This window comes from Pseudomonas luteola NBRC 103146, assembly GCF_002091675.1.
In the GTDB taxonomy this organism is placed as follows: Bacteria; Pseudomonadota; Gammaproteobacteria; order Pseudomonadales; family Pseudomonadaceae; genus Chryseomonas; species Chryseomonas luteola.
The window spans coordinates 1-57671 of sequence record NZ_BDAE01000016.1 but is presented as its reverse complement, the minus strand read 5'-3'; the positions used below and the strand labels follow the sequence as shown (position 1 = coordinate 57671).

At 53.9% G+C, this 57671-nt stretch carries 43 protein-coding genes, 1 tRNA gene and 3 pseudogenes (1 of these 47 running past the window's edge); 20 read left to right on the top strand and 27 right to left on the bottom strand.

From position 1 onward, the window contains the following. The 4 genes from pbpC to PLU01S_RS16815 all read right to left on the bottom strand — a co-directional run. A protein-coding gene (pbpC, locus tag PLU01S_RS16830) for a peptidoglycan glycosyltransferase PbpC (RefSeq protein WP_074829016.1) crosses the window boundary here: on the bottom strand, positions 1–1721 show its 5' portion. The gene continues 610 nt to the left of window position 1, outside the view; 1721 of the gene's 2331 nt are visible here — the first part of the coding sequence; its start codon is at positions 1719–1721; its stop codon lies beyond the left edge, outside the window. Positions 1722–1748: 27 nt separating this feature from the next. Beyond that, complete coding sequence (locus tag PLU01S_RS16825; protein WP_074829014.1) at positions 1749–6698, bottom strand: alpha-2-macroglobulin family protein; 4950 nt, start codon at positions 6696–6698, stop codon at positions 1749–1751. A 299-nt stretch (positions 6699–6997) separates the two neighbouring features. Then, positions 6998–7387, bottom strand: a complete 390-nt coding sequence (locus PLU01S_RS16820; RefSeq protein WP_074829011.1) for a VOC family protein — start codon at positions 7385–7387, stop codon at positions 6998–7000. Continuing rightward, positions 7384–8178, bottom strand: coding sequence for a DeoR/GlpR family DNA-binding transcription regulator (locus PLU01S_RS16815; protein WP_074829009.1), 795 nt, complete (start codon positions 8176–8178; stop codon positions 7384–7386). The genes PLU01S_RS16820 and PLU01S_RS16815 overlap by 4 nt, the downstream gene beginning before the upstream one ends. Positions 8179–8426: 248 nt before the next feature. On the opposite strand from PLU01S_RS16815, the gene PLU01S_RS16810 reads away from it, so the two are divergent. From PLU01S_RS16810 to acuI, 4 genes are all read left to right on the top strand, one after another. Next, complete coding sequence (locus PLU01S_RS16810; RefSeq protein ID WP_074829006.1) at positions 8427–9179, top strand: SDR family NAD(P)-dependent oxidoreductase; 753 nt, start codon at positions 8427–8429, stop codon at positions 9177–9179. A 535-nt stretch (positions 9180–9714) separates the two neighbouring features. Next, positions 9715–10923: an SGNH/GDSL hydrolase family protein gene (locus tag PLU01S_RS16805; RefSeq protein WP_074829004.1), complete on the top strand. Its 1209-nt coding sequence runs from the start codon at positions 9715–9717 to the stop codon at positions 10921–10923. A gap of 153 nt (positions 10924–11076) precedes the next feature. Then, positions 11077–11709 (top strand): acrylate utilization transcriptional regulator AcuR, encoded by a 633-nt coding sequence (acuR, locus tag PLU01S_RS16800; protein WP_173869126.1) that lies wholly within the window; start codon positions 11077–11079, stop codon positions 11707–11709. Between the two features lie 45 nt (positions 11710–11754). Beyond that, positions 11755–12738, top strand: coding sequence for an acrylyl-CoA reductase (NADPH) (acuI, locus tag PLU01S_RS16795; protein ID WP_074828997.1), 984 nt, complete (start codon positions 11755–11757; stop codon positions 12736–12738). Positions 12739–13382: 644 nt separating this feature from the next. Here the strand turns inward: acuI and PLU01S_RS16790 are convergent. Both PLU01S_RS16790 and PLU01S_RS16785 read right to left on the bottom strand, forming a co-directional pair. Further along, positions 13383–13772: a response regulator gene (locus tag PLU01S_RS16790; protein WP_074828994.1), complete on the bottom strand. Its 390-nt coding sequence runs from the start codon at positions 13770–13772 to the stop codon at positions 13383–13385. A 110-nt stretch (positions 13773–13882) separates the two neighbouring features. After that, complete coding sequence (locus PLU01S_RS16785; RefSeq protein WP_074828991.1) at positions 13883–14767, bottom strand: AraC family transcriptional regulator; 885 nt, start codon at positions 14765–14767, stop codon at positions 13883–13885. Positions 14768–14901: 134 nt separating this feature from the next. Between PLU01S_RS16785 and PLU01S_RS16780 the strand changes: the two genes are divergently transcribed. Together PLU01S_RS16780 and PLU01S_RS16775 are read left to right on the top strand one after the other, a co-directional pair. After that, positions 14902–15813: a DMT family transporter gene (locus PLU01S_RS16780; RefSeq protein ID WP_074828989.1), complete on the top strand. Its 912-nt coding sequence runs from the start codon at positions 14902–14904 to the stop codon at positions 15811–15813. A 152-nt stretch (positions 15814–15965) separates the two neighbouring features. Beyond that, complete coding sequence (locus PLU01S_RS16775) at positions 15966–16418, top strand: Hsp20 family protein (RefSeq protein ID WP_010798739.1); 453 nt, start codon at positions 15966–15968, stop codon at positions 16416–16418. 92 nt (positions 16419–16510) lie between these two features. Here PLU01S_RS16775 and PLU01S_RS16770 read toward each other — a convergent pair whose 3' ends face one another. The 6 genes from PLU01S_RS16770 to yghX form a co-directional block, all read right to left on the bottom strand. Next, positions 16511–17869, bottom strand: a complete 1359-nt coding sequence (locus tag PLU01S_RS16770; protein ID WP_074828988.1) for an MFS transporter — start codon at positions 17867–17869, stop codon at positions 16511–16513. A gap of 318 nt (positions 17870–18187) precedes the next feature. After that, complete coding sequence (locus PLU01S_RS16765; protein WP_074828987.1) at positions 18188–19228, bottom strand: LacI family DNA-binding transcriptional regulator; 1041 nt, start codon at positions 19226–19228, stop codon at positions 18188–18190. A gap of 340 nt (positions 19229–19568) precedes the next feature. Beyond that, positions 19569–20099, bottom strand: coding sequence for a peptide chain release factor H (gene prfH, locus PLU01S_RS16760; protein ID WP_233432227.1), 531 nt, complete (start codon positions 20097–20099; stop codon positions 19569–19571). After that, complete coding sequence (locus tag PLU01S_RS16755; RefSeq protein ID WP_074828984.1) at positions 20096–21232, bottom strand: RNA ligase RtcB family protein; 1137 nt, start codon at positions 21230–21232, stop codon at positions 20096–20098. Before PLU01S_RS16755 ends, prfH begins: the two co-directional genes overlap by 4 nt. A gap of 243 nt (positions 21233–21475) precedes the next feature. Further along, positions 21476–22021 carry a peptide-methionine (S)-S-oxide reductase MsrA gene (msrA, locus tag PLU01S_RS16750; protein ID WP_074828980.1) on the bottom strand — a complete coding sequence of 182 codons (546 nt, stop codon included), beginning with the start codon at positions 22019–22021 and terminating at the stop codon, positions 21476–21478. Positions 22022–22342: 321 nt separating this feature from the next. Next, positions 22343–23230: a YghX family hydrolase gene (gene yghX, locus PLU01S_RS16745; protein WP_074828978.1), complete on the bottom strand. Its 888-nt coding sequence runs from the start codon at positions 23228–23230 to the stop codon at positions 22343–22345. Between the two features lie 339 nt (positions 23231–23569). Between yghX and PLU01S_RS26650 the strand changes: the two are divergent. The 3 genes and pseudogenes from PLU01S_RS26650 to PLU01S_RS16735 all read left to right on the top strand — a co-directional run. Continuing rightward, positions 23570–24604, top strand: a pseudogene (locus PLU01S_RS26650) (HAMP domain-containing protein); the annotation flags it as partial. A gap of 90 nt (positions 24605–24694) precedes the next feature. After that, positions 24695–25459, top strand: a complete 765-nt coding sequence (locus tag PLU01S_RS26645; protein ID WP_376748369.1) for a methyl-accepting chemotaxis protein — start codon at positions 24695–24697, stop codon at positions 25457–25459. 767 nt (positions 25460–26226) lie between these two features. After that, on the top strand, positions 26227–27903 hold the full coding sequence (locus tag PLU01S_RS16735) for a Na+/H+ antiporter (RefSeq protein ID WP_074828973.1): 1677 nt from the start codon (positions 26227–26229) through the stop codon (positions 27901–27903). Between the two features lie 52 nt (positions 27904–27955). On the opposite strand, the gene PLU01S_RS16730 is transcribed toward PLU01S_RS16735, so the two are convergent. After that, positions 27956–30523, bottom strand: a complete 2568-nt coding sequence (locus PLU01S_RS16730; protein ID WP_074828970.1) for an HWE histidine kinase domain-containing protein — start codon at positions 30521–30523, stop codon at positions 27956–27958. Positions 30524–31088: 565 nt separating this feature from the next. Here PLU01S_RS16730 and PLU01S_RS16725 point away from each other — a divergent pair. Continuing rightward, on the top strand, positions 31089–33794 hold the full coding sequence (locus tag PLU01S_RS16725) for a bifunctional diguanylate cyclase/phosphodiesterase (RefSeq protein ID WP_074828967.1): 2706 nt from the start codon (positions 31089–31091) through the stop codon (positions 33792–33794). Positions 33795–33827: 33 nt separating this feature from the next. Here the strand turns inward: PLU01S_RS16725 and fahA are convergent, their stop codons facing one another. The 4 genes from fahA to maiA all read right to left on the bottom strand — a co-directional run bounded on the left by fahA (position 33828) and on the right by maiA (position 38339). Further along, positions 33828–35132 carry a fumarylacetoacetase gene (gene fahA / locus PLU01S_RS16720; protein ID WP_074828964.1) on the bottom strand — a complete coding sequence of 435 codons (1305 nt, stop codon included), beginning with the start codon at positions 35130–35132 and terminating at the stop codon, positions 33828–33830. Next, the gene (gene hmgA / locus PLU01S_RS16715) at positions 35129–36439 is read right to left on the bottom strand and encodes a homogentisate 1,2-dioxygenase (protein WP_074828961.1); all 1311 of its coding nucleotides are present in this window, start codon (positions 36437–36439) and stop codon (positions 35129–35131) included. The genes fahA and hmgA overlap by 4 nt, the downstream gene beginning before the upstream one ends. A gap of 61 nt (positions 36440–36500) precedes the next feature. Then, positions 36501–37577, bottom strand: coding sequence for a 4-hydroxyphenylpyruvate dioxygenase (gene hppD / locus PLU01S_RS16710; protein WP_019366113.1), 1077 nt, complete (start codon positions 37575–37577; stop codon positions 36501–36503). A 129-nt stretch (positions 37578–37706) separates the two neighbouring features. Beyond that, positions 37707–38339, bottom strand: a complete 633-nt coding sequence (maiA, locus tag PLU01S_RS16705) for a maleylacetoacetate isomerase (protein WP_019366112.1) — start codon at positions 38337–38339, stop codon at positions 37707–37709. Positions 38340–38568: 229 nt separating this feature from the next. Between maiA and PLU01S_RS16700 the strand changes: the two genes are divergently transcribed. The 6 genes and pseudogenes from PLU01S_RS16700 to PLU01S_RS16680 all read left to right on the top strand — a co-directional run bounded on the left by PLU01S_RS16700 (position 38569) and on the right by PLU01S_RS16680 (position 44073). Then, complete coding sequence (locus PLU01S_RS16700; protein ID WP_074828959.1) at positions 38569–39354, top strand: IclR family transcriptional regulator; 786 nt, start codon at positions 38569–38571, stop codon at positions 39352–39354. Positions 39355–39562: 208 nt separating this feature from the next. Then, a tRNA-Arg gene (locus PLU01S_RS16695) sits at positions 39563–39639 on the top strand. Positions 39640–40638: 999 nt separating this feature from the next. After that, positions 40639–41799, top strand: coding sequence for a hypothetical protein (locus tag PLU01S_RS26200; protein WP_233432226.1), 1161 nt, complete (start codon positions 40639–40641; stop codon positions 41797–41799). Positions 41800–41995: 196 nt separating this feature from the next. Further along, a pseudogene (locus PLU01S_RS26640) lies at positions 41996–42814 on the top strand (MCP four helix bundle domain-containing protein); the annotation flags it as partial. Continuing rightward, positions 42806–43669, top strand: a complete 864-nt coding sequence (locus PLU01S_RS26635) for a methyl-accepting chemotaxis protein (protein WP_376748368.1) — start codon at positions 42806–42808, stop codon at positions 43667–43669. The pseudogene PLU01S_RS26640 and the gene PLU01S_RS26635, both read left to right, overlap by 9 nt. A gap of 104 nt (positions 43670–43773) precedes the next feature. Next, positions 43774–44073 (top strand): hypothetical protein, encoded by a 300-nt coding sequence (locus tag PLU01S_RS16680; RefSeq protein WP_074828952.1) that lies wholly within the window; start codon positions 43774–43776, stop codon positions 44071–44073. 50 nt (positions 44074–44123) lie between these two features. Here the strand turns inward: PLU01S_RS16680 and map are convergent, their stop codons facing one another. Next, a complete protein-coding gene (gene map, locus PLU01S_RS16675) occupies positions 44124–44915 on the bottom strand; it encodes a type I methionyl aminopeptidase (RefSeq protein WP_074828949.1) in 792 nt (263 codons plus the stop codon). Further along, on the bottom strand, positions 44912–45178 hold the full coding sequence (locus PLU01S_RS16670; RefSeq protein WP_074828945.1) for a ParD-like family protein: 267 nt from the start codon (positions 45176–45178) through the stop codon (positions 44912–44914). Before PLU01S_RS16670 ends, map begins: the two co-directional genes overlap by 4 nt. A gap of 210 nt (positions 45179–45388) precedes the next feature. Here PLU01S_RS16670 and PLU01S_RS16665 point away from each other — a divergent pair, with 210 nt between their 5' ends. Continuing rightward, positions 45389–46171, top strand: a complete 783-nt coding sequence (locus PLU01S_RS16665) for a sulfite exporter TauE/SafE family protein (protein ID WP_010798713.1) — start codon at positions 45389–45391, stop codon at positions 46169–46171. Between the two features lie 147 nt (positions 46172–46318). On the opposite strand, the gene bcsR is transcribed toward PLU01S_RS16665, so the two are convergent. Next, positions 46319–46546: a BcsR/BcsP family cellulose biosynthesis protein gene (gene bcsR / locus PLU01S_RS16660; protein WP_074828942.1), complete on the bottom strand. Its 228-nt coding sequence runs from the start codon at positions 46544–46546 to the stop codon at positions 46319–46321. Positions 46547–47075: 529 nt separating this feature from the next. On the opposite strand from bcsR, the gene PLU01S_RS16655 reads away from it, so the two are divergent. Then, positions 47076–47447 (top strand): hypothetical protein, encoded by a 372-nt coding sequence (locus PLU01S_RS16655; protein WP_074828940.1) that lies wholly within the window; start codon positions 47076–47078, stop codon positions 47445–47447. Between the two features lie 112 nt (positions 47448–47559). On the opposite strand, the gene PLU01S_RS16650 is transcribed toward PLU01S_RS16655, so the two are convergent. Continuing rightward, positions 47560–48978 (bottom strand): short-chain fatty acid transporter, encoded by a 1419-nt coding sequence (locus PLU01S_RS16650; protein WP_074828936.1) that lies wholly within the window; start codon positions 48976–48978, stop codon positions 47560–47562. Positions 48979–49247: 269 nt separating this feature from the next. Here PLU01S_RS16650 and PLU01S_RS16645 point away from each other — a divergent pair, with 269 nt between their 5' ends. Next, entirely contained in the window at positions 49248–51359 is a 2112-nt protein-coding gene (locus PLU01S_RS16645) for an ATP-binding protein (protein ID WP_074828934.1), read from the top strand. Between the two features lie 42 nt (positions 51360–51401). Here the strand turns inward: PLU01S_RS16645 and PLU01S_RS16640 are convergent, their stop codons facing one another. From PLU01S_RS16640 to PLU01S_RS16620, 5 genes are all read right to left on the bottom strand, one after another. Continuing rightward, on the bottom strand, positions 51402–51647 hold the full coding sequence (locus PLU01S_RS16640; protein ID WP_010798707.1) for a hypothetical protein: 246 nt from the start codon (positions 51645–51647) through the stop codon (positions 51402–51404). A gap of 151 nt (positions 51648–51798) precedes the next feature. Next, a complete protein-coding gene (locus PLU01S_RS16635; protein ID WP_074828931.1) occupies positions 51799–53424 on the bottom strand; it encodes a methyl-accepting chemotaxis protein in 1626 nt (541 codons plus the stop codon). 324 nt (positions 53425–53748) lie between these two features. Next, on the bottom strand, positions 53749–53895 hold the full coding sequence (locus PLU01S_RS25750) for a response regulator (RefSeq protein ID WP_159435116.1): 147 nt from the start codon (positions 53893–53895) through the stop codon (positions 53749–53751). 72 nt (positions 53896–53967) lie between these two features. Further along, a complete protein-coding gene (locus tag PLU01S_RS16625; RefSeq protein WP_139208905.1) occupies positions 53968–54156 on the bottom strand; it encodes a response regulator in 189 nt (62 codons plus the stop codon). Between the two features lie 468 nt (positions 54157–54624). Further along, on the bottom strand, positions 54625–54894 hold the full coding sequence (locus tag PLU01S_RS16620; RefSeq protein ID WP_010798703.1) for a hypothetical protein: 270 nt from the start codon (positions 54892–54894) through the stop codon (positions 54625–54627). Positions 54895–55481: 587 nt separating this feature from the next. On the opposite strand from PLU01S_RS16620, the gene PLU01S_RS16615 reads away from it, so the two are divergent. Then, the gene (locus PLU01S_RS16615) at positions 55482–56777 is read left to right on the top strand and encodes a hypothetical protein (protein WP_074828924.1); all 1296 of its coding nucleotides are present in this window, start codon (positions 55482–55484) and stop codon (positions 56775–56777) included. 321 nt (positions 56778–57098) lie between these two features. Here the strand turns inward: PLU01S_RS16615 and PLU01S_RS26410 are convergent. Continuing rightward, positions 57099–57671: pseudogene (locus tag PLU01S_RS26410) on the bottom strand (glycoside hydrolase family 5 protein); the annotation flags it as partial.

Here is a 57671-nt window from a genome sequence, read left to right as displayed (position 1 = left end):
AGACGTCCTCGCTGAGTATCCCGATTGAGCAATATATCGTTGACCTGAAAGAGCAGCGGGGCGGCTGAAGCAAGGCCAAACTGACCGGCTACCGGCGTGCCGTCAGGGCGACCGATCCAGACGCCAACCACATAGCCTGGCGTAATGCCGATTGACCACGCATCCCGAAAACCATAGCTGGTTCCCGTCTTGTAAGCCAGCGCTGGAGCCAGTTGGGTTTCATCCAGGAGGGGATCTGAGCGGTCGGCCAGCATACGCCGAACGATCCAGGCAGCACCGGGCGACATCAACCGTCTTTCCATCACAGGCTCTTCTGGACGAAACCGCAGGCGGGCTACCTTTCCCTCTCGGGCAAAAGCGCTATAGCCGCTGACCAGGTCTTCCAGTCGAGCGCCGACACCGCCTAGTATCAATGAGAGATTGGGCTCAGCGCCTCGAGGATAAAAGAGCGGGACGCCTGCACCATGCAGTTCACCGGAAAACCGCTTGGAGCCATAGGCCTCGAGCAATTGCACCGCAGGGAGATTGAGCGACCGATGTAACGCCTCGCTGGCAGAGACGGGGCCACTGAAGCCTGAAGAGAAATTCCCGGGCCGGTAATCGCCAAAGCGTCGAGGGACATCTTGCAGCAAGGATTCCGAGTGGATCAGACCTGCGTCCAGCGCCTGGGCATACAGGAAGGGCTTGAGCGTGGAGCCGGGTGATCGTATGGCTGATACCATGTCGACATGGCCAAACCGCCGATCATCCGTGATATCGACAGAGCCCAGGTATGCCTTTACCGCCATGCTCCCGGTATAAACCACAATAATTGCAGCTGAAGTGCGCTCCGGTAGACGGGCCCGCCAATCAAGGAGCAGCGATTCGAGGCGCCGTTGCAAGGCAATGTCGATGGTCGTGTGGATCGCTGGCGACTCTCCTGGCGTATTCAGCCGACGAGCCAGCAGCGGTGCCTGGTCAGGCGATTGCCGGGGCGCGAGCCACACAGGTTCTTCCATCGCCTCTTTTACCGCTTTGGCAGGCCATACCCCTTCGCTGTCCAGTCGAGCGAGCACTTTGTCTCGCGCCGCCTGTGCTCGTTCGGGAAAGCGATCCGGCCTCAAACGACTGGGCGCTTGTGGCAATACCGCAAGTAGTGCTGCTTCGGCACGTGTAAGGTTGACAGGTGACTTGCCAAGATAGGTCCAGCTGGCGGCGGCGACCCCTTCCAATGTGCCGCCGAAGGGTGCACGGTTGAGGTACAGCGTGAGGATTTCCTGTTTGGACAGGTGCCACTCAAGCTGAGCGGTCCGAAACAGCTGGCGAAGTTTTCCCGCCAGAGTCCGCGAGTGTGGATCGAGCAAACGGGCAACCTGCATGGATAGCGTGCTACCTCCCGAGACGACCCGTCCGCTTGAGAGATTCAGCCAGGCGGCACGTGCGAGCGCAGCCGGATTGATGCCGGGGTGCTGATAGAACCAACGGTCTTCATACGTCAGTAACGCGTCGAGGTAGTAGGGCGAAACGGTATCTGGCGTAGCAGGATAGCGCCAGATACCTTGCCCATCAGCGAACCGGTAGAGCGGCTCGCCGTCTTCGGCCAGAATGACATGGGCAAGCCCATCGTCAGGTACAGGTAGCGGCCAAAGCTGGTCAGTCAGCCATAACATTGCAGCAAGCACTGAAAGAAGGCTCAGCGCGAGACGAGACCAGTACTTTGCGGCGTGCAGGCCTTTTTTCATGGCTACACAACTCGGGAGGTCTGCCGCTTAACGCGGCAGAACAACCAGTTGATCAGGGGTAGCCCCCAGCGCTTGCCAGGCAGGGCGATACATGGACTCCACCTGGGGTGGCGGAACGAGGTAGCGTCCTGGTGTAACGGCCCGCGCCAGGTATACCAGATGCGTGGTGCCATAGCCGTTGACATCTACAGCGGCAACATATCGATCATCCCGGTACTCCTGATGCTTGAGCGTACCGTTCTGCATCGCCTTTACCCACTCACGAACGTTGCTTCCGGCATCCTCCAGGCTGGCTGCGCTTTGTGCCAGGTTCTGGTTTTCCAGCTCAAGTCCTGCCGGTAGAAGATCGACCACCAGCGCATCGGGTACACGCTGATGAGCCCGTACGGCAAGGTGCACAAGCACAAGTTCGCCGCTATGAAGTTGAGACAGATTGACCGGACGGCCATCCATCCCCAGATAGCTGCGCTCGATACTCAGGTTTTCGCTGATAGGTGCTGGTGCCTGCATCCCATAACCGGTCACAGTCAGCTGTTGATACACCACTGCATCACCCGTGTTGCGTACCGAAAGCGGTGTATTGAGTTCGGCACCATCGATGTGCTGCGTTACGTCACGGTTATCGGCCAGTTCGCGCGGGGCTCCCGCCAGGGTCAATTCGACTTTCCAGGGCTGGGCCGGTTTACTCATGACCGAGCGACCCGCGAGATACAGCCAGTTTCGCTCTTGCGTCGACAACCACCGATGAGTGGACAATTCCTCAGCCAGCGCGAATAAGCGCTGGGTACGTTGGTCTGCCGCCAGGTCATTTTCTTCGAGCAGTGCCAGAATCTGCGCCTCGTCACGCAAGACACTACCGTAGTCATGGAACCAGGCCTTTGAGGCGCGAACCTGTGCAAGTGCGGCCGTCAACGCTTGCATTGCCCGATCATTATCACCCATGCGCTGCAGGGCAATGGCAAGATGGACCAAGGGCAGGCCGGACGCTGCAGCTTCACGGCGATCAAACAGGCTACGCAGTGCGCCAAGCGGTGCCTGTTTGCTGCGTGCCAGTACATAAGCCGCATAGGCCTGAACGGCAAAGCGGTCATGTGTGGTGTTTTCGCTATACCCTACATCGATCTGATTAGGGTCTTGCAGATAGCGCAGCAGCCGTTGTGTTGCCTTGTTCAGAGGTTCGGTGGGTACAGCAAAGCCTCGCTCCCGGGCCCGTAGCAGGAAGTCAGTGACATACGCTGTCAGCCAGTACTCTTCTGAACTTTCTGCGCTCCAGAGACCGAAGCCGCCCGAGTATCGTTGCATTCCTAGCAGTCGATCGATTCCCACCTCGATCTTGCGGCGGCGGTCGCTCTCCTGCTCACCCTGAATGCCGAGACGCTTGAGTGATTCGGCGTCTGCATAAAGAGAGGGGTAAAGCCCACTGGTGGTCTGTTCGAGACAGCCGTATGGGTAGGCCTCAAGTGCCTTGATATGCTCGGCCAGATTAAGCGGCGGCTGGCTGGATACTGCCAGCATGGCTTCCCGAGTTTCCGGAGCATAGGCTTCGAGTACCGATGCCGGTAAGCTCCAGGAGGGTGTGCTGGCGTCCAGCGCGACAGAGAATTGGTCACGGCGTGCCGGATAGGCCGGGCGAACACCTAGCGTCCAGTCGCGAGACAGCGACGAGCTACCCTCTGGCATAACCAGCCCCGTGATCCGCACGGTAACCTTGCCTGTTCCGTAACCCCCAAGCGCTTTTACCGGTACCTTGAGTGTTACGCGTTGCCCTTCTTTTAAGGCAAGAGGTTTGTCGACGGTTTCCTGCAAAGCCAGACGTCCTGAGACCTCGGTTTTGACCGTTAGCTGCTGAGCGCGCCCAGAAAGGTTTGTCACATCCAGGGCCAATGCCGTTTCGTCACCGCTTGCAAGAAAGCGAGGTGCAGCCAACTCAGCCACCAGAGGTGCCGCAACAGTGACCTTGCTTTCACCCGCCCCGAACCGATCTTCTGTCCAGGCCTGAACCATGACGCGCAGCTCACCGTTGAAATCTTCAACCGGCAGGCTTACCTCGGCATTACCTTCTGCATCGAAGGTTACTGCCTGACTCTGCTCAGAGAGAATTTTCACCTTGGTAGGGGGCCGCTTGCCGCCGGCCGACAGGTCCGCGTCACCACCAAAAGCCAGGGCTGCCAGGCGGCCACGGCCTGCCTCGATCAGCTGGCCATACACATCGAACTGATCGGCCGTGTAGGCCTTACGGCCAAAGAAGGCTGAGAAGGGGTCCGGTGTGGTATATCGAGTGATGCTCAAAACACCGGCATCGACAGCCGATACCAGAACGCGCGCCTGTTGAGGAATCGATCCATCAGCGTTGCGTGCCTGCAGGCGGACCTTTAGCGGCTGCCCCGGCTCCATGCGTTCAGGTGTATTCACCGTCAGGTCCAGGCGACGAGCCTCACGGTCCAGCGGGAGATGGAGCAGGCCTACCGCACGCTTGGGGGTAACGCCTGTCTTGGCCTCACCTGGGCGTATAACCAGCGCAGTGACATACAGATCATGACGAGACCAATCCTTGGCGACGGGCACATCAAACGTCTTGCCGCCTTCCGGCACTTCGATAGGCTGCCACCAGAGCGGACCCTCGGCGGACTCCACGAGCAGATAACCATTGCCTGCGGTAGGAGGCGTGACAGTGATGCGAGCCTGATCGCCCGCGGGGTAGGCTGGACGGTCGAGCGAAAGCTTGACCTGGTCAGGCCGTACGCTTCCGTTGTCGGTGTTGTCCTGCCACCGATAGCCTGCCCAGAACCGAACACTGCTTATCAGGCCGGTCTCGGAGTCTTCCACTTCGACCCGGTAAGGACCCCATTCCACAGGAAAACTGACCTTCGCTGAACCGTTTGCCGCAATATCGATCGTCTCTTCAGACATGGTGATGGCTTTTTCATTGTAACGACTACTCCAGCCCTCATCATCAGAAAAGCCCCAGTAATAGTCCCTGCGCTCACGGACCAAACGGACCCGTAGCTGGCTGGCCTGTAGTTTCTTACCCTGTGCGTTGGCCATAACGATCTCAAAGCCCGCCTGGCTATCTGCATCGACCTCGCCGTCATTGAATAGAGGGCGAATTCCGGAAAGGTGTTGAGCGGGCCAGACCGGTTGGACAAGACGACGTGTCACCGGTCTGCCGCCTGACTCCTGCAGGCTGGACTGCAAAATCAACTGCAGGGGCGAGCGCGCTTCGCTCCAACGGGTATCCTGGGAAAGAAGTCCGCGTCCTTTGGTATCCAGCGTCAGGTCATCCAAGTCAAGGTCCTGGCTGAGGTCGGCCTCGGTAATGGAGCCGAACTGATAACCCGGCAGGGTTGCCACGGCTTCGCGAAGTGGTCTGACATACAGCTGGCTGGAGAGGGTATTGCCATTCGCGGGTGCTCCGTACAGGTAGCGGCCGGTCACGCTGACTTCAAATGGTTCATCGGGAGCCAGCGGCGCATCTTCACCCTTGAGCTCAAGCGCCATGCGCTCTGGAAGGAAATCTTCGACGGAAAACTCATACAGTTGAGGCGTAGCCCCGTCTACCTGCATGACCAGTTGCCAGCGGCCGGTGGGTGCTTCTTCGCCCAGTTGCAGTTCATATTGGTAAAGACCATTTGCATCAGGCTTCCAGACGAAGCGACGGCTCGTCTGGTTATCCGGTCGACGAACCTCGACCGGGACCGGGTGTGGTGGCAGCGCATGTCCGTCTCCGTCGCGTAACAGTGCGTTCAGCAGCACGGTCTCGCCGGGTCGATACAGGTCACGAGGTCCGAATACAAAGAACTGTTGAGGCTGTTGCCGTGGGCCATCGATCTTGTATTCAGCCAGATCCAATGCGGGGTTATCCAGTCGCAGCAGGCTGGTTTGCCCATCATGCTGAGCCAGCAGCACACGTGCGTTACCGTTGACAGTAAGCTGCGCATGTCCTTGAGCATCGGTCTTGTATTCAGCCAGAACTGCACTGTCTTTATCCAGTACCCGAATGGCAATCTTGCCCAGTGGCTGTCCGCCATTTAGAGCTTGAGTGAAGACATCGATCCGATCCCGATAGCGATGGGCCGACAGGCCGATATCGCTCAACGTCAGCAGCGTAGTCGACTGTTGATAGTCGTATTTGCCGGCCTGTTGCATCACGGCCAAATAAACGCCGCTTTCTTTGAGGGGCTCTATCCCAGTCAGGGGCAGCAGTACGGTTTCCCGGGTATTCAACTTGGGTGACAGGTTGAATCGGCCGGTATAGACCAGCTCTGCCATTGGCAGTATTTCGCTCGACTCCCAATACCCCATTGTGGCTCGATTACCCCACCTGGCAAGGAAGGCTGGCAGCGCATCGGGCTTGATGCGAAAAAAGTCGACATTGATTTTATCGACGTTCAGGGCAATGACCGGAAGCCCCTCGGCCAGTCGTGTTGGCAGGAGTGAGCCACGACTGGCGAAGCCAACGCTTGGGGTAATGTTTCGCGTGTTGAGTGAAGTGGTGTAAGGGGCATTCAGCGCGTTGCCATTGATGGCTTTGAGGCCCGCATCGATGGTCAGAGTAAGCTCACGCTTGGGCTGCAAATGGCGCAGCCGCAGCTCCATCTGGTTATCTGACAGTTCCCAGGCGCCATCAACCGGGCCGGCGGTTTTGTCTGCCAGATGAAGGTACTGATGAAATGCCTGTTCGCGTTGCAAGGGGACTGAAAACGTAACCGACAATGTGCTGGCACCGTCCAGCTGAATCTCAGAGGCGTCAACCACAGTCAATGCTCGGCCAGCGTATCGCTCGGCTGTCTGGGCAATGTCCTGAGTTTTTGATACCGGTGCCGATTCGGCTGTTTTAGCATCAATAGTCGCAGATGCAGGCGATCCGGATGATTCAGGCGCGGTCTTGGATGTAGATCCCGTTGGCGCATCCTGAGAGGCGTCGCAGGCGGCAAGCAGGCACAGAATCGCGCTGAGTAATATCCCTTTAAGGCGCATGTTAGTTCCATTAACAGGTCGGGGCGCGGATCATACTCCGACTGACCCTGGCAGGAATATGGTTTGCGCGCCAAGGCTTAACTATTTTTATTTCTGCTTTTCAAAGGATGGTTGTTAGTTGATACGTACCACTGTGTAAAGCATTGAGGCTACCCGGTGTGAGAGATCCTGAGATGCCTAGGTTCTTGAGAAGGCCTCTGGAAATCGGCCTCGCTGTCTGAATAAGCGAGGCCGAATGTGTAAGCTACAAGCTAGCGGTATTGTTGATATTCAGCAGCGCGGCCAAGAAGATCAAACGATCAGGCCGTTATTTCGATTAGATTGCCATCGGGATCCCGGATTACCGCTTCGAAGAAGCCATCGCCCGTCCAGCGTGGCGCGGATACTAGCGCCTGTTCGCCGTCCATATGCTCAGCAAGTTTCCTGACGGCGTCTTCCGATCCCAGCGAGATGGCGATATGGGCCCAGCCTGTTACAGGTGTGTCTGAAGAGATGGGGGCTTGGTTCAGTCTCGGATGCGTCATCAGTTCGATAGTCGGTCCGTCCTGTAGAGTGACGAAGCGAGAAATGAAGCCTTTGTTGGTCTGGCTGTGGTAAAGCTGACCGATGCGGGCGCTAAACGTCTGATGCCAGAAATCGGCGGCCCGTTCAAGATCAAGTGTCCATAGGGCAACATGTGCAATCTTCATAGCGCCTCCTGAATATGTACGGTCTGTACCGAGCAGCCTGATTTTCGAAATACTTTCAGACGCGGCTCGATCTGGTCGTTTGTCTCAATCACCAAATGATCGATCGCCTCGCAGGGGATCACTTGATAGGGCGCCAGGGTGTCGAATTTATCGGCAGACAGGGTAATAACCGTGGCGTTGGCCGCGTTCACCAGGGCGCGCTTGAGCTCCGCTTCCTCGAAGTTGAATGCCGTCACGCCCGTTTCAAAGCTGAGCGCGCAGGCCCCCATGAAATAAATGTCTGCGTGAATAGCCTGGATTTCCCTTAGTGCTTTTGCCCCCAGACTGCCACCAGCTTTTGAGTCGAGGCGGCCCCCGATCAGGATCGTCTCTACCCCAGGCTTGCTCAGTAGTGCTTCGCCAATAGCGGGCGCGTTGGTGATGACTGTGAGGTTGGCCTGTGAAGGAAGGGCCAATGCAATTGCCCGGTTGGTTGAGCCTGCATCCAGAAAAATCGTCTGGCCTGGACCGACCAATGCTGCCGCTGCTTCGGCCAGCACCGAGAGGATAGGTGTGCTGTTTTGAATACGTTTATTTAACGGGCCGGGGTCAGGGGCAACAGACAAAGCGCCCCCATATACTCGACGGCATAGTCCTCTCTGAGCCAGTTCGCGAAGATCTCTACGAATCGAGTCTTCAGAGACGTTCATTTCTTTTGCCAGATCCGCTGCGATGACCCGCCCTTGAGAATCCAGGCGCTGGAGAATCACGGACTGACGTTCATGAGGAAGAATATCTTTAAGAATAGGCATGATCGTGTAATCGTTCGAGGCTTAAATCGTGTGTAAACAAGGATAAACATGCAAATAATATTTGTATACTCGTGTTTTATGCATGCTTTAGCGGTCACGAGAATCGCTTACGTACGAAAGCGTTGATAGCCACGTATCATTCAAAGCATAGTCCTGCGCAGCCGTATTCCCCTTCACCTTGAGCTGGCGCTTTATACTGGCATCAGCTTTTAATCGAACCTAAACCCAACTATCTAAAAGGACAGCTTATGAACCTTGAGCTCGAAGGCGCAAAAGTATTAGTCAGTGGCGGATCTCGTGGCATCGGTCGGGCCATTGTCGAGTGCTTCGTTGCAGAGGGTGCCCGGGTTGGCTTTTGTGCCAGAAGCGAAGCCGGTGTCGCACAGACAGAGGCAGCACTGGGTGATCAGGTATTTGGGCGCGTGGTGGATGTTACCGACTCAGATCAAGTAGCGCGCTGGGTCACTGAGTCAGCAGAGCGAATGGGCGGCCTGGACATCATCGTGCCGAATGTGAGTGCTCTTGCTGGCGGCGGAGAGTTTAGTGTCTGGAGGCAGGCATTCGAAACGGATTTGCTGGGGTCTGTAAGTTTCTTCAACGCAGCCTTGCCCTATCTAAAGATCTCCGACGCTGCCGCCGTGGTATTGATTTCTAGTGTCTCGGGCCGAGAAGTGGACATGTTTGCCGAGCCCTACGGTGTATTGAAGGCAGCCTTGATTCACTATGGAAAAACCCTTTCAGCACGACATGCTTCTGATGGAATCCGTGTAAATACCGTTTCGCCAGGCAACGTCTACTTTGAAGAGGGCGTTTGGGGCAGCATTGAGCGTGATGCTCCTGAAACATTTGCGAAGTGTCTGGCTGCCAATCCGATGGGGCGTATGGCTACGCCAGAAGAAGTAGCCAAGGCCACGGTCTTCCTGGCCAGCCGCGCTGCAAGCTTTACGACGGGTACCAACCTACTTGTGGATGGAGGTTTGACCCAGGGTGTTCAGTATTAGGAACAGAAGTAGTCAGGCCCTATAAAGCCTTAAGTAGCCTATCTGGAGCGACGTTGTACCTGTTTGATCAGTGCATTAGATTAGGTGTCGCTTCAGTAGGACATTCCAGAGGGAAGTGTTCTATTCAACCTACCGCATAATTCTTTGTCGTGGCGCTAGGTTAAGAGAGACACAAAGACACGCATTCGCATCGGTCATCATGATGTTGCGAAAAAAAGTAACCTATCAGTGTTTTGTAGGTTGACTCATGCTAACTATCGTTTTCTGCCACGACCAGCATTAACTCTGTACAGCCAGCCGATTAATCAATTTATCCAGCATGAGCTGCCTGCTTCAGGTAAACCGAAGCTAATTTATTGAAATAGCACTACTTTATTGAACAAGCGCAGCCGCGTTTTTGGACAGGAGCGGGTTTAGCGTCTAGCGTTGGTCGGGTTTATAGAAAAGCAGGAAACGAAACGTGGTTGAATTCCATACTAAAAATAACGCTAATATTTTTGCAGCCGCTCACAGGAAATCCCTAAAACGGTGGTCAATGTCCACCCTGGCGGCAGCGCTTCTGATGGCGAGTAATTATTCGCTGGCGGCTCAGCCGCAAAGTCCTCATTGGGTTGGAAGCTGGGCCGCGGCTCCGCAAGCCAACGGTGCTTCTGCCGGCTCAAAAGAGACTGTCGTCAGGGTGAACAATCAGACGATACGCCAGATCGTTCATACCTCTATCGGAGGCTATAAGTTTCGAATTCGCTTATCCAATGCCTTGGGTAAAACTCCGCTGGTGATTGGCGAGGCCCGGGTTGCATTGAGTGCTGGTAAGAACACCATCAACCCCGATACAGATCGGCCCTTGACGTTTGGAGGAATATCCTCGACGACAATCCCGCCTGGAGCGGTGATGTACAGCGATCCTGTAGACATGCGGTTCTCTTCACAAGCCGATCTGGCTATCAGCCTTTATCTACCAGAGCAGACCGAAGCTAAAACCGTACATACGTTGGGCAAGCAGACCAACTATATTTCTACCTCCGGCAACCATACGAAAGCGCGCGCGTTACAAACAAAGTCGACCAGCACTTCATGGTACTTCCTAACGGGTGTGGATATTCTGACCCATAAGGACACCACAGCTGTTGTCGCATTTGGCGACTCGATTACAGATGGTCTCAATGCCGCGGTAGATACAAACAACCGTTGGACTGACTATCTGGCTCGCCGCCTGTTGAACCGATCCGATATCAATACCAAGGGTGTTCTTAATCTCGGCATTAGCGGCAACCGCATCCTGCACGAGCAGGTGGGACCAAGCGCACTATCACGCTTCGATCGAGATGTCATCGCGCAGCCTGGCGTTACGCATCTGATATTACTCGAAGGCATCAACGACATTGGCTATTCGGATTTGCCCGGTTCTCGGGAAAAGGTAAGCGCCAAGCAGATCATTGCAGGTTACAAGCAGCTGATTGCCCGTGCGAAAACCCATGGTCTAAAGGTAATTGGTGCCACGCTTCTGCCGTATGAAGGGGGCAGTTATTACACCCGGCAGGGCGAGGCCAAGCGTCAGGAAGTAAACAAGTGGATTCGTGAAAGCGGGGCCTATGATGCAGTTATTGATTTTGACAAAACCATGCGTGACCCAAAGAGGCCGACCCGATTGAACCCCTTGTTCGACTCGGGCGACCATATTCATCCCAACGAGACTGGCTTCCTTGCAATGGCTAATGCCGTCAACCTGGATTGGCTTAAGTAACAGGGTGTATAGCAAGGGGCCTTTCTCGAAGGCTCCTTGTTTAAATCAGTTCCCGCTATCTACCATTTTCCATAAATTCAGATGCTACTCATCTAGAAATGGCCTTTCAGTATTCAAAATTGACTTTAAAGACGATCGGTCTAATATAAGGGCATGACTACCAGTACCTTACCGGCCCGCCGAGGTCGGCCACCTAAGATTCCCCGAGAGCACGCCGATACGCGTGACGCTTTGATCCATGCGGGTATGGAAATCTTTACCGAGCAAGGCTTTGCCGCCACAGGCATTGACTTAGTCCTTAAACGAATACAGGTGCCTAAAGGCTCGTTTTATCATTATTTCGATAGCAAGGAAGCCTTTGGGCAGGCAGTGCTCAGGAGCTACGCAGCTTACTTCGCGCGTAAGCTTGACCGCTGGTTATTGGATGAAAGCGTTGATCCCATACAGCGGCTAAAGAACTTTGTAGAGGATGCCAAAGTCGGTATGGCCAAGTACGAGTTTCGACGCGGCTGTTTGGTTGGCAATCTTGGACAGGAAGTACTCGTTCTGCCGGATAGTTTTCGCTCCCAGCTAGAAGCGACCTTGCTTGATTGGCAACGGCGTTTAGCTGACTGCCTTCGTGAGGCAGCAAAGAGAGGACAGCTGCGGTCTGGATGTCATTGTGATGATTGGGCTGCTTACTTCTGGATTGGCTGGGAAGGCGCTGTGCTACGTGCACGACTGTCTCAGACGGTGCGGCCTCTCGACTGTTTTATTGAGGGCTTTCTGAATGGCATCAAAGCATAACTGCTGCTGCCTAATTAAAGACGACTGGTCTAAATAGGAGATATGATGTTTAAAGCAATTCTCATCGACAAGAATGCATCAACCTATAACGCTCGGCTGGCTGATATGAGCGAAGACCAGTTTCCTGAAGGGGATGTAACGGTGCGTGTTTCCTATAGCACGCTGAATTTCAAGGACGGACTGGCTATAACAGGGAATAGCTCTGTAGTGCGCAAATTTCCCATGGTGCCTGGAATAGACTTTGCCGGGATTGTTGAGGAAAGTACCCATCCACGGTACAAGTCTGGAGACCGAGTGCTGCTCAATGGATGGGGCGTTGGTGAAAGCCATTGGGGTGGACTGGCTCAAAAGGCCAGCGTACAGGGTGATTGGCTGATCCCGCTACCGTCCGGGCTCGACGAACACCAGGCCATGGCAATCGGTACTGCCGGATACACCGCCATGCTTTGCCTGATGGCGCTGGAGCGACATGGAATCACACCTGATAAAGGAGACATCCTGGTAACAGGTGCTAATGGTGGCGTTGGTAGTTTCGCCGTTTCTCTGCTAGCTCGTAACGGTTATTCGGTCATTGCTGCCACAGGGAGACCCGAGGAGTCGGAGTACCTTAAAAAGCTTGGCGCCCAATCGGTTATCAACCGCAACGAACTGTCTGAGCCGGGCCGTCCGCTTTCCAAAGAGCGCTGGGCTGGAGCTATTGATTCGGTGGGTAGCCATACGCTTGCAAATGTCTGTGCTGCCACTCGGGCAGAAGGAGCGGTAGCCGCCTGTGGTCTAGCACAAGGTATGGATCTGCCCGCAACCGTAGCGCCTTTCATTCTTCGCGGGGTAAGTCTGCTAGGTATCAATAGCGTCACCCAGGTCTACGAGCGGCGTGTGGAGGCCTGGAACCGCCTGCAGACAGATCTCGATTTATCTATGCTGTCTGAAATAACACGCGAAATTACGCTAGGGGAGGCTATTACTGCGTCCACTGATTTGCTTCAGGGCAAGATACGCGGGCGGCTTGTCGTCAACGTGAATCGCTAAGAGGGCTTGGTGGATGTTACCTGTCTGGCGCCCAAGTGCTTGGTAAAGCAGCTGCTATTGTTGAGCCGCTCCTGGCTTCGTTCATAACCCAACTTGATTGTTGAGCGTTATCCTCAGAACCATTAGCCAGTAACAAACTGGCCAATGGAAAGACTTGCAGCTCAGTAGAATGTGCTTCGCCAGCTCGGCTGCGTATGGAGAGAGGATATCAAAGCAGTAGGTACATAAATACAATAACCGGGTCGCCCAGGCTTAACCATTGAGGGCTTCTTTTCAGCTAACTATAGAGATATGTTGCTTCAGGCGCGATGGCTATTCCTATGCCTTGCGTTACCAGGCTGCCCATAGCATCCAAGGTAGCAATCTACACCCGAAGAGTTAGCCGCTTGCCGGCTTGCTTTACCGTTTTTGAGGCTGTTGAAGCGCATATAAAACTCAGTGCTGACCAGACTAACGAAACCTATCTAAAAAGCTAGCTAGGTAGGTAAAGCGCTTCAGACGATCCAGGCAGAAGTTGCGTCAACCGAGGGGCATAGGATCAATCATCTATTAGTCAGGATGGAGGTCAGATACCAACAGTACTCAGCACTGGAAGAAGCCTGACATCATTCAGGAAAGGCTGTAATCAGAAAGCGCTGCTTAGCTTAGCGCCTCATCTCTTTGACAGCAGTGGCCAGCTGGTCGATTGTCCATGGCTTGCGTAGAAAAGGCACATCCTTAGGTAGTTGTATTTCCAGACCGGTATAGCCAGACATCAAGACGATTGGAAGAAAAGGCCAGCGTTTTGAGACGATATGCGCCAGGTCGATGCCGTTGATGTGTCCGGGCATTCTCACATTCGATACGACCACACTTACCAATAGCGCTTTGCCCTCCAGAAAGTTCAGGGCCTCGTCAGCCGTACCAAACGCCGCTACTTCAAAGCCTTCGTTCTGTAGCACATCACTCATTAGCTCACGAAGCATGACTTCGTCTTCCGCTACAAGCGCAATGGGGGCGTAACGCTGTGATGTTTCAGCATTATGTACATCCATTTGATGTGATCCAATCAAGGTTTACTTAAAGCATAGCTGCTTTATGGAGGACCGCCTGCCAGAGCGGCTTTGAGATCAGTCTTTGGGCAGGACGGCTGACCTCTAGCACTTCAACCTGCGCGTGAGAGGGCGGTACGGTATTGTCCCGGTGTTGCACCATGTACCTGAACAAATCGGCGGCTCAGGTGACTGGCGCTGGAAAAGCCGCAGTCCAGCGTAATCTGGGCAAGTGGCAACGTGGTATTGATCAGTAGCTCTCGAGCCCTGGCGAGCCGTCGTGCCAGTACATAGCGGTGAGGTGGCATACCGAATGAAAGCGTGAACATGCGGCTGAAGTGAAAAGTCGACAAGGCGGCTTCTTCAGCCAGTGTCGACAGCTCAAGCGGTTTATCCAGGTGGGTGTCAATATAGTCGCGGATGCGTCGTCTGACCGATGGTGAAAGGCCGCCGCGCCAGTGGACCTCCTGGCGCGGCCCGCACCCGTTGAGCAGCAGATGGCTGACCGCCTCGTGCGCCAGGCTCGAGCACAGCAGGCGCTCTCCAGGTTCCTGCCAGTCACTGCGTTCCAGCGCACGGCAGATGGCAACGAGTGCAGGATCCTCCATGTAAGTGCGTTCCTGCAGATGGATCGCCCGGGGTTCCTTGTCCAGAACTCGGATGGTTTCCAGCATCAACTGCTCAGGGGTGACGTACAGATGCATGAAACCCAGCCCTTGCGTAACTGACCAGTCAGAGTCGTGTCCGGCTGGCAGAACACAGAATCGGTCAGGCGCCCCATAGTGGCCCGGCTGGTCGAGGCGAAACGTCTGCCAGCCACCTTCCAGATAGAGCGACAAAGTGTGATGATCCGGGCTGCTGTAGCCCAGCACGTCGGCATCGCTGCGATACCACTGCGCCAACGCCATGCCATTGCCCAGCGCAGTATGACGTAGACGGTGTGCATTGGAGGCCTGGTCTAAGGTACGAAACACTTGAAAGTCGTCGGCTTGCTGCATGATCACGTCTCCTGGTTTTACATCATAAGGCTTATGAGAGGCGCGAACCGCATGCCAGAATAAAAAGCGCAAGAATGTGCAACTCTTCAACGGACTGATTCACCACACTGGTTTCCTGACCGCTGGAGACCACCATGAACCTTACGTTTTATCTGTTGACTGTTCTGATCTGGGGCACCACCTGGATTGCCATCAAGTTTCAGATCGAATCCGTAGCCATTCCGCTTTCGATTGCCTATCGCTTCGCCCTTGCAGCGCTGGTCCTGTTTCTAATCCTGATACCGACCCGTCGCCTACAGCCATTGGATCAACGCGGCCAGCTGTTCTGCATGGCTCAAGGTGTTTGCCTGTTCTGCCTGAACTTCATCTGCTTTTACTCGGCCAGCCAGTACATAGCCAGTGGGCTGATTGCCGTAGTGTTTTCAACCGCCACACTCTGGAATGCCCTCAACGCACGCCTGTGGTTCAAGCAAACCATCGCGGCCAACGTTTTGGCCGGGGGCGCATTGGGTTTGCTGGGGCTCGCCCTGTTGTTCTGGCCGGAACTGGGCAGCCACACGGCAAGCCATGAGACTTGGCTAGGGCTTGGGCTCTCCTTGTTAGGAACACTGTGCTTTTCAGCGGGCAACATGATTTCTAGTCTGCAACAGCGCGTGGGTATCCGCCCGTTGACGAGCAATGCCTGGGGCATGTTGTACGGCGCCTTGATTCTATTGGTGATCTGCCTTGTACAGGGGGTGCCTTTTACAGTCGACCTTAGTACGCGCTACATCAGTTCGCTGGTCTATCTGGCCGTTCCTGGCTCAGTGATCGGATTTACCGCCTACCTGACTCTGGTTGGCCGTCTGGGTGCTGAGCGGGCGGCCTATTGCACCGTCCTGTTTCCGGTGGTTGCCCTTAACATCTCGGCATGGATGGAAGGATACCAATGGACATGGCCTGCACTGTTTGGGCTGGCGCTGGTACTGCTGGGCAACATCCTGGTATTTCGCAAACCCAAGGGTAGCTCGACCTTGCTGAAACCTGCGACATCAATGGGGCGATAAAAAATAAGCAGTTGAAAGACAAAGGCTTACTGGGTTTCCCGTTTGTCGGCAGACCGCTTGAAAGTATTTTCACTATCCTTATGTAGGGTCATGCGGGATGCCGAAATCGGGTCCCGGGTTATCGAAGCTTGCTGATCTTCAGGAGATTCATCATGACTGGTTTATCCCTTGCACCTTTGTTCCGTAGCACTGTTGGCTTTGATCGTTTCAATGATCTATTTGAGTCGGCGCTGCGTGATTCGGTACCAGGCTATCCGCCTTACAATGTTGAGAAGCACGGCGAAAACGACTATCGCATCGTGATTGCGGCAGCGGGCCTGCATGAAGACGATCTGGATATTCAGGTCGAGCGTGGTGTGCTGACAATAAGTGCCGATCGGCGTGAGCACACCGCTGAAGGTGTGACCTACCTGCACCAAGGTATTGCCCAGCGTGCCTTCAGGCTGTCCTTCCGGCTCGATGAGCACATTGAGGTTAAAGGCGCCAGCCTACGCAATGGCTTGCTCAATATTGATCTGGTTCGCCGGGTGCCGGAAGAAGCAAAGCCAAAGCGCATTACCATTGCCAGTGAAGCGCGTCCTGCATTGAATGACGAAGCGGCATAAGTAACAAAGACAGCAAAGGGCGCCCAACGGCGCCCTTTGCCTGTATAGCAATCTGATTGGAGGACCGGCTTATTCAGCCGGTCCTTGCTGGATCAGGCCGAGGCGGGTGCAGGAACCGACGTATCCGCCAATTGCTTGCCATTCTCATCGCGCAGCTCGACACGCTGTATCTTGCCAACGATGAACAGGTAGCTAAAGACTGCGATTAGCGCGTTGGCACCTACATACACCAACGCCCAGCGGAACGAGCCCGTTACCGCAATGATGTAGCCAATGATAATGGGCGTGGTAATAGAAGCGATGTTGCCGAACGTGTTGAAGAGACCGCCTGAAAGGCCTGCGATCTGCTTGGGTGACGTGTCCGATACAACCGCCCAACCCAGTGCACCCAATCCCTTTCCGAAGAAAGCCAGCGTCATGAAGCCAACTACCATCCATTCGGCATCCACATAGTTACAGAACACCATGGTGGTAGATAGCAGCAGTCCGCATACGATCGGTAATTTACGGGAGAAGGTCAGTGTATTACCGCGACGCAGCAACCAGTCGGAGATGATTCCGCCCAGTACACCTCCAATGAAGCCGCAGATTGCCGGCAAAGACGCAATGAAACCAGCCTTCAGAATGGTCATCCCACGTTCTTGGACGAGGTAGACCGGGAACCAGGTCAGGAAGAAGTAAGTGATGGCGTTGATGCAATACTGACCGAGGTAAACGCCCAGCATCATGCGATTGGTCAGCAGTTGGCTGATGTAGTGCCATTTAGGGCCGTTGTTGGTGCCACGTGCCTGGTCCATATCGACCAGACCACCGTTCTTTTCGATGTGTGCAATTTCCGCCGCATTCGCCCGTGGATGATCCTTGGGGTTATAGATCGTTTTCATCCAGATGCCGGAGAAAATGATGCCCAATACACCCATGACAACAAACACATGTTCCCAACCGAAGCTGTAAACGATCCAGCCCATCAGCGGTGCAAACAATGCCGTTGCGAAGTATTGTGCAGAGTTGAACACGGCCGAAGCGGTACCGCGCTCTGCAGTGGGGAACCAGGCTGCAACGATGCGGGCGTTACCCGGAAATGAAGGCGCTTCGGCAAATCCCACCAGAAAACGTAGAACGAACAGCGTAACCACGGCCCAGGCTACAGGCATCATGCCAACAAAGCCCTGAAGCAGAGTAAACAGTGACCAGATGAAAATACCCGTGGCGTAAACGCGTTTTGAACCGAAGCGGTCAAGTAGCCAGCCCCCGGGGATCTGGCCCAGCACATAGGCCCAACCAAAAGCAGAGAAGATGTAGCCGAGCGTGACGGCATCGATTCCCAAATCCTTTTGCATACTGGAGCCGCCAATCGAAATGGTGGCTCTATCCGCATAGTTGATCGTTGTTACCAGGAACAGCATCAGGAGAATCAGATAGCGGACCCGGGTTTGCCGTGTATCGCCCATAACGTTCACCTCGATATTTATTGTTGTCGATGATTAGCCTCACCCCGTAGAGCGGTATGGCAGAAAGGAAGCGAGCTGGAGCTATGCGCCTGAGTGGGTAACAGGCAATAAGTGAGAGGGAAGGGATAACTGAGTACGCGGTTCGATATGTTTCACGGTTGTTGTCCTTTTTATAGTGATCAGATGGTGCCTTGTCTGATTGCGCAATCATTAAAGGCACCATCACACCAATCGGTTGTGTCTATTGATAACCGATCTTGATGTGATTGCGCAATCATTAAAGTGTAAGAGGCTGACGAATAGCCGCCTGCCGTTGAATCAGGTTGTGGAGCGTTCCACAATTGTGAACCCAGTGTCCAACTGTACCGGCTCGGTATGTTGGTCAGGATTTTGAAAGCGCGCCAGCAGGGCCTTCGCAATGAGCTTGCCCATTCGGGCACCATCAACATTCACAGTCGAGAGTGCAGGGTATACATGAGCCGCGCTGGATAGGTCGCCAAATCCTAGAACGGCTAGTTCTTCAGGTACCTTGATCCCCTGACTGGCCGCTTCTGCCAGAATGCCTTGGGCAACTGTATCGGAACTGCATACCACCACTTCAGGAAGCGAGCCACGCCCCTTGAGCTGGCGCAAACCTTCACGACCACTTAATAGCGTGGCAGGCGTTTGCATGATCTCGACAGGTACATCCGTAATGCCTAATGACGCCAGTTGGTCCAGCAGGGCACGTCCACGCTTTAGAGCTCGTATGTCGTCGACCGAAACCAGTCCAAACTGACGATACCCTTTGCCATAGAGATAATCGGCCATAGCGCGCCCAACGGCTTCATGGGAAAAGCCAATTTGCATGTCGATGGGCTCGGTGCCCAGCTCCCATGCTTCAACTACCGGAATGGAGGAGCGGGACAGTCGTTCACGGCTTTCTTCGGTATGAAGTGTGCCAGTCAGTACAATCCCATCAGGCCGCCGACCGAGCACAGCTGCCAAAAGCTGCTCTTCCTGTTCAGGGGAGTAGCCGGTCAGACCTATCATCGTCTGGTATCCTGATGCAGTTAGCTGATCGATCAAGGCCTGTACCGTGTCGGCAAAAATAGAGTGTGCAATTGTCGGCAGGAAGATGGCGACCAGCCGACTTTTATTCGAAGCCAGGCCTCCCGCCAACATATTGGGAACATATCCGGTGGCTTTGACGGCGGCCAAGACCTTTTCCCGGGCGGCCTCGCTTACGATCTCTGGGCGATGGAGTGCTCGGGAAACCGTAATGGGTGAGACACCCGCCACCTTGGCGACATCAATCAAGGTCAGGGCGGGAGTACCAGAAGAGGGCCCGGAGGCGGTTTTCGATGATTTTCTTGCCATTACCTTCGAGGCCAACAATGAAGCAGAGCGCCATCTTAACGGCTTGCGCTTTTCTTGTATGCGTTCTGTCGTGGGTATCCAGAGCTATTGCTGAGCCGTTACCCTTTGGCAGCGCATCCCTCTGCGTTCCAACTGATAATGATGGGCCATTGTTCGGATTAGGCAAAATTCAGCCAAAGTCCGACATGCTGCGGGCTAGCGTTTGATTTGAGGACTCATACAAGAGCGGCAAGCTATACGCTTGCCGCTCAATCCCTCACTTTTCAGTAAAACGCATTCCGCGAAATGTACGAACCGGGTTACCGCGCTCAATCTCATGATGGAACAAGCGTCTATCCAGTCACTGAGCTGCCTGGGCGTCCTCGGTGTACTGCGCAAGTTTTTGCTCAATCAATGCCATTGCCAGGCGCTTGTTGGCATGCTGGCTGCGCTCGCTTTGCACCTTGACCGAAAGCCCGCTCTGCACATGAGTAGCCCGAACGGCAGAGTCCGTCTTGTTCACGTGCTGACCGCCGGGCCCTGAGGCCCGCACGTACTCGAAGCGTATCGATCCCGAGGAGGCTGACGCAGGCGGCATAAATACCCTGGCGCCAAAATACCAGTTCTTTCTGCCATGCTGAGGCCGGTAAGGACTTTGACATATCCAGAGCAGACTGCCGTTCCATCGGCTGGCCAGTGGCTCGCTGCGCTCGCCTTCCAATACCAGAAGTACAGAGCTAACGGTGCCGCGGTGCTCGCCATCCGTCTGTTCAATCACTGACAGCAGCACATCCTCGCGTTCGGCTTCTTTTTCGAGAAGACGAAGCGCCTTGGTTACGGCCAGCTCGCACTCGGCCGGGCCTTGGGCCGATGAGAGTTGCAGGAGTCTCACGGGCAGCACCCCCGTCGCTTGTAGGTCAGTACCGGTTTAAGCCGGGCTATGACCGTGACCAGTGAAGCACCTTGCAGGGTTTCGATGATGCTGTCGATGTCCTTGTACGCTTCTGGTGCTTCCTCATACATCAACGCCTTGTCCTCGCAGACGACCCGGCTGCCCAGGGACGTGCGCTTCAATTGATCGAACGAGAAGCGGTTGGATAACCGATCGCGGCACTCTGTCCTGAGCCATTTTCTGCCGGCACCGTGGGCTAGGGAAAAGAGACTGGTTGCCGAGGGGATCGGTTTGACCAGCCAGCTATAGGACCCACGAGAGCCCGGAATGATGACTGGCCCCGCGTCGGCCGGAGTGGCGCCCTTGCGATGCAGCCAGCCCTGCACACCCTCAATGCTGGCTGAGGACACAAGGTTATGGTTGATATCCAGCACCTGACGACCCTCTGCACGCAGATTCGCCAGGAGTCGTCTGGCGATGAGCTGGCGATTGGCTTCTGCATAGCGCAGGCCCTGATCATGCAAGGCTAGGTACTCGAGCCCTTCGGGTGATCTAGGGTCGAGACCAGCATGCCCGAACGCCTCGACATGCCTACGTAAAACCGACTCGCCATAGCCTCGCGATCCGCTGTGCACAAGCAGAAGCAGGGTTTTTCGATCCAGTCCCAGCGAAGCGACCAGCGTTTCGTCATGAACGGTATCGATGGCTTGAAGCTCGGCAAAGTGATTGCCGCCGCCAATCGTGCCCAGAGAGGCTTCATAGCCTGTTCTGGAAAGAGAAAAGGCCTGTACGTCTTCGGCCCAACTGTTGTCCAGTGGCCCGTCGATACTGCCCAGGCGCCGTTCGAGTTTGTCGAGATTCAGCTTGCCAGCTCGGATATCAGTCTGCCAGAGCGCCATGCCGCAGCCGATATCATTTCCAACCAGGGCTGGATAGATAACATTTTCAGAGAAGAACGCGGCGCCTACTGGGTAGCCACGGCCTGGGTGAAGGTCCGGCATGCCGGAGACCCGGACCATACCAGTCAATCTGGCAGTAGTTTCCAACTGCTGTATCGCAGTACCTTCGATCCAGAGATTATCGGATGCGATAAGGTTGACGCGTTCCGATAAAGTACGAATGCAATTGCCCATAACCAATTCCTGATGGGTAAACAATAATTCAGGGAGAGGCATGCCGGAGCCGGGCAAAGCGTGCGCTTAGGTGCGCAGAAAAGCGTTTACGCCTGGCAGGACCTGCAAAGAGTGAAAGCGCGTCGCATGGTCAGGCTCCTTGCAAGATAGAAAGAAAAGGGAAGCAGATAGTAGTGGCTTGGGTGCAGAAAATCCAGTGCAGAAAAGGAGAGGGTAGCCACAAGAAGGGCTACCCTGAGCAAATCAGCCCTCGGTCGAGGTTTTTGACCGTTGGGCAAAGCTCTTGCGCAGCTTTTGAAGCTTGGGTGGAATGACCGCCATGCAGTACTGGTTGGCGCGTCCACGCTCCTCCCAATAGTTCTGATGATAGCCCTCTGCCGGATACCAGGGCCCCAATGGCTCGATCGTGGTCACGATGGGCGCTGAGAGACCTTCCTGTGCACGTGCAATCGCCGCTCGGGCCTCGGTTTCCTGTTCGGGGTTTGCCGGGAACAGGGCAGTACGGTACTGCGTGCCCATGTCGTTACCCTGTCGGTTGAGCTGGGTCGGGTCATGGGTTGCAAAGTGAATATCGAGCAACTCGCCATAGCTGATCACGTCAGGGTCGTAGCCAATACGGATGGCTTCGGCATGGTCGGTATTACCCTCACAAACCTGCTCATAGGTGGGGTTGACCGTTTTGCCGCCGGTATAGCCACTCTCGACGGAAACGACTCCGATGACATCCTTGAATACTGCCTCTACGCACCAGAAGCAGCCTCCTGCAACGGTCATGTATTCGGTCGCCATAAAATTCTCCTAAAGCATGGTGTTGGGATGACTGGCTGATCAAACCTGTGCGGAACACGTAACAATCGATTTGTGCTTACTCTACGCTATTTCGATCAGCGCTTCTGCGGCCAGAGGTTGCAAATATCGTTATGGGTCAAACGCTTGGCGAGTATACGCCTTGCTCTCGTGAAGTCCGGTGGTTGGGCCTTCAGGAATGCACTCCGCCGTACCGGACACAAAAAAGCCATCGGCGATCTGATCCTGGTTAAGATAGCTTGCAGCGCATTCACCTATAATTGAAATGGTGCCTTGCAGAGTCTATTTCAATAGTTCTGCACTTTAGGCCAGATAAGTGCGAAACCAGCTCAGTGTTCGCTCCCAGGCCAGCGTTGCGGCGGCTTCGTCATAACGTGGCGTCGAATCATTATGAAATCCGTGATTGGTGCCGGGATAGATATAGACTTCATAGGTTTTGCCAGCGGCTTTCAAGGCGCTCTCATAGGCAGGCCAACTTTCATTGATACGCTCATCCCGCTCGGCATAATGAATGAGTAACGGTGCCTTGATGCGAGGGACATCTTCCACTCTGGGTTGCTTGCCATAAAACGGTACGGCCGCGCCGAGTTCGGGATAGGCGACAGCTGCCGCATTGGCTACGCCTCCGCCATAGCAGAAACCGGTGATTCCTACCTTGCCAGTTGTGAGCTCATGCCCCATGAGCCATTCGACGGCAGCAAAAAAGTCGTTCATCAGCTTTTCGGGATTAACGGTTTGCTGAAGCTCGCGCCCCTTGTCGTCATTTCCCGGATAGCCGCCTACGGAACTCAAGCCATCAGGAGCCAGCGCCACGAATCCAGCCTTTGCCAGGCGCCGCGCAACGTCCTCAATGTAGGGGTTGAGTCCACGGTTTTCATGAGCGACGACAATACCTGGAACCTTTCCCTTGGCCTGCGCAGGTCGCACGAGATAGCCACGGACATGTCCATGCCCTTTAGGCGAGGGGTAGGAAATGTATTCAGGGATGATTTCAGGATCGGTAAATTCGACTTGCTGTGCCAGTGCATAATCTGGACTCAAGGCGGCAAGAAGCGTCGTGGCGGCCAATCCGCCTACGGCGAACTTACCTGCACGGTCGAGAAACTCCCGGCGATTGATTCGCCCATGCACGTAATAGTCATACAGTTCAAGCAGCTCAGGCGCGAAATCTTTTGCGGTAAGACGGGCCATGCATGTTCTCCTTGTTGGGTGCAGGCGGGGGATTGCTTAAGGCTTAAAGGAAGTGGATCGCTTTCATAAACATCATAAGGGTAGTTATCGGAAAATCGTCCAGGCGGCAATCGCTATTGGTGTTTCCAACTGTTGTGCGAAGGTAGGCCATGCCTGTAGGGCCTTAGAGAGGGGGGCGAGGGGTGATGGCCTTTTAATCAAGCCTGTACTTGTTTCTACCAAATTCGCATCTGCTCGATAAACGAACAAGCTGCTCAAGCATTTGACGCGAAAGCCGATAGCTGTAGTTCAGTTGCGCCTTCTATCGCAACGCGTCCTTCAACCCAGAGATTCTGTCTCATGTTCAAGCAACTGAAATTCAGCCACAAGATTCTTCTGGCAGCTGCATTGGTAGTTACTGTTGCCCTGGCCGGCTTTGCCGGCTTCAATGCGTATCTTCAACGTCAGGCAATCGATCAGAGCCTGCAGGCATCCTTGACTGAAACGGGCAAAGTAACCGCAGGCAATATTGCCTACTGGCTCGATGCACGAGTCAAGTTGATTGAAAGCCAGGCGCAAACCCTGATGCGAGACAGCTCACCCGCGGTCCTGGCGGGTTTGCTTGAGCAGAAAATCTACACCGGTAATTTTGATTCCACTTACCTGGGGCAGGTAGACGGTACCTATACCACGCGTCCGGAGCGAACCTTGCCTGCTGGTTACGATCCACGCAAGCGCCCTTGGTATAATTCAGCAACCACCGCTGGCAGTACTGTTTTGACGGCGCCCTATGTTTTTGCTTCCTCAGGCCAGCTAGGTGTAACCATTGCGACACCGCTCATGCAGAACGGTCAACTGGCGGGCGTTGTGGGCGGTGACCTGAACCTGTCAACGCTGGTCAGTATCATCACATCTCTGGATGCCGGTGGCCTTGGTGAGGCCTTTCTGGTCGATAGCGAAGGAAAGATTCTTGTCAGCAGTCATACAGATCAGGTGCTAAAAAACCTTAAGGATATTTTCCCCGAGGCTACACCTACCCTGGCGCCTGGTTTTAGCGAGACGCGCCAAAATGGTCTGGACCGCCTGATCAGTTTTACGCCGGTAGAAGGCCTACCCTCTGTCAAGTGGTACCTGGGGTTGTCTATCGATAAGGACAAGGCGTATGCCCCGGTTATCAAGGCGCGTAATCTGGCGATTGTGGCGACACTGGTTGCCGTCGTGGCGATTATCGTTTTGCTGGGTTTGCTGCTGCAGACACTGTTACGCCCTCTGCGTGATTTGACCCGCGCAATGGACAACATTGCCGAGGGCGAAGGCGACCTGACTCGTCGTCTACCCGTTGAAGCCCGTGATGAATTCGGTGCACTAGCCACGGCATTCAACCGTTTCGTTGCCCGTATCCATGACTCGATTCGTAACGTTGCACAAAGCTCGAGTGAGTTGAATCAGGTGAGTCGCCTCGTGCTAGATGCCTCTACGGCTTCCATGCAGCAGTCTGATAATCAGTCCCAGCGCACCAACAGTGTCGCTGCGGCCATCAATGAACTGGGTGCTGCGGCCCAGGAAATCGCTGGGAATGCCGCCCATGCATCTAGTGATGCCAGTACTGCACGTATGCAGGGCGAGGAAGGCCGCAAAGTGCTCGGCGAAGCGCTGCAAGCCATGCAGGCCTTATCACAGAAGATTGGCACATCGTGTGACCACATCGAAGCGTTGAACGGCAAGGCGGCTAATATCGGCCAGATTCTTGATGTCATTCGGGGCATATCCGAGCAAACCAATTTGCTGGCGCTTAACGCGGCGATTGAAGCCGCCCGAGCCGGCGAGGCGGGACGTGGCTTCGCTGTGGTTGCTGATGAGGTACGTTCCCTGGCGAGCCGCACCCAGAGTTCGGCGCAGCAGATTCATCAAATGATCGAAGAGCTGCAAACCGGTTCGCGAGATGCCGTACAGCTGATGCGCGAAAGCCAAGAGCAGAGTACGCACAGCATGAGCGTTGCCGAACGAGCAGGGGCACGTCTGGACAGCGTAACTCAGCTGATCGGTGATATTGATGGGCAAAACCAGTCGGTCGCGGCGGCAACTGAAGAGCAGACGGCAGTTGTTGAAACACTGAACATGGATATTAGTGAGATCAACCTGTTGAACCAGCAAAGCGTGGCGAACCTGGAATCTACACTACAGGCCTGTACGGCCCTGGAGCAGGAAGCCGCTCGCTTGCAGCACTTGGTTGGTGGGTTCCGCATCTGAGTTGATGCTAGCCCTGACAAGCTAGCGTTAGGCACAACCATTTCTAAGGGAGTGAATCATGTTATTCGCTCCCTTTTTATTTAGGTGGTCTCAGCGGTAAGCAGGTCTAGGCACTCAGCTAAACCCGTCCTACCGCCGCCTATAGCTCTCCTGGGATAGTTCAGATAACTGATATGTCGTCTGAACCTTATTTTTGATTCCAGAAGAATGTTCGTAGCGCCAGCCAAGAACAGCTTCTTTAAAACTGGACATCGCTATCGCTGTAACGTGGTAAACAGGCCTATGGCTGACAACATAGGGACCTTATTAATATAAGTGAACTTTTAGAGTCGCTTCGCTTGGTAATGGCTTACCGTTATTGAGTTGATCCAGTCGTAAGAAAACCAATCGGCTTTAATAAGGAGACTGGCACGGAAAGCTTTTCTATCAAACGGCATGAAGCCCTGACTGCTTCTGTCGATTTCCCAGTCCTTTCAGAAACATTTTTACACATATTGGCGATTCAAGGCTGTATCCGAATTCCTCATGCTTTCAGGTCGACTCAGGAAAAGAAGGTGATGACGGGGTGCGCCGCTGTATAGCGCCTAGTCGCGATTATGTTATCGGTGTCAACGCTCACCTCACCTACGCTGAAAAGGCCTCAGAAGCTAAATCAACACCATTATCCGAGGGACATCGGAAGACACGCCTGAGGGGGTCGGAACGCTTATTCCATAGCGCTAAAGCGCTTTATGGTTCTTCATTGACAGGGATTTTTCTAAAGATTCATGGATACGGTTTATCTTGTTTTAATGCTTTTACTTGTCGCCTCGGCTACTGGGGTGGCGGCTCGCTTTCTACCATCACTGCCCACACCGCTTGTACAGATTGCTTTTGGTGCGCTACTGGCCTGGCCTGCCAGCGGGCTGCATGTGGAGCTTCAGCCTGAGCTGTTCATGCTCCTATTCATTGCCCCACTTCTATTTGCCGATGCGCGAAGGTTCCCGCAGCGCGAATTCATGCTGCTTCGTGGGCCTATTCTGGCATTGGCGCTGGGCCTTGTACTGGTAACCGTAATTGGTGTGGGATATGTGGTTCACTGGTTATTCCCCGGTTTGCCTTTGCCTGTCTGCTTTGCACTGACGGCGATTCTTTCACCTACGGATGCCGTCGCGGTATCGGCTATTTCCGGTCGACTTCCGGTACCACCGAGGCTGATGCACATTCTTGAGGGCGAGTCGCTCATGAATGATGCGTCCGGTCTTGTGGCATTCAAGTTCGCGGTAGCCGCAGCCCTGACCGGTGCGTTCTCTCTGGCACAGGCAACAGTAGGATTTCTGCTGATTTCCCTGGGTGGGCTACTGATGGGCGCCTTACTGGCGCTGGCCTTTAATGTGGTGCGGACCCGTCTGATCGAGCGGCACCTTGGCGAAGCTTCGACGATTCAGATCGTACTGCTGCTCCTGCTGCTACCCTTTGCGGCGTTTCTGCTGGCGGAGCATTTTCATCTGTCCGGTATTCTCTCCGCTGTGGCAGCGGGTATGGTCATCAACCGGCTTGACCTCAAACGCCAGGATCAGACCACGTCCCGTATCCAGACGCGCAGTGTCTGGGAAATGCTGGAGTTTGTGCTTAACGCATTGGTATTTCTGCTACTCGGTTTCCAATTGCCCGAAATCATTGGCGGCGCGCTTAACGCAACGACCAGTGCAGGCACTACGCTGCCGTTTATTGAGTTGCTGGGTTTCGTCGCGCTGATTTCGATTGCGCTTCTAGGGATGCGGTTTCTCTGGATATTTGGTGCCGCACATATGCCTCGGCTGTTGCGTCGCAAGCCAGCGCGGTCTGTCTCCGCTCGCGTCATGTTGGCCGGGACATTGGCAGGTATTCGAGGCACCATTACCTTGGCGGCTGCCTTGTCGCTGCCAGAGATGCTGAATGACGGTACGCCGTTTCCGGCCCGTGAGCTGCTGATCTTCCTGGCGACCGGCGTCATTCTGTTCACCTTGATTACCGGAAGCGTAGGTCTTCCTCTGGTGTTGTGCGGGCTGGATCTGCCTGAAGACAGCCGCGAATATGAAGAGGAGCGCCATGCGCGTATTCGTGGGGCCGAGGCGGCAATCCGGCACATTGAAAACTATCACCAAGAAAAAGCGAAGGTACTGGCGGACCACCAAGGGGATGAAGAGATTATCGTCGCGTTCAACGAGATCACCCTCCATCTGATGGACTACTATCACAAGCGTATGGAGATCAATAACCACGAGCTGCCGACCCCGCTTCTCGAAGCGCGACGCGATCTTGAGCGGGAAACGCGTCTGCAGGCGCTCAAGGCGGAGCGCACTGAATATTACAAGCTGCGTAGCCGTCATCATATCAATGACAGTACGCTACAAAAGCTGGTGAGGGAGGTGGATCTGATCGAAACCGCTTTGACTGCAAGCGCAACCAGGCAGCATCACTAAATGATGTAAGCAGGCTCCGTAACGTTGGGGCCTGCTTACGCAGCGCTGGTCATTACAAGCGATCAAGCTCTTGGGTGATATCAAACCGATTGATCGCATGGGTAAGCGACCCGGCGCTGTAAGGCTTGGAAATGAGCGGGATATCCTTGAAGCGATCAGGAATCACCGTGTTTTCGCCATAGCCTGTTGCGAAAATGAAGGGATGTTTGGCATCAGCCAGCTCGTCTGCAATAGCCAGACTGGTCTCCCCCGACAGATTCACATCCAGTACGACTACGTCGAAATGAGTAAAGCCCAAAGCGCGGCGTGCTTCGTTGACCGTTCCGGCAATCTCCACATCAGCGCCAGCTTCCTGGAGCATTGCCTGTGCATCCAACGCGATCATCATGCTGTCCTCTACCAGCAACAGTTTTTTCTCTGCCAACGATTGCGCCGTGACCAGCGTAGGCGCCGTTTTCAGCTCAGTAACATTCCCCACACTCACATGGCGTGCCGGGATCAAAAAACTGCCCTGGACACCTTCGATTCGGTATTCGATCCGGGCCTCACCTTGCAGCTCGAAGGGAATGGTCCGCTCGATAACGACCGATCCAAATCCTCGGCGGGAAGGCGCGCTTACTATCGGCCCTCCGCTTTCACACCACTCGATCCGAAGGTCCTGATCACTCACCAGGAACCAGGACACCAGCAGATGCCCGGTCGGGCGGCTCAAGGCGCCATACTTAACCGCATTGGTCATCATTTCATGGAAAACCAGTGCTAGCGTCTGATAGGCCCGTGCATCCAGGATGACCGAGGGACCGGAAAACATCACACGATCCTGCGCACCGTAAGCCCAGACTTGGGCTTCGGCTTCCAGCAAGTGAAGCAATGGCGCCGAGGCCCAACCGACCTGATTCATCTGGTCATGCGCCTGAGCGAGGGCGTTGATGCGATGCTCAAGATCTGCAGTAAAGTCTTTGACGGATGTGGTCTGCTGACCACTCTGACGGACCACTGCCCGAATCAGGCTAAGAATATTCTTGACCCGATGGTTGAGCTCGGCAATGAGCAGCGATTGGCTTTCCTGGGCAACCTGCCGCTCCTGCGCAATCAATTCGGCACGCCGAAGAATCACTTCCAGAAGCGAGATGCGCAAGGTCTCGGCAATCTGTTTTTCATCGGAGCGCCAGGGTAGTGACTGCCCCCCAACTGTTTGTTTCCATGCCTCAAAGCTTTTACGTGGGCTGATGCGCTCGCCCGGCGTGACCGGTTTGTCTGGATTGCCTCCCCAGGTGATGGTCTGCACGAATTCACGACGGAAAAACAGCAAATAGTCTCGGGGGGAGCGAGAGAAGGGTATCGCCAGTACCCCGCTGACGGCCTGCGCATAAGCCCGTGCGGGAGGAAAAAGTTTGCTCAGTTCGTGGGTGGCGAGTACCGCATTGGAACTGCCCATACTCAGAAACTGAATCAGCGGCTCTACCATCTCAGGTGGAGGCGTGATACCAAAGCCGGTGAAACGGCTGTCCGACCATACCCCGATGCCGTCACAGGGGATGATGTCATTCAAGTTTCCGGCATAGGCGGCCAAATTATCGAATAGCGTCTCACGGGGTGACATGCTGGCGATCAGCCGGTCATGCGCCTCATGCGCGCTGCTGACTAGGCGCAGCTCATCCTGATGCTCCCTCGCTTCCATCTGAAGCGACAACACCTGCCCAAACAGTTCTGCGGCAGCGCTCATGGGACCGCTCAAGCGATAAGGCTCGCTATGGTGGCAGGCAATCAAGCCCCATAGCTCTTCCCCCCGCATAATGGAAACGGTCATCGTGGCTCGCACGTTCATGTTGTGCAGATACTCGATGTGTACGGGCGAGACGCTGCGCAAGGTAGCAAGGCTGAGGTCCATAGGCAGGCCATCCGGTCCAAAGCCTGGCACCAATGGAACGGGCATATAAGCTGTATCGGTAATTACACGTAGCCATTGACGCTTGTAGAGCGCTCGGGCCTGAGCCGGAATATCCGAGGCGGGATAATGCAGCCCGAGAAAAGCATCCATGCCGGGCCTTACCGCCTCGGCAATGACCTGGCCGGAGTTATCGTGTAAAAACTTGTAGATCATGACCCGGTCGTAGCCGGTGAATGCCCTGATCTGCTGAGCCGCCTGTTTCAGGAAGCGGTCAAGGGTCGGAGCGCGCTTGAGCCGCCCGATCAGGCCTTTGACGAGCGTGACAGGGTCAGCCGCCGCGGTGTTATCCAGACTTGGCGTGCCCTCGATGATGGCTATCCCGCCCGAGACATGAACGGCCATATCGTAAAATACGTCGCTGTTGTCCAGCGACATGCGGTTCAGGCGCTCTGCCGTGCCGGACAGCATCGTCGTCTGCAGGAGGTTACGTAGCGAGTGAACGGCTTCCAAAGGCAGTACCTGCTCAAGATCAAGCCCAAGCAGATAATCGGGTGAGTATCCTTTGAGGTAGTCAGCCGTGTTGGCTGAAGCCTGAATGATTTTCCAATCAGGCAGGCTGCATCCCAAAAGAAATCCATGTGGCTGAATAGAACCAGGAACATGGATAGGTTCACGCTCACAGACGCTTAAATCCACGCCCTCGGATACGGGCTGGTACGACTCACTCACAGACGAGAGCCTCCTAGAACAAACGTTTAATTTGACACGTTGCACGTGAAAAACACGTAAAGAAAGATCAGTGGTTAGGAGAACGGGATAAGGCGCTGCGTGAGTGAGCAAGTTCCTTAGAGCCGCTTTGATGAGCATAACAGTGAGCCAGTCTGAACGCAGTACGATCAGACCGCTGGTCGAGCCGTATCTTCATAGAGCACCGTACGGAGCCAATCGGTGCATTCTTATTCAAGCCTACGTCTGTCCAGCACGTATTGCACCTATCAATACGTGAACTTTATCGCACTTTACTATTATTGCGATAATTAAAATAGAGTGGCTGCAATCTGTCGCCTGTGTTGGACTTAAGGCATGAGTTTACGGTCATAACCCCCTGTATGGATAGAAGCCGGACGTTTGCGGACGAATGGCATAAAGCTATTACGGTGGCGGTCGATAACCTGACGCAATCCTATCTTCTATTTGTACCGCCAAGTGGTGACTTCGCTAGCAATACCTCCGGCTCAATGCGCCGCTGTTGCTGCTGACTACGAGCTTGCCGTCTGATGAGAGTAATTGGCTCATGAGTGATTTATACACCAGCGACTTGATGGCCGAGGCTGAGCGAATCGCCGTTCTCAAAGCGCTTGGAATACTCGACACCGAGGCCGAAGCTGTATTCGATCAGGTGACGCAGCTGCTCTCTGATGCGCTTGATCTGCCCATTACGCTTGTTTCGCTGGTAGATGCGGAGCGGCTATGGTTCAAATCCAAGCTGGGCGTTTCTATTAACGAAATGCCTCGCGAGAGGGCCTTTTGCTCCTATGCCATCCAGCGGCGCGGCCCGCTTGTTGTAAACAATGCGCTGGAAGATCCTCGCTTTTCCCACAATCCCCTGGTCATCGGAGAGCCTTATATTCGGTTCTATGCAGGCGTTCCGGTCAACAGTATCGACGGTCATCCACTGGGTACGCTCTGCGCGATTGATACCTATCCGCGAGTCTTGACGGACCAGCAGCTGGAAACCCTTGAGGCCCTGGCCGGAGTCATCAGTCGAGAAATTCAGCGGCGTGAAACGGCTGTTCAGACCTGGCAGCAATTACAGCAGTCCACTGCCCAACTCAAGGCCAGCGAGGCCAGGTTTCGCACGATCTTCGAGCGGGCAGGCGTGGGGATCTCGCTATTGACGCCGACAGGGCAGTGGCTCGATATCAACGAGACGTTTTGCGCCATGCTGGGATTTCAACGTGATGAAGTGCTGAGCATGAATTTTGCCGAGCTCAGCCATGCTGATGACATGGCTCAAGACCTTGAGCTGCTGAATCAGTTGCGTAACGGAGAGATCGACCGGTACGAAATCGAGAAGCGTTACCGGCACAAGAACGGAGAGCACCGTTGGGTACGGTTGACGTGTACCCGGCATGTCAATGATCAGGGTGAGCTGGATTATTACGTCCGTGTTGGACAGGATATTCAAGCCCGCAAAGAGGCTGAGTTGTCACTGGCGGCACTGCACCATGATCTGGAGCAGCGTATCAATGTCCGAACCCAGGATCTTCAGCAGGCCAATGAGCGACTGACCGAAACACTCGAACAGAAGGAGCAGTCCGAGCAGGCCCTTCGCAAGCGTGAAGCCGAGCTGAGTGCAGTGCTTGAGAATAGCAGTGATGCCTATGTCAGCATGAACGAAGCCGGCCGTATCGTAGACTGGAACCGCAAGGCGGAGGCACTGTTCGGCTGGAGCCGTGAGGATGCCGTCGGGCAGCCGGTAGACCGGCTCATCATGACCTCATCCATCGGTGATCACTACCAGGCCGGTCTTAGCCGTTATCTTTCTGGGGAAATGGACCTGGGCGAGGGGGCTGCACTTGAAATCATGGTGCACCACCGTAACGGCGCACGTATCCCTGTAGAGCTCAAGGTGACAGCTGTTGATGCTCTAGACCATAAGCTTTACAGCGCTTTTCTACATGACATCTCTGAACGCCGAGCCGAGCAGGAGCGCCGGGAACGCGAAGCGCTGGAGGACAGCCTGACGGGGCTACCAAACCGGCGTGCCTTGTACAAACGATTGAAAAGTCAGCTTGGCGCCAAGCCTACGCTGGCCAATCCCCTCTTACTGCTCTGCATGGACCTTGATAATTTCAAGCCGGTAAACGACACGCTGGGTCACGCGGCCGGTGATCGGGTCCTTATGGAAATCGCGCATCGATTAAAGAGCAGTCTGGGACGTGAGACATTCGTTGCACGCATGGGAGGAGACGAGTTCGTTATTCTCCTGCGAGGAGTGACCGGACGCTCCGCTATCGAGCAGCTCTGTGAAAGAATTCTGGCCGCTATTATCGAGCCCGTGCAGATTGGTGATCAGGAAGTCATCATTGGCAGCAGTATCGGTATCGTGTGTGCGCCACAGGATGGTCAGCGGACCGATGAACTGCTCAGGCTTGGCGATATCGCCCTGTATGAAGCCAAGGCTGCCGGCCGGAACACCTGGCAATTCTATTCCGAGGAGATGAATACCCGTATTTTGGCCCGGCGCCAAATAGAAAGTGATCTGAAGCTGGCCTTGCAACGGGACGAGTTGCGCCTGGAGTTCCAGCCCCGCTTCGACACAGCGCAAAAACGAATGTTAGGGGCAGAGGCTCTGGTGCGCTGGGAACATCCCATTCGGGGCTACCTGGGGCCTTACCACTTCATTACCGTTGCGGAGGAGACTGGCCTGATTGTCTCCTTGAGTGACTGGGTGATGCGCAAAGCCTGCCTTGAGGCGTTACTGTGGGCGCCGGATACATTTGTCTCGGTGAATCTTTCACCCCTGGAGTTCAAGCGTAGTGATGTAGTTGCCCGGGTCATGGCTGTTCTGAAAGAAACAGGGCTGCCGCCTCATCAGCTTGAGCTGGAAATCACCGAAGGCGTCGTCTTGGATAACGCCAATTCGGCGCGCGAAGTCATGCACCGGCTTAAGGCCTTGGGCGTTCGTTTGGCCATGGACGACTTTGGAACCGGCTATTCATCGCTGAGCTATCTGCATACCTATCCTTTCGATGGAATCAAGATCGACCGCAGCTTTATCGCCGGGTTGGATACTTCCTCGAATGGGGAGGCGGTTATCGAGGCCATTATCGGATTGGGCCGTGCATTGTCATTGACTGTCACGGCTGAGGGGGTGGAAACCCAACGGCAGATGGATGTACTGGCCCGGTTGAAGTGTAACCAGGCGCAGGGTTACTACCTTGCTCGTCCGATGCGAATCGAGGCGCTGAAGGCACTGATGGATTCTCTGCTTTAGGAAAAGAAGGGCACCGTATAGTGCCCTTTGGTCTCAGCGTGCCGGTTGAATGATACCGGAGCACTCGCCAAATCCGATCGAGGCATAACCTTCACGGTGGCAACGGGCCCGCAGGATAACCTCGTCACCATCCTCCAGGAACGTGCGGGTTTCACCGTTGGGTAGCGTTAGCGGCTGCTTGCCTCCTACGGTTGTTTCCAGCAGGCTTCCATAGCTGTCCGGTTGTTCCCCTGAAAGCGTACCGGAACCGAAAAGATCCCCCGGCTGCAAGCTACATCCATTCACAGTATGGTGAGTAACAAGCTGCGATAGAGTCCAGTACATGTTCAGGCTATTGCTCAAGGCCACGCGTTGAGCCGGCAGATTCTGCTCACGCATGGCTGCCGTGCGCAGTAATACTTCCAGCTCAATGTTCAGCGCGCCCGTTTCCTGGTCGGTTGGATCAAGCAGATAGGAGAGCGGCTGAGGATCACCAGCCGGCCGGGACGGTTGCGCGCAGCGGAACGGACCCAGGGCTTCGGCGGTAACCACCCAAGGGGAAACCGTCGTAGCAAAACTTTTGGACAGGAACGGGCCCAGCGGTTGGTATTCCCACGCTTGGATATCACGAGCCGACCAGTCATTGAGCAGGCATAGCCCGGCAATATGGTTCTTGGCATTGCCAATTGAGATGGCCTCGCCCCGAGCATTGCCTCGGCCTATCCAGACGCCGAGTTCCAACTCGTAGTCCAAGCGCTTGCAGGGACCGAACACCGGCTCGCTCTGCCCTGGTGGAAGTGTTTGTCCTTTCGGCCTTATGACCGGCGCTCCGGATACGTCAATGGTGGATGCCCGCCCGTGATAGCCGATGGGAACATATTTGTAATTGGGGAGCAGTGGATTGTCCGGACGAAACAGTTTGCCCACGTTCGTGGCGTGATGGATTCCTACATAAAAATCGGTGTAGTCACCGACCTTGGCTGGCATATGCAACTGGCAGCTCTTCATCGGGCGCAATAACGTATCGCCCAGCGCGTGCATGCGCGTGCGGTGCAGGCTCGATTCGTCCAGTAATGCCAGTAGCTCTTCGCGTAAAGCACGGCGCTCGGTTGCATCCAACGCGAAAAAGGCGTTCAGCGTGGTACCTGCTGCGTATTCGGCGGCACACTGCGCCGCGCTGCTGAACAGACCCGCCTCGCAGGCAACACGCATGTCCAGAATATAGTCCCCAATCGCGACACCGCCCCTGGGCGTCTCGCCAGGAGGGCTGAACACGCCGTGGGGCAGATTCTGCAAGGGAAAATCGATATGGCTGTTGGCAGAGGCTACCCAACTCAGACGTGGATTCTCGGTTCTCATAGAGGGTCCTCCCGGTGAAACGTCTTGCCCAACCCTGACCAGCACGCGTCATAGTCAGCCTGTAAGGTTGCGGTTTCCAGAGCATGGCGGGTGGGTCTTAATACCGGCCCGGTCTCAAACATGAAGGCCATGGTGTTATCGATTTTGTATGGCTTCAGCTCGGCGTTGATCGCCTGGGTCGTCGATACATGATCCGGCCCATGAGCACTCATGCAGCTGTGCAAGGAGGCTCCGCCCGGTGAGAAGCCGCCGGCCTTTGCATCATAGGCACCCTGGATAAGTCCCATGAATTCATTCATCAGGTTGCGATGGAACCAGGGTGGCCGGAAGGTGTTTTCGGCCACCATCCAGCGTGGCGGGAAAATCACGAAATCGATATTTGCCATTCCGTGAGTGCTGCTCGGTGAGGTCAGGACTGTAAAAATGGACGGATCGGGGTGATCAAAACTGACGGTACCGATAGTATTGAAGCGGCGTAGATCATACTTGTAGGGTACGTTGTTGCCGTGCCAGGCCACAACGTCCAGAGGTGAGTGATCCAGCGTGGTTGACCACAGTTCACCCAGGTATTTCTGTACCAGTTCGGTTGCCTCATCACGCTCTTCGTAAGAGGCCACTGGAGCCATAAAATCGCGTGGATTGGCCAGACCATTACTGCCAATGGGTCCCAGGTCCGGCAGACGAAGCGCCTGTCCGTGGTTTTCACAGACATACCCGCTGGCCGCGCCATCGAGCAGTTCGACACGAAAGCGCATGCCCCGAGGTATAACCGCAATCTCCAGCGGTCCGATCTGTAGAATGCCCAGCTCGGTTGCCAGGCGCAGTCGCCCGGCCTGGGGAACCACCAACCACTCGCCATCGGCATTGAAGAAGACCCGAGACATTGAGCTGTTGGCTGCATAGCGGTAGATGCTTACGCCCGTAGTCTGCGCCGCATCGTGAGTAGCCGTCAGGCATTCCAGCCCGTCGATGAAATCAGTCTGGATCTGCGGCTGCGCGATTGGATTCCAGCGCAGGCGATTGGGTGTTACTTCACCGAGGCCGCCATGCGCCAGCTGCCGGTCAAGGCGCTTGTATTTTGAATGGTTAGCCGACGGGCGAATCCGGTAGAGCCAGGTACGCCGGGCTTCCGTGCGCGGAACGGTAAAGGCAGTTCCTGATAACAGTTCGGTATAAAGACCGTACGGGACCTTTTGAGGTGAGTTCTGCCCAACCGGCAGTGCGCCTGGAAGCGCTTCGCTGGCAAATTCGTTTCCAAAGCCGGACTGATAGGGAAGGGTATCCAGGCCCTGTGCATGTACATTCATGGCTTGATTCTCATTCTGGGCATGTCCGACAGGGCAGCCGGCGTACCGGCCGCCCATGACCTTACTCGGTAGTTAGCACGCCACGGCGGATCTGGTCGCGCTCGATCGACTCGAACAACGCCTTGAAATTGCCTTCGCCAAAGCCGCTATCACCCTTGCGCTGGATAAATTCGAAGAACACAGGGCCCAACAGCGTTTCGGAGAAGATCTGCAGCAGCAGGCGACGCTCACCCCCTTCGGAGGTACCATCCAGCAGGATGCCCCGCGAGCGCAGCTCTCCAGTTGGCTCGCCATGGTTGGGCACGCGGCCTTCAAGCATCTCGTAGTAGGTCTCTGGTGGTGCTGTCATGAAGCGGGTGCCGCAGGCCTTGAGCGCATCCCAGGTCTTGATGAGATCATCGGTCAGAAAGGCAACATGCTGGATACCTTCGCCGTTGAACTGCATGAGAAACTCCTCGATCTGACCCGCCCCCTTTGAAGACTCTTCGTTCAGCGGAATCCGTACCATGCCGTCTGGCGCAGTCATGGCCTTGGAGGTCAGACCGGTGTATTCACCCTTGATGTCGAAGTAACGAATCTCGCGGAAGTTGAACAGCTTCTCGTAGAAGTCTGCCCAATAGGCCATACGGCCCCGATACACGTTATGGGTCAGGTGGTCGATGATCTTTAAACCAGCCCCGACCGGCTTGCGATCAACACCGTCGAGGAAAACGAAGTCGATGTCATAGATTGAACTGCCCTCCTCGAAACGATCGATCAGGTACAGCGGTGCGCCACCGATGCCCTTGATGGCTGGCAAGCGAAGCTCCATCGGACCGGTAGGAATGTCTACGGCCTGAGCGCCGATTTCCAGTGCCTTGTAGTAAGCCTGGTGAGCATCACGCACACGAAAGGCCATACCGCACACGGAAGGGCCATGTTCAGCAGCAAAATAGGCCGCATGGCTCTTGGGTTCACGGTTGACAATGGCATTGATATCACCCTGACGATACAGCGCAACGTCCTTGGAACGGTGGTTGGCTACGTGGGTAAAACCAATACTTTCCAGTACAGGCTCGATGACGTTAGGGGTCGGGGAGGCGAATTCAATGAACTCGAAACCCATGAGGCCCATGGGGTTTTCAAATAGATCGGCCATGACAGGCTCCTGCATAAACAAATGGATTAGGTAAGGAAAATCAGTACCCAGACCATGGCGGCGCGCAGGAGAGGCCACGGGTGCTGCGAGCCAAGTGGTCGCCCATCAGAAGCTTGAAGCCAAAGGATTTCATAGCGGTCGATCCGCCTGAGCGTCGGGGTGAGCCTGCTGGAACGCCGGATGTTCTAACGCCAGGCGTTCAATCCGGGCAATTCGAGGCAACGATTCCAGCGACACGTTGAAACGGTGCGCAGCATAAAGCTGTGGCAGCAGATATACATCGGCAAGGCCTACTTCACCAAAGCAGAAGCCTTCATCGCCTATCAACGCCTCTACAGCGCTAAGTCCCTCACTGATCCAATGCGCAATCCAGGCGGATACGTCTGCCTCGGCAATGTTCAACTGGCGCAGGCGGTTCAGTACCGACACGTTATGCAGGGGATGGATATCGCAGCCAATAATGGCCGCTACGCTCCGATGTCGGGCGCGTGCGAGTATGTCTTCTGGCAGCAGAGGCGTTTCGGGGTAGCGCTCTTCCAGGTATTCCAGGATAGCGGGCGATTGAGGAATCAGTGTGTCTTCATCCGTGCGCAGCAGCGGGACACGACCTTGTGGATTGAGCGCAAGGTAGTCCGAACGCCGATGTTCACCGCCATCCTTGATGAGGTTTACCGGTATCGCCTCGTAAGGCAGCCCCTTGAGCGCCAGGGCAATGCGCACGCGATAGGACGAAGTGGAACGGTAATAGGTAAAGAGATCCATGACTTACACCGCTTTTATTAGCGACTCCTATGAGTCTTTTATAATGCGTAAATCAGTTACGTTTAGTGGAATGTGCGCCAAGACCTTGCGGCTTGTCAAGCCAGGCAGACATTCATGACTAAAGGGTTACCTTGTACATCAAGGATTCTGTAAGTGTTGCTTGCTTGTAAATTGAATCCTGAAGGCGGTCACGCTATAACACCGCCTCCCCACAGTAGCGGTTGTAGACATGGCAAACGAATCGAAGGCTCCTGAGTCGTCCCGACGCCAAAAGGTTCAGTCGGCTGAAGTCGGCACCGATATTCTCAAGGGTCTGGCTGATCTGGCGCCAGCGACGTCGTTATCCAAACTCGCAGAGCATCTTGAGATGCCCGCCAGCAAGGTGCACCGCTACTTGCAGGCACTGATTGCCAGTGGGTTTGCCGAGCAGGACGAGGCTACCAATCATTATGGTCTCGGCCCGGCGGCGTTGTATGTTGGCATGGCAGCCCTGGGGCGTCTGGATGTCGTGAAAGTGAGTGTTCCAAGGCTGGCCACACTGCGTGATGCAGTCAATGAAACATGCTTTCTAGCGGTGTGGGGCAACCACGGTCCGGCAGTGGTGCATGTGGAGCAGGCCGTCCGTGCAGTAACGTTGGTAACCCAGGTGGGATCCGTACTTCCATTGCTGAGTTCTTCTACGGGGCTGGTCTTTAATGCCTTCCTGCCGGATAGCGAAACGGCTCCGTTAAGAAAGCAGGCGCTACGTCAGGCGGGCGCACCCACTCAAAAAGTGCTGGCTGACACTATGGCGTCTATCCGTGCTCATCGACTGCACTCAATTCATGGCCTGCTCATGGAGGGAGTCAATGCGCTTTCGGCACCGGTGTTTGCCGCGGGGAATCGGCTTGTAGGTGTATTGACCATCGTAGGGGCGGCACAAAGCTTTTCTGCCGAGCCCGGTAGTTTGGCTGCACAACGGTTGCTTGAAACCGCCGAGGCGATCAGCCAACGAATGGGCGGTTCCTTCGCCTAAATACACCAGATAAGCGTTAGAAGAACGCTGGCCAGCAGCGTGGAGCCAGGCGCGTCACAGCCGCTTATCAGGTTTGGTTTGCTGGAGAGGAAAGGGGCAATAGGCCTATGCATATGCCTCTTTTGGAGATGCTATTTTCTATCTCGCTGATTTTATTGAAAAAATAGCTTTACAACTATAGAAATATCCCTATACTGGCACCCACAGCGCGCTCGTAGCTCAGCTGGATAGAGTACTCGGCTACGAACCGAGCGGTCAGAGGTTCGAATCCTCTCGAGCGCGCCATCTCCTAAAAGGGCTTGTAGAAATACAAGCCCTTTTTTCATGCCTGCAAGAAAGGCTTTCGCTTGAGTTGAATTCCCTCCTGCCTGCTTGCTCGTGAATCGCCTTGCACTCAAGGTAAAACTCATGGGTTGCTCATATAATTATAGTTCTCTACTTCATCAATCTTGGAAAAGCCTGGCTTAATAAAAACGTCCGCTCATTTAATATAGAGCAATGCGATTTATACATGCCTTGTGCATTGAACTCATTATTACTTATAAGTCAATTGTTAATTGACGGGTATTAAGCACCTGTTAAATACTAGGTTCAGAGCGGCTAAAGATGACTGGGTTATCACCCGGGATGACCGTGTTTGATTGTTTCAGTCTGTTGATGAAATGACATGTTAATGCCTAAGCATAACTGATAGCTGTTGTTGTTAGTTAATAAAGTTAACGCCACTGCTGCTCTGAATTATCGTTATTTTTAGCTGATTGACCAATTTAGCGCTGACATTAGAAATAAGTATGTTGGATAATATGGGTTCATTTGAGTGATGCTCTTGCATCCCTTGGTGCAGCAGGAGCCATATGGCCAACTCCTGTGCTGAAAGCCAGGTTTAATCAGGTTTCGCGCTGCAGCAAGGAGCCCGCCAGCGGGCAGGCCTGAGTTCATTATTCCAACAGCTGGCGATGAGTGGAATAACGTACATCTGGATAAAATATGAAGACGGTATTAATTCCTTTTTGAAGGAATATAGATAAAGAATTAATATTATGGCAACTGGCTATATTCAAGCCGCCTTTGTGCAACAGTAAGGCAAATAAAAAAGATTGCTAAAGTGCTAAGTAAATCCTTTCGTCGGGCTGTATGGTAATAGACTTACCGACAGCTACGCTTGTACTACCAGTATTCACTGGAAAGCTAAAGAGCAAACGGAAAGCTTGTTGTTTCGTTTGGTCGCCGACCTTTCTATAAAGAGGGGTCGATCTAACTGGGCATGCTTATAAGGAATTCGATATGCGTCGTTTCAACATGCTTGCGGCCATTTCCATGGCCTTTATCTCTGCCTCTGCTGTTGCTCAAATGCATGTATCGGAAATTAACCAGGCTGGTGATGGCAATACGGCAGAGCTGGTTCAAACCGGTACGTCCCATCAGGCGCAGCAAACTCAGTTGGGTAACAACAGCTATCAGCGTATCGAACAGGATGGGACCGGCCATTCCGCCACGGTCTATCAGGACGAAGCGACTGAGGATGCTAGAGTAACAGTAACGCAAGGAGGAGATAACCAGGTTGCCAACATCTACCAAAGCGGTGAGAACGAAGTAACCCTGACGCAAGCGGGCAGTGCTAACCAGTACACGTTAAATGATACAACGTATTATGGCAGCGGCTCTGTGACAGGAGAGCAAAATGGTACAGGGAACATTCATACCTTGACACGTACCACCTCTGGTGCTGCAACAATTAACACAACGTCCATTGGTAACAACAATATCATTAACCTGGAGCAGGGGACGGATGGCTTCCTGAGTGGATTTACTGCTACCCAGACGGGTGATACTAACCAGATCACCGCTATACAGCGAGATATGAATGTATCCAGTGCTGTCGAACAGCAAGGCAACGCAAACAGTGTCCAGCTCCAGCAGTATGGCGTCAGTCCCAAAGATGTTGATGTGGGCAGTATTTTTGCGCGGGTAACTCAGTATGGCGACGGCAACACGGCGACAGTCGAGCAGTCTCTGAACGCTACAGCACGGCTTACCCAGAACGGTAATAATAATAGCGTCACGGTTGATCAGGGAGGGCGTGCTAGTATTTACTTTGGTTCCGCCGGTGCAAGCCTGACTACCAATCAGTTGGGTGATGACAACATCATGACGGTCAGCCAATCTGCCACCAGCGGTTCAAACAGCATCATTGCTACACAAGATGGCAATGGAAACACCATGGATCTGGTGCAGGCCGGCGTTGAGAATAGCTCCCTGGATGTATCGCAGATAGGCGATGACAACTACATGAGCCTCACACAACGCCAGACCATCAATGACAACTTCCAGCTAACCCAGCAAGGGTCAGGCCTGTCTGTTACGTTAGAGCGCACCGGGCAGGGTAATCAGGCAACCTTGATGCAGACCGGGCTGAGCAATACAGCTACGTTGACCCAACACTGATCAGGAAGGGTTCAAATTTGCTCTCTGCCAGCATTGCTGGGTTGAAAGGCCTGGCAGTGCTGGTCTGTAGGCTTTCTTTATTATAGGCAGGCCGACGACAGCCAGGCAGGGGGGGATGGGCTGTCATTAAGCTATCATGATCGGCTGATATAAGCGGGGCAGTCTTTATTGCCATGGTTGTCGTCGTTCCGTGAACATGCCATTAAGTGTCCTGCGCTTTTTCAAGTCTTCTGCATCCCTTCCACTTCTGCGCCGTATGGGCATCAGGAATCGCCTGATTGTCTGCTTTGGGGTTACGGCCGCGCTGCTCGTAGGGTTGGGCAGCTTCTGTCTTATACAGATGCACGAGATTCGCCAGCAGGGCGAGATGATCGAAAGCGGAGCGCTTGCCAACATTGCACTGGCGGATGCGATTGCAATTGATCTGGGCAAACTACGCACAGAATCCCTGCGATTTCTGACCACTACGGAAGATCCATCGGTATTGATCAATGGGAAGATTGCCGTCGAGCAGCTAACGGGACAACTTGAGCAGAACTTCCAACTCTATTCGCAACAGGCTTCGGATGCTACCCAGCGCGACTCAATCAGGGCGCTTCAGGACGCCTACCAGGTTTTTCTTTCGGGTCTGCGAGATGAGATGGGGCTGATTGAACAGGGCAGGGCCCAGGATGCGCATATGCTTTCTGATACGACCTTGAGCATGCAGGGCGATCTGATGGATATGCAGGTGCAGTTGTTGAGAGAGTTGAATAAGCAGAGTGCTGCCCAATCCATCACCTCGGCACAGGCGCATTATCAACAGACGCGCTTGATTGCCCTTGTCACTATTGGGACAGTGCTGGCACTCATGATGATCTTGGCCTGGCGGCTAAGTGTCAGCATACTGGTGCCCTTGCGACAGGCTGTGGCGATCACCGAGATCATTGCTGAGGGAGATCTGAGTCAGTCTATTCAGTCGCAAGGTAAAGACGAGGCGGCTCGGCTGTTGCAGGCACTGGCGCGCATGCAGGGTAGTCTGCACGAGACGCTGTCACATATCGAGTCAGCGTCTTCACAGCTTACTACTGCCGCGCATGAGATGAGCGCTGTCATGGAAAGCAGCGCTTCCCATCTGCAACAGCAAAACCATGAGGTAAGCCAGGCCGTTGAGGCTATGGCGCAAATGAGCCAGGCTGTAGAAGAGGTTGCGCTTAGCGCTGCCAATACCTCACAGAATTCGCTTGCCTCCAGCGAGGCCGCCATATTGGGCAAACGCGAGCTTACCGACACCATTGCCTCCATCAAGCAATTGGCAGGCAGTGTATTAGGGGCTTCCGAGCAGGCGGCCGGGCTGGCTGAAAAGACGCAGAGCGTTACCCGAATACTGGATGTCATTCGATCTGTTTCGGAACAGACCAACCTGCTTGCCTTGAACGCGGCCATTGAGGCTGCACGCGCCGGTGAGCAGGGCAGAGGCTTTGCTGTGGTAGCCGATGAAGTGCGTGCCCTGGCACTACGTACGCGAGCCTCCACCAACGAAATCGAAGCGTTGGTCCATGACGTGAATCAAGGTACTCAACAGAACGTTGCCAGTCTTCAATCCTCTGCAGAGCACGCCTGTCATACCTTGCAGCAGGCGGAAGCGACTGACCGGGCACTGCTCGAGATTACTATTGCCAGCGAGGCTATTCGTGAGCAGAATAGAGCCATTGCAGCAGGCGCTAATGAGCAGGTTCAGATTGCGCATATTGTCGATAGCGCCCTGGCCAGTATTCGAACGTTGTCTACCCAGACGGCGACAGGTGCAATGCAAACCAGTCGCTCCAGTATAGAGTTGCTTGCATTGGCCTCGGAGCTTAACCGGACGGTCCAGCGGTTTCGCCTGTAAGGAAATTAGTTAGCTAATCAATAAATTGTTACGGTTAGGAAGAAACTCAACGAGTAATCGGTATTCCAAGCGGATGACGTTTTAGCTGATAAGTTGAGTTATCCATGTTGAAGTATCTATCCGTTGCCGTAATGACTGCCCTTCTACTTCCCTTGGCGGGCTGTGACAAACCTTCCGAGCAGAAGGCGCAGGACGCTGCCCAGCATACGCAGAATGCCCAGGAACATCAGGAAAAAGCGGCAGCAGCTGAGAATCCTGCCGAGCGACAGACACATACCAACGCTGCGCAGGAGCAGAAGCAAGAAGCGGTTGAAGATCAGCAAAAGGCAGATGCGGCGTTGTCTAATGAGTCAGCGGTAAGCTCGACACATCCAGACAAAGCAACCCGTACCCAGGCACAATAATCATCCTGGCAGGGCGCCCATCGCACCCCTGCCGACCGTGTCATCGCCAATTAGACGATGGGGGTATAACCGCTGGGGCTATCTGGCCATGGCGTTAGCACTTCAAACCCGCTCTCTGTCACAACAACCATATGCTCCCATTGCGCCGAGAGCGAACGATCCTTGGTAATGACCGTCCAGCCATCACCTAGAGTCTTGGTCTGGTGCTTGCCGGCATTGAGCATAGGCTCGATGGTAAACATCATTCCTGTACGCAGCTTCATCCCTTCGCCACGGTTGCCAAAGTGCAGCACCTGAGGCTCGTCGTGGTAAACCTTACCGATACCGTGCCCGCAGTATTCACGAACGACACTAAAGCCGTCACGGTGCGCGACGGTCTGGATCGCATGACCGATGTCTCCCAGCGTTGCGCCGGGCTTGACCTCACGAATACCTGCACACATGGCTTCGTAAGTCGTTTCCACTAGGCGGCGTGCCTGAGCAGAGGGCTCCCCTACAAAGTACATGCGACTGGTATCGCCGTACCAGCCATCCTTGATGACCGCTACATCGATATTGACGATATCGCCATCCTTCAGCGTCTCAGAAGAAGGAATACCGTGGCAGATCACATGATTGACTGAAGTGCAGACCGTTTTCGGAAATCCGTGATAACCAATATTGGCCGGAACGGCTTTTTGTACGTTTACGATATAGTCATGACACAAGCGGTCTAGCTCTTCGGTCGTTACGCCAGGTTTCACATGCTCGGCAATCATCGCTAGCACATCGGCTGCCAGCTTGCCTGCCTTGCGCGCCATGGCAATTTCTTCAGGTGTCTTTATCGAAACCGCTTTTCTCATTGTCCGGCTCCCGCCTGTTTGATTGTTGCTTGGACGTGTGGGGCATCTTCCATCGCGCTCAGGCAGTTCAGGTCAAAACCGCCTTGTTGCTCCAGACTGATCAGCAGCTTGCAGATATCCCGATGATTCAGCTCAGGATAGAGCTCCGCCAGCATGCCTACTCGTAGCCAGTGCTCCGCCTGAGCATTGATGGAGCGGCAAAGTGCATTACTGGCGATACGCAGGTTTTCATGCATACCTTCCGAGACTTTGACAATACCCATCCATTCACCCTATATGAAATGTATATGATCCATATACTAACGTGTATGACTGCGTAGGAAAATGGACGTTCCATGGGATTAATGGAGGATGGCTGTGCCTTTTTTAAATTAAATGGTTATAAGCAAGATCATATTTATATAAGCGAGCTCTTTATAAGTCGTTATGCTGCGTGCCGGTTTTTGCAGAACATGTGTCTTTAGGAAGTGATGATGGATTTCGGCGCTGGAGGTTTTGTTGTCGCAGGCTTGGTGGTCGGCTTTATTGTTGGGATGACAGGCGTAGGCGGTGGTTCCCTGATGACTCCTATCCTATTGTGGTTTGGCATCAATCCGGCCGCTGCCGTAGGAACTGATCTGCTGTATGCCGCGGTGACAAAGGCAGGCGGTGTCTGGGTGCATCAGCGCAACAAGAATATCGACTGGTCTGTGACAGGCTGGCTGGCGCTGGGAAGTCTGCCGGCCGCTGCATTAACACTGTGGTTGTTGAGCCGCTTGCACTCCGATCCGCAGGCGCTAAATGCGATCATCAAGCATGGTTTGGGTATTGTTCTGTTCATGACAGCCTTTGCCATTCTTTTCAAGAAACAGTTGTTTGCCTTTGTAGGCCGGCATGCCAATGACAGCTTTCACTTGAGCCCGAAAAAGCTCAATACGCTGACATTCATCACAGGTGTTGTGCTTGGCGCCATGGTGACGCTGACGTCCATTGGCGCAGGCGCTTTAGGGACCGTGGCGCTGTTCATGCTATATCCCTTCCTGGCTACTCGACGCCTGGTAGGTACAGAAATCGCACATGCCGTACCTTTGACGCTGATTGCAGGACTGGGCCATGCCAGCATGGGCAACATGGATTGGCCTATTCTAGGCTATCTGCTGATGGGCTCACTGCCAGGCATCTTTATGGGCAGTCACCTTTCCGGTCGAATTCCCGATGGAATATTGCGTCCGTGCCTTGCCGTTATGCTGATGGTGATCGGGTACAAACTGCTCTGACCTCTCCTTGTGAGTGGTCTGAGGGCTTCAGGCCACTCACTTGCTAACGCCTTCCGAATAAAAATAAATAGCCAGAAGAGAGCTATTTCTGCCGATATATCCGCGGTACTGCTCTTTTCTATGCCATGCGGATCCGCTTCAGCCTTATCAGAGATAGGCTGGAAGCGGATTGATGATCGTCTCGTAACCGACCAGCGACGGCTGAAGGGTTTCCATCAACAATGGCCAATGTGCCATCGCTGACTGAAAGTTTTGGACAGCCTGGATTTCAAGATACTGCAACCCTTGCAAATCAAAGCATTTGGCCAGATTAGTGACGTCCTCACGGGTATCCAATGTATGGATGGAAGCGTCGAGTACTTGAAGAGCGTTCATCGTGGTTTCCAGGCTGACAGATTATTTGACGCAACGGTCATTACACTGTTGCCTGCAGCAACCGGCGTGCCAGACCATCAGTGCCAGAGCACCATCAAGCCAAACGCTGACAGAAGGCATAGTCCGCTAATGGCCATCAGCAGCAGGTCCACAGGATCCCATTCACTCATGCTAGTGGTCGTCGTTGGGACGTAAGTAGCTGGATGAAGCGTTCAGGACGGAAGCGATCAGATTATTCATCCTTATGCCGTCTAAGCTCGGTGTGAATCGCAACCCCTGTAGCCACAAGGCCTATTATGGCCAGGCAGGCAATAGGGCGGCCCGGCGTTAACACCTGGGTTGTACAAAGGGTGGTGAGGTTAGTAAAGAAGTCCATATCCAGCATCCTGCTTTTTGCTTTCTGAAAGGCGAAGAGAAAGCCATTCCTGTTCCAGCATGGTGAGTAACAGTAACCTCACGCGTGACCAGACTCATTCCGTATCGGTTATGGGTAGGTTCATGCTGCGCAACGACCGCGCCTGAGCCCCCTATGATTGATGTCGTGATGATATCAATGGCAGCAGCAAAGCTCAAAGGCTCAAAAGTCGCATGGACTTTAGGGCAAGCGTTTATGAATGTGTCATGCAGGCGCCTGACGGGCAGAGGCGTTATGGCAAGCTCAATTCCTGGGAGGCTTTTTGCTCAGGAAGGCTTCTCGAAGAATAAACACAGAAACGATGATGAGACCGTATCCTTCGAACTGGAGCATTGTGTCATTGGGCTTGTAAAGCAGACACGTTACACCCACCGCCGTGAAGAACAGGCCGAGGCAGTACAACAACCTTATTTACCTCTAAAAGACATGCTGGAGCCAGAGCTGGACCTACTTGAAGATAGCGCTCTTGAGCGTAAGGGGGGCTAGCCACAAAATGAGAAGTGGCTAGCAAACTTGATATCAATATGACATTGGTGGACTTAATCTGTACAGCTGTCTCGTCTGTTCAAACGACCGTTCATCATCTGTGGTGGATTCATCAAGGCATGACTGGTGGCAGATACGTCAGGGTGGCCCCCAATGCCCATAAAAGAATCAGCACCAACGGAATATGCGCCAGCATCTGCATGAAGGTAAAACCGATAAGGTCGCGCGCCTTGAGCCCCAGAACGCCTAGTAAAGGCAGCATATAAAAGGGGTTTATCAAATTGGGTAGCGCTTCAGCTGCGTTGTAGATCTGGACTGCCCAGCCCAGGTGGTAGTGCAAGTCATTGGCAACCTGCATGACGTAAGGCGCCTCGATGATCCATTTACCCCCGCCTGAAGGAATAAAGAAACCCAGGATAGCTGAATAGACGCCCATCAGGACCGCAAATGTATCGTGTGAGGCCAGTTGAACGAAGAAGGCGGAAATATGGTGGGCAAGCGTCTGACCATCACTTCCTGTCGCCTTTGTCATGATCGCAGCAATGGAGCCATAGAGGGGAAACTGGATCAGGACACCAGTAGTGGTCGGGACAGCACGCGCCACTGCATCGAGAAAATGACGAGGACGCCAATGCAGAAGCGCACCAAGCGTCAGAAATAACAGATTGTAGGTGTTGAGCCCTGAAATGGCCTCAATGGCAGGCTTGGAAGCAAACTCCTGCCAAAGCCACCCCAGCGCTAGCAGCACAATGATAATGGTCAGAAGCGGGCTATGCTCCAGCCATTCGCCTGGGCGTGTTCGCACTAGCCGAGCCGGTGTTTCCAGTACGGGGTCGACTCCACACTCACGCGCAGTACGAGCAGTCAATTCTCCAGGCGCAGTAGCATATGCAATGATCAGCGACAGCACGATCAGCGCAAGCAGCATGACGCCTGACTGCCAGAGGAAAATGGTTTCCGTAAAGGGGATGACACCGGTAATCGCCAGAACAGACGGGGGCAGGCTTCCCGGATTTGCCTGCAACTGGGCCGCTGAGGACGACAGACCCAAGGCCCATACGGCGCCCAGCCCGAGATAGGCCGCTGCACCTGCGGCCCGGTAATCCATTTTCAAATCGACACGTCGGGCAAGGGCCCTTACCAGGAGCCCTCCAAAGACCAGGCTGAGCCCCCAATTGAGCAGAGAAGCCAGCATCGAAATGAGCGCTACCCAGCAGACAGCCGACCGACCATTGCGTGGGATGCGAGCCAGCCAGTCGATCAGGCGGGCCGCAGGCGCTGAGCTGGCCACAACGTAGCCGCCGATCACTACAAACGCCATTTGCATGGTGAAGGGAATCAGGCTCCAGAATCCGTCGCCAAATGCCTTGGCTGTACTTGAAGCCGGTGTACCGAGCAGGGTGGCGGCAAGCGCCACCACAACCACGGCGACAGCGGCAAAGACCCAGGAGTCAGGGAACCAGCGCTCAGCCCAATGCGCACAACGTAACGCCAGACGAGCAGAAAATCGCTCTTCAATATGAACGGACATGTAATCTCCTTATAGCTTTTGTTATTGATTACCCGTGTAGCGCATGGCCATTTGTCTGGCCGCGCTCAGGACGTATAGAGGGTAGCGCTTACCGGTGTGTTTTACTTGGCGGTTTTTCACCGTGGACGGACGGCCACTTCAAAAGGCTGCTATCGTTGCCGAATAGACTGACCTTGCCGCCGCTTCGTTTGTTTAGAATTGTTGTTTGTTGCTGTGGTCGTATCTGGACACCAACATACTGAACAGGCCTTTTTCCTAAGAGACAATCCATGCAATTTTTAAGGGACGATCATGGTTGCCTGGGCTGGAGCGGTGAGATGGCCGAGCGTATCCGGTCTTTCGACTGGTCTCGTACGGATCTCGGTCCCATTGATCAGTGGTCCAAAAGTCTGAGCGCTGCCGTCCAGTTTCTACTGGCTTCTCCTGTTCCCCTCGTGATGTTGTGGGGACGGCCTGGCTATATGATTTATAACGATGCCTATGCCGTGTTTGCGGGAGGGCGTCATCCTTTTCTTCTCGGCTCGCCAGTCGAGATTGGTTGGCCGGAAGTTGCCGAATTCAATCGGAACGTAGTTGATACCTGTCTGGCTGGCGGTACGCTCTCTTATCGGAACAAAGAGCTTGTATTGTTTCGTAATGGGCGTCCGGAAGACGTCTCGATGGACCTCTACTATAGTCCGGTGCCTGAGGACGATGGTATGCCGGCTGGCGTCATGGCCATCGTTATCGAAACCACTCAACACGTACTGTCGGAGCGGCGACGTCAGGAGGCTGAGCGTTCCTTCCGGGCAACGAATGAACGACTACAACTGGCATTGAACTCCGGTGCGCTCCTGGGACTGTTCGTCTGGGATATCAAAGCACAATCCCTGACTGGAGATGAGCGCTTCGCACGAACCTTTTCATACCCCGTAGACGAAGCGGCGGCAGGCATTCCCATTCAGATCGCCAGCGGCTTCATTCATCCGGACGACCTGGAAAAGATCCGGATGCATATCAGGCAGACTTTTGATCAGGGCGGCGCTTTCAATGCTGAATGTCGTATCCGCCGCCCGAACGGCCTTTTCCGCTGGGTTTTAGCAAGTGGTCTATGCGAGTTTGACGAGCGTGGAGAGCCGTTTCGCTTTCCCGGTGTTCTGATTGATATTCATGAACGCAAGATGGCGGAAGAAGCGCTTTATCAACTGACGCGCAATCTGGAGCAGCGGGTCGCTGCTGAAGTGCAGGCCCGCTCGTTGGCAGAAGAGCAGCTCCGGCAATCACAAAAGCTGGAGGCGATTGGCGGACTGACCGGAGGCGTTGCACATGACTTCAATAATGTCCTGCAGGTCATTTCGAGTAATCTGCATCTGCTGGCTCGTCAGGAAAAGGACAACCCTCGTGTACAGAGCCGCGTAGAGGCTGCCATCAATGCGGTGGAGCGAGGAGCCAAGCTGTCTTCCCAACTATTGGCCTTTGCCCGTCGCCAAGCCTTATCACCCGGCATTTACAACCCAGCCCATATTTTCGAAGGGCTGGAGGAGCTCCTTCAGCGTGCACTGGGCGAGACCATCGAAATCGATATGTCCCTGCCTGACAATGCCTGGTGCATACACGTTGATCGTAACCAGTTGGAAAACGCTATTCTCAATCTGGCCATCAATGCCCGTGATGCGATGGATGGGGAAGGGCTGATCAACGTTCATGGCGACAATGTCGTGCTGGATGAAGATTACTGTGCAGGCAAGGACATCAGTCCTGGGGACTACCTCTGCCTGTCCGTTGCCGATTCGGGCGAAGGTATGAAGCCAGAAGTGCTGGAGCACGTCTTCGAGCCATTCTTCACAACCAAGGCTGAAGGGCAGGGTACGGGACTTGGTCTTAGCATGGTGTTTGGCTTCGTCAAGCAGAGTGGGGGCCATATTGATATTCAGAGCGCCCCTGGATGCGGTACGACGGTACGGATGTATTTCGCACGCAGTCACAAACAGGCCGAAGAAGATGACCAGGGCAAACATGACTATACACTTGAGGGGCGGGAAACCATCCTGGTAGTAGAGGATAATGAAGGTGTTCGATTCTCTGTTGTAGAGTTACTGCAGCAGGCCGGTTATGACGTGGCGCAAGCGCCTGATGCGGACGTGGCCATGCAGCTGCTGGAAGCCGGAACGAGGGTTGATTTGATTTTCACGGATGTCGTGATGCCCGGTCGGCTCAAAAGTACGGATCTGGCGGCATGGGCTCAGATGCAGGAACCTGCAATACCGGTATTGTTTACCTCAGGCCATACTCGGGACATCCTTTCGCAGAACAACACATTGGCACCTAACATCCATTTGCTTACCAAACCCTATCGCCCTGAGGATCTTTCAGCCATGGTACGTACTGCTCTGAGAGGATAGGCGATAGAAGCACCAGGTTCCATTTGGTGGGTCGAAGAGGTATCAGATAAAAATGTAATCCTTCTCCAAAGGCACATGGGAGCCTTTTGCACGTAGTTCATTGACGGCATAAACCAGGGTTAGGTTTAGCGCATCCTTATTCATCATGAGCTTAGGATCGAGGCGGCGCTGCACGCGTGCAGGAACGGCCGGGTCGATCAAGGTCAAAAGCATGTCTGTGCCGCGTGGTTCAAAAAGGAACTTAAGCGGCGGATCAAGACGTGCAAGTTTGTCAGCTATCAGGTTCATGGAGTGTGCCTCATGCTTAGCTTAAGCATAGGCCACTGTTTCCCTCGTAAAGAGCAATCCATCTGAAGATCTGGCCAGCTTTCAACACAAAAGCCCTCTGTTAAGGAGGGCTTTAAGTTTTTCTGTTGTAAAGCAATCAAGGAATGAACGATCAGACCTTGAAGCGATTTACCAAAGAATTAAGCTCAGCTGCCAGACGTGAAAGCTCATGGCTGGACGCGCTGGTTTGATGCGCGCCTGTGGCAGACTGCACGGATAGATCACGGATATTGACAAGGTTACGGTCAACTTCCCTGGCCACCTGAGCCTGCTCTTCGGCTGCGCTGGCAATTACCAGGTTACGCTCATACATTTCGCTGATCGACGACGTAATCTCGCTTAGCGCCTGGCCTGCACTTTCTGCCAGCTCCCGTGTGGAATGAGCGCGAGTGCTGCTGATCTGCATGGAGTTCAAAGCCTGACTTGCGCCGTTGCGCATGCCAGAGACCATTTGCTCGATTTCAAGCGTCGACTGTTGCGTACGATGAGCGAGCGCTCTTACCTCGTCAGCCACTACAGCAAAACCTCGGCCGGATTCGCCTGCACGGGCAGCTTCGATCGCAGCATTCAGCGCCAGTAGATTGGTTTGTTCTGCAATGGCACGAATAACATCCAGCACCTTGCCAATTTCCTGCGATCGATCGGCAAGTTGTCTTACCAGTACGGAGGTAGACTGAACCTCTTCCGACAGGTCTGTGATGGCTGTAATGGTTTCATTGACTCGAACATGACCGGCCTGTGCTGACTGGGTCGAGGTCTTGGAGGCCTCAGATGTCGATACTGCGTTACGTGCTACCTCATCAACCGCTGCGCTCATCTCGTTTACAGCGGTAGCGGCCTGCTCAATCTCATCGTTTTGCTGTTGCAAGCCGCGGCTGGCTTCTTCGGTCACTGCGTTGAGTTCATCAGCTGCTGCCGCCAGTTGGGTTGATGACCCTGAAATCTGAGCCAGGGTGTTACGCAGATTGTCCTGCATCTGGCGCAGTGCTACCTGAAGCTGATTGACCTCATCGCTACCGCTGACTTCAATGTGAGTGGTCAGGTCTCCTTTGGCAACCTGTTGTGCGGCGCGCACAGCACTCTGCAGGGGCCTGACGATACTTTGCGTCAGAAGCCAGGCCATAAGCACGGTAGCTAGGGCCGCCAAGGCAATCACGAGGATAACAATGGCGCGAGAGCTGGCGTATTGATCCGCCGAACTCTTTCCTTCGCGCTCGATCCCTTGTGCATAGTAGTCTCCCAGCTCGCCCAATGTCTTGCCAGTGCCATCGATGACAGGCTTCATGTCAACCAGAGTGAGTTTATTCAGGGCGACAGTATCGCCTTGGCGGGCCAGGACAAACGAGTTGGTCATACCCTGCTGGTAGACTGCAAAATCCTGTTTGAATTGTCCGTACAGGCGTTGCTCTTCGGGCGTATCGACAAAGGCCTCAAACGCTTTGATGTTATCCATCAAAACCTTATTACGGGCCTCATACTGGCTGGCATAGGTGTCAATGCTTTTAGGGTCGGGATCAAGCGCCATGCGCAAGGAAATGGTGCGAATACGCAGCATGTTTTCCCGGATGCTATCTACGATGCGGATGCTGGGTACCCATTCTGCTTCTATAGCCACACTACGGTCACGGATGTTGGACATCTTGCCTAGCGAGAAAATACCTAGAAAAGCAACCATCAGCGCGATCAGGCCAAACCCAAGCGCAGCCCGGGGGGCTATGTTCCAACTGCGTAGTAGCATATTTGTCATCCGCAAAAGTAGAGGCGAAAGCACGCCGAATTTTTGTTGTCTGATGACATGTATCGGCGGTCAGTCTTGAGGCTTGAATTTATTCAGTGACGGATAAAGCTCACTGCATCCATGGCTCAAGCGTTCTTGAAAGCGAACCTCTACCAGCTACCTGTTTTCTACTGCGACATTCCTAAAAAGCTAACTACCAGGCGCAGCTATGAATGCAGAGTCTGCAGTGTGCTCAAGCTGGTAGAGCATAGCCTGTCCAACTATAAAGATGACCCGTCCAAGAAGGAGCTGAAAAACCGCCAGTTAACTACCTTCAATCAACTGTTAGATTCGCTCGGTCAATATATCGACCGTGAAGGGACTGGTCATAATAGGCGTGTCGATTTCCAGGTTTCCATCGCCTACCACAGCGCTCTCAGCATAACCTGTGATAAATAGCACCTTGAGGTCAGGGCGGCTAATACGCGGCATCAGCCATCTGTCTTCCGTTAGCCCAACATCGGAAACTAACAGGCCGATAGCGGTATCGGATTGCAGGATTGCCTAGCCAGAAGCGCCATCTTCAGCTATCAGGGCGTGGTAGCCGAGTTCTTCAAGAATCTCCACGACCAGCATACGGATAGTCGGCTCGTAATCCACAACCCGTACTGCCCCGCCAGTAACGATAAGGAGCAACTGTTCTTGAATGGGCTCACTTGCGGTATTTACGGCCTTTTCTTCTGCGCGAGTCAAATATAGACATACCCGTATTCCTTGCCCCGTTTCCGAAGTGATATGCATCTGCCCACCGGTTAGCGCACGAAGCCGTAAATTATGGAGAGCCCAACCCTATGCCCAGAGGTTTAGTAGTGACGGTGGTCAATGTGTGCAATGCAGATGGCTAGGTTTTCGGGGCCTTAGGGTTGTGCCGGTCCAATCATATGAGCGGGCATGCACCCCATCTCCCGCCGGCAGAAAGCAAGGCGCAAGACATAGGCGGAAAAGGAGATTTACGCATCATGCGAGTTGGACGTCCTGTAATGGTGACAAAAGGCAAAATCAGAGAACCTTCCATGTGGCTACCCACTAAGATGGAGAGGTGCAACACGCGTTTAGCCCATCCGGTACGGACGTCACACTAGAAGTGCTTTGTGCTGCAAGTGTGGCAAGGAACATGAGAAGCACTGTAAAAGCACTGTGATAAAGAGGGGTAAATAATTACTACCCGAGCGAGCCATGATGTAATGGATCATCATCATGGGTAAATTCATGGCTATTGGATGCCGGCTGGTTAAGCCGACGCTGGATATCCATCAGGACCGTTTCCAAAAGCAGACGGTTACGCGCCTGGTCAGGCGTTAAGATCCACTCAAGTGGATAGCCTCCTTCAACAGGTAGTGCGGTAATAACCAGTGTCCCGTCAGGTTTTAGTAAGGTATCGACTTGATAACGGTCACGGGCCGAGTCAACAAGCATGATCAAGGCATTCATAGAATCGGCTACATCGTTGGGTGTTATCTAGTTAGAGTCAGGCTACTTCAAGAGATTCTTGAAGACTCTTCCCGCTCGTCTAAAGGTTTTCCTGCCCAGTCAAAGCCTTTCTTATGCTCCGCCTCCACCCTGCATCTGATCGCTATGCGGGTCCTTTAGTGAGCCTTGGTTAAAAAGGTCCTAATAAGCTGCGGGAGGGGTGATCTATTACTAAAGAAGAGAACTAATTCAAAGTATTTATGCTGGCAAACTCACAAAACCAAGGTTTTTTGTCAATTGCTTTTGTATTGAACGTACTATGAATTTGTTTTGATGATTTATAAGTTATTTATCAATAGAAGGCAAATAGCCAGTATTCTTTCGAAATCACTCGTACCGTCACAGTAGTCTGGTTATTTGAGCCAATATGACGGTAATAATTGCCCGCAATACTAAGCTTGTCTGTTTCAAGCATTGATCTAAGTAGTCCATTGCCTGCCTTGACAGCGTCTGCGTCGCCACTAGCTTTATGATCCCTCAACAGATTGGTGTGGGTTGGCACGCTTGGTGGTTTCGAAAACAAACCGCATGTAAAGGACATAAAATTAATGATCACGGTTAGCAAGCGTAACGTCTATTACGTATGTTTGTTTATTCTTCTTATTTTTCAATTTGGTGTGTTCGAGCAAGGGCACACAAACCCTATTGGCGTAAAGTACGTTAGTGAATTGTATCTTGCGATATGCTTAGGTTTTACAGCGCTTCTTCTTACAGGTACGCCTCCTGCCAACAAGCAGGACTACAACCTCGGCTTGAGTTTTTGCCTTTTTTCTGCGTTTGTGTTCTGTTTTCTGCCCGCGTTATTTTCAAATCTTTTTTATGGGCAGCCGCTGTTCTATGGATTGATTGAAGAGCGTCGTGTTCTGTTCTGCTTCAGCTTTTTCGTTATTGTCTATTTTGCAAAGCGTGTAACCGCTACCCAATTCGAGCAGCTGATACTGCTGGTCGGTCTCATCTCCGTTGGGCTTTCCTGGCTTTCCTATGCAGGCGTGCTGCCCGATCTTCGTGAGCAGGTGCTTGACCTTAGTCGTCCCGGGCGTGCCTCGCCCGGCGCAGCGGCCATCATCTTCTCCTACTGCCTTAGCGTCTATTTCATGGGGCATGGACGATCTCCCCTGAACGGCGCTCCAAAGTCAAAAGTGCTCTATGGCATCCTGGCGTTTGTCTTTCTGGCCACGATTGTCTTTGTCATGCAGACAAGACAGGTCATCGTGATCTGCTTTCTCTTTACCGCGATGTGTCTGAAAAGCCGCATGGTGATGCCCATGATCCTGGGTAGCATTGCGCTCTTTCCGATATTGGTGAACCCGCATATCCTCGATAGCTTGGGGCTCAACCTTGACTTCTATATGCAATCGGTGGAGAGCGGGCCTACGGACAATGTACGGGAAAACACCATTGCCGCCATCATGAACCATTTGCATGAATACAATTGGGTTCCTAGCGGCAGCTTGAGCCTGATGTGGAATGATGGGTTCAAACGGTTCTTCAGCAACTACTTCTTTCTGTCTGACGTAGGGGTAATTGGTACCTTATTCCGCTTCGGATTCCTGACATTTGCCATTATTCCGATTGGCTTGTTCATCCACTACAGGGTTGCAACAAAGTTAAATCCCAACTTGGACTTTACGCTGGCGTTCTTTCTGGCCAACCTTGCCATGTGGCCGTTGGTAGGTGTGTTCGAGTATCAAGCACCTACGGCTTTTCTTCTCGCCCTACAGGCACTCAAAACACACTATCAACATACAGCCAGAGCTACTGACGAAATCGCAGCGGTACCGTATCCATACCCAACGCGGCTTGAGTCGTTGTCTGGCGCCAGAGGAATGAGAGGCATGACCTGATTCATCTTTAATAAAGGAAAAGGCTGGGCTTATACCCGGCCTCTTCCTTTAAGGGATGCCAGTAAAGCCAGATCAAGCAGATAGGTTGACTCAGAAGGGATTACAGGAGAGATGATGCATAGCGAGGCAATTACGATCAGCTTATGTAGCTGCTAGAGAATGCCGTTTTGTTGTCTTACATAGGGAATCTGGTATGGGCTGGCAAAATACGCGTCTGATACGAACGCACCTGGCCTATTACGGAGGGAGAAAAAGTAAAGATAAGGAGCTGTCCCTAGCTCCAGATACAATCCATCACAGCCCGTAGGTAAGAGACTGTTGTTATTTAGACAAAACAGTCAGCGTCTTGGGATAACCTACGACCGATCCATTGACTGCCGCGCCATCAACATAGACACCTAGATTAGTGCCAGCCTGCACATAGGTAATCTTGCGGACCTGACCATCCGCTAGCTTAACCGACTTGCCCACCTGAAAGGCGGCTTTGTTGGCGGTCGTGCCCGGTACTGAGAAGCCAGCCTTCTTACGATACACACCATTGAGCCAATCGGTGTTGGTAAAATTGTTGATGGTGCTGGTCACGGAACCCGTCGTAGTGGATGGTGCCGGCGCAACAATGGTCGGTGTAGGTGCAGGCGAAGTTGTTGCTGCTTTCTTAGGGCCTATTTCCGTACAGCTGCTGCTGTCCATGTACTTCTTGAGCGTCGGCCACTGCGGACGCTCTACACCATTGATAGGCTCAACTGACATGAAATAATTGCCCCAGCCCGGACCTGCCGCCCAGTAGGACGCCGGTACGCAATTTTCTTTCAGGTAGGCCAGCATGTTGTCCATCAGGATGTTCCAGCGCGGGTTGTTATCCGGTACGCCGAACTCACCAATGTAGCCACGCTT

Bases quoted from the DNA above. Each gene is read 5' to 3' on its own strand.
- fahA (WP_074828964.1), bottom strand. From the start codon at position 35,132: ATGAGAACCGAGAATCCACGTCTGAGTTGGGTAGCCTCTGCCAACAGC.
- bcsR (WP_074828942.1), bottom strand. From the start codon at position 46,546: ATGAACGCTCTTCAAGTACTCGACGCTTCCATCCATACATTGGATACC.
- acuR (WP_173869126.1), top strand. From the start codon at position 11,077: ATGACTACCAGTACCTTACCGGCCCGCCGAGGTCGGCCACCTAAGATT.
- PLU01S_RS16820 (WP_074829011.1), bottom strand. From the start codon at position 7,387: ATGAAGATTGCACATGTTGCCCTATGGACACTTGATCTTGAACGGGCC.
- PLU01S_RS26645 (WP_376748369.1), top strand. From the start codon at position 24,695: ATGCAGCAGTCTGATAATCAGTCCCAGCGCACCAACAGTGTCGCTGCG.
- PLU01S_RS16635 (WP_074828931.1), bottom strand. From the start codon at position 53,424: ATGCTACTACGCAGTTGGAACATAGCCCCCCGGGCTGCGCTTGGGTTT.
- acuI (WP_074828997.1), top strand. From the start codon at position 11,755: ATGTTTAAAGCAATTCTCATCGACAAGAATGCATCAACCTATAACGCT.
- map (WP_074828949.1), bottom strand. From the start codon at position 44,915: ATGAGAAAAGCGGTTTCGATAAAGACACCTGAAGAAATTGCCATGGCG.
- PLU01S_RS16790 (WP_074828994.1), bottom strand. From the start codon at position 13,772: ATGGATGTACATAATGCTGAAACATCACAGCGTTACGCCCCCATTGCG.
- PLU01S_RS16700 (WP_074828959.1), top strand. From the start codon at position 38,569: ATGGCAAACGAATCGAAGGCTCCTGAGTCGTCCCGACGCCAAAAGGTT.
- hppD (WP_019366113.1), bottom strand. From the start codon at position 37,577: ATGGCCGATCTATTTGAAAACCCCATGGGCCTCATGGGTTTCGAGTTC.
- PLU01S_RS25750 (WP_159435116.1), bottom strand. From the start codon at position 53,895: ATGCCGCGTATTAGCCGCCCTGACCTCAAGGTGCTATTTATCACAGGT.
- PLU01S_RS16810 (WP_074829006.1), top strand. From the start codon at position 8,427: ATGAACCTTGAGCTCGAAGGCGCAAAAGTATTAGTCAGTGGCGGATCT.
- PLU01S_RS16780 (WP_074828989.1), top strand. From the start codon at position 14,902: ATGAACCTTACGTTTTATCTGTTGACTGTTCTGATCTGGGGCACCACC.
- PLU01S_RS16645 (WP_074828934.1), top strand. From the start codon at position 49,248: ATGCAATTTTTAAGGGACGATCATGGTTGCCTGGGCTGGAGCGGTGAG.
- PLU01S_RS16680 (WP_074828952.1), top strand. From the start codon at position 43,774: ATGTTGAAGTATCTATCCGTTGCCGTAATGACTGCCCTTCTACTTCCC.
- PLU01S_RS26635 (WP_376748368.1), top strand. From the start codon at position 42,806: ATGCAGGGTAGTCTGCACGAGACGCTGTCACATATCGAGTCAGCGTCT.
- PLU01S_RS16640 (WP_010798707.1), bottom strand. From the start codon at position 51,647: ATGAACCTGATAGCTGACAAACTTGCACGTCTTGATCCGCCGCTTAAG.
- PLU01S_RS16670 (WP_074828945.1), bottom strand. From the start codon at position 45,178: ATGGGTATTGTCAAAGTCTCGGAAGGTATGCATGAAAACCTGCGTATC.
- PLU01S_RS26200 (WP_233432226.1), top strand. From the start codon at position 40,639: ATGCGTCGTTTCAACATGCTTGCGGCCATTTCCATGGCCTTTATCTCT.
- PLU01S_RS16765 (WP_074828987.1), bottom strand. From the start codon at position 19,228: ATGGCAAGAAAATCATCGAAAACCGCCTCCGGGCCCTCTTCTGGTACT.
- PLU01S_RS16615 (WP_074828924.1), top strand. From the start codon at position 55,482: ATGATCACGGTTAGCAAGCGTAACGTCTATTACGTATGTTTGTTTATT.
- PLU01S_RS16725 (WP_074828967.1), top strand. From the start codon at position 31,089: ATGAGTGATTTATACACCAGCGACTTGATGGCCGAGGCTGAGCGAATC.
- PLU01S_RS16775 (WP_010798739.1), top strand. From the start codon at position 15,966: ATGACTGGTTTATCCCTTGCACCTTTGTTCCGTAGCACTGTTGGCTTT.
- PLU01S_RS16785 (WP_074828991.1), bottom strand. From the start codon at position 14,767: ATGCAGCAAGCCGACGACTTTCAAGTGTTTCGTACCTTAGACCAGGCC.
- PLU01S_RS16735 (WP_074828973.1), top strand. From the start codon at position 26,227: ATGGATACGGTTTATCTTGTTTTAATGCTTTTACTTGTCGCCTCGGCT.
- PLU01S_RS16805 (WP_074829004.1), top strand. From the start codon at position 9,715: ATGTCCACCCTGGCGGCAGCGCTTCTGATGGCGAGTAATTATTCGCTG.
- PLU01S_RS16650 (WP_074828936.1), bottom strand. From the start codon at position 48,978: ATGTCCGTTCATATTGAAGAGCGATTTTCTGCTCGTCTGGCGTTACGT.
- yghX (WP_074828978.1), bottom strand. From the start codon at position 23,230: ATGGCCCGTCTTACCGCAAAAGATTTCGCGCCTGAGCTGCTTGAACTG.
- PLU01S_RS16815 (WP_074829009.1), bottom strand. From the start codon at position 8,178: ATGCCTATTCTTAAAGATATTCTTCCTCATGAACGTCAGTCCGTGATT.
- hmgA (WP_074828961.1), bottom strand. From the start codon at position 36,439: ATGAATGTACATGCACAGGGCCTGGATACCCTTCCCTATCAGTCCGGC.
- PLU01S_RS16770 (WP_074828988.1), bottom strand. From the start codon at position 17,869: ATGGGCGATACACGGCAAACCCGGGTCCGCTATCTGATTCTCCTGATG.
- PLU01S_RS16755 (WP_074828984.1), bottom strand. From the start codon at position 21,232: ATGGGCAATTGCATTCGTACTTTATCGGAACGCGTCAACCTTATCGCA.
- PLU01S_RS16655 (WP_074828940.1), top strand. From the start codon at position 47,076: ATGATTGATGTCGTGATGATATCAATGGCAGCAGCAAAGCTCAAAGGC.
- PLU01S_RS16825 (WP_074829014.1), bottom strand. From the start codon at position 6,698: ATGCGCCTTAAAGGGATATTACTCAGCGCGATTCTGTGCCTGCTTGCC.
- PLU01S_RS16665 (WP_010798713.1), top strand. From the start codon at position 45,389: ATGGATTTCGGCGCTGGAGGTTTTGTTGTCGCAGGCTTGGTGGTCGGC.
- maiA (WP_019366112.1), bottom strand. From the start codon at position 38,339: ATGGATCTCTTTACCTATTACCGTTCCACTTCGTCCTATCGCGTGCGC.
- PLU01S_RS16620 (WP_010798703.1), bottom strand. From the start codon at position 54,894: ATGAATGCCTTGATCATGCTTGTTGACTCGGCCCGTGACCGTTATCAA.
- msrA (WP_074828980.1), bottom strand. From the start codon at position 22,021: ATGGCGACCGAATACATGACCGTTGCAGGAGGCTGCTTCTGGTGCGTA.